The sequence below is a fragment of the Lachnoclostridium sp. An181 genome, from assembly GCF_002160325.1.
In the GTDB taxonomy this organism is placed as follows: Bacteria; Bacillota; Clostridia; order Lachnospirales; family Lachnospiraceae; genus An181.
This window is the reverse complement of sequence record NZ_NFKJ01000019.1, coordinates 1-41669: the sequence shown is the minus strand read 5'-3', so window position 1 is coordinate 41669 and position 41669 is coordinate 1. Positions and strand designations below refer to the sequence as shown.

The window sequence follows — 41669 nt, the reverse complement described above, 5'->3', positions numbered from 1 at the left end:
AAATCTAACCATCGTCCTATTGTCATGTCCATTCCCCTGTTGATTTAACATGTGTTCGATCGGCAGGGATTCTTTTTCCCCTTATCCAAAATCGAAATTTCCTATAAAAGAACAAAGTGGGCAAGCCCACTTCACCTCCCCCTCCCCACACTCATGAGGGGCTTGACACTTTGCGCGCCGCCGCAATACCGCAGAGCGGTAAACTTCCTTATTGCGGCGTGCGCATCCTCCCGGAGGGTTTTGTTCTATAGGAAATCGAAATTTCCTATAGAACAAAGAAAGAGATTGCAGTCTTACAATTCTGCAATCTCTTATCTATCATCCAAGCGCCACGTCCAGAGTCATCATGATGATAAACCCTACCGCAAAGCCAATGGTTCCAATATTACTGTGCTCTCCTTCCGCTGTCTCTGGAATCAGTTCCTCCACAACCACATACATCATCGCACCTGCAGCAAATGAAAGCAGATATGGGAGTACCGGCTCTATCTTAGATGCCAGCAGGATTGTAAGACCAGCTCCCACAGGCTCCACTACACCAGAAAGCGTACCGTATACAAATGCTCTCATCCTGCTGATCCCAGCGTCTTTGAGCGGCATGGAGATGATGGCTCCCTCAGGAAAATTTTGAATGGCGATTCCTACGGCCAAGGCAAACGCCCCTGCCAGGGTAATATTCTGGTTATCCGAAATCATACCCGCGAACACAACGCCAACAGCCATTCCTTCCGGAAGATTGTGGAGTGTGACGGCAAACAAAAGCATTGTCGTCTTTCTCCAGTGCGCTTTTATCCCCTCAGGCCCATTGTGATCCAAGTGAAGGTGAGGCACCAGTTTATCCATGAGAAGAAGAAATAAAATTCCAAGAGCAAATCCTGCAGCTGCCGGGATAAATGCCAATTTTCCCATCCCTGCTGCCATGTCCATGGATGGAATCAGCAAGGACCACACGGATGCTGCGATCATCACTCCGGACGCAAAACCAAGCAAGGCCTTTCTCACCTGTGCTTTCATATCTTTTCTCATAAAAAACACACAGGCTGAACCCAGTGTCGTTCCAACAAGGGGAATCATGATTCCCAAGAATACATTCATATGCCTCCTCCTCTATTGCCGCGCCTGTTAGCTGCGTTCTCGCTTTATCACTTCCAATATGATTTCTTTTGCCTTTTTTGCCTCCTGTTTATCCATACTCTCCACACCCTTGAGCGGATATTCCATTCCAAGCCTTTCGTATTTAGAAATACCCATAGTATGGTACGGCAATACTTCCAAACCGCACAAATTTTTAAATTTTGCGATCAAATGGCCCAAAGTTTCCAGTTCTTCCCTGTTGTCCGTGATACCAGGCACGACCACATGACGGATGACCATAGGAATCCCTGCTTTTTCCAGTGCTCCTGCAAATGCAAGCACAGGCTCCTGCGGCTGCCCGGTAAGCTCTTTGTGGCCTTTTGGAAGGCTGTGTTTGATATCCAGGAGTACCAGATCCAAATAGCGGAACAATTCCTCAAACTGTTCCTTTTTCTCCTCACGGTACGTAATCCCGGACGTATCCAGACATGTGTGGATTCCCTTTTCCTTTGCAGCCTTAAACAATTCTGTTAAAAATTCCATCTGCAAAAGAGGCTCCCCTCCCGTGGCTGTGATTCCGCCTTTTTTATAAAAATTTTTATTTTTGTCGTACTCTTTTAGGATCTCCTCCACGCTCATTTCCTGGCCTTCGTGCACTTTCCACGTATCCGGGTTGTGGCAGTATTTACACCTCATCGGACATCCCTGAAAAAAGACGACAAAACGAATTCCGGGACCGTCAACGGTCCCGAAACTCTCTAATGAATGTATATATCCAGTTTTAGATTTCATCATGGAATGTTCTTGAGATAACTTCATCCTGCTGCTCTTTTGTGAGCTTGTTGAAGTTAACCGCATATCCGGATACACGAACAGTCAGCTGTGGATATTTTTCAGGATGAGCCTGAGCATCCAGCAAAGTCTCTTTTGTGAATACGTTTACATTCAGATGATGGCCGCCCTTTTCCGCGTATCCATCCAACAATCCTACTAAGTTATCAATCTGGCTTTCGCTAATATTCATAATAAAATACCTCCTTGCACTTATTCTTTTATATACTCCGGCCGGATAATTCCCGACCGGGTAACATCAAATCTTATTTATCCTCGTCTACTGTGAGGTTTGGCTCGCAGCAAGCGCAGTCCGGTTCCAGCTCAAATGTGATTCCATCGAACATTACTGCATCGTCTTTTCCAAGCGCTCCAGGGATGATGGAGAATGTATTGGAAATACCATCCTGTGCATCCTTGAATGGAAGTTTGGAAACAGAGCTCAAAGATGCAACTGCTCCGTGGGAATCTCTTCTGTGCATTGGGTTAGCGCCCGGTGCAAAAGGTTCTCCGCCCTTTCTTCCATCAGGTGTGGAACCTGTGTTCTTACCATATACAACATTAGATGTAATAGTAAGAATAGAAGTTGTCGGGATACCTCCGCGGTATGTGTGGTTTCCTTTTACATATGACATGAAGTCATGCACGATATCGTAAGCAATGTTGTCTACACGGTCATCATCATTTCCATATTTCGGGAAGTCACCCTCAACCTGGTAATCTACAACGATTCCATTTTCATCACGTACTGTTTTTACTTTCGCGTATTTGATAGCGGACAGAGAGTCAGCTACTACGGAAAGTCCTGCAATACCTGTAGCAAACCAACGTGTCACATCTTTGTCATGAAGAGCCATCTGAAGTCTCTCATAGCAGTATTTATCATGCATATAGTGGATGATGTTCAAAGCGTTTACGTAAACTTGCGCAAGCCATTTCATCATGTCTTTGAATTTATCCATTACTTCATCATAGTCAAGATATTCGGATGTGATCGGACGGTATTTTGGTCCTACCTGTTTCTTGCTGATCTCATCCACACCACCGTTGATAGCGTAAAGCAGACATTTTGCAAGGTTTGCCCTTGCTCCGAAGAATTGCATCTCTTTACCGACTCTCATGGAAGATACACAGCATGCGATCGCATAGTCATCACCGTGTGTCACTCTCATCAGATCATCGTTCTCATACTGAATGGAAGAGGACTCAATGGATGTCTTTGCACAGAAACGTTTGAAGTTTTCCGGAAGTCTTGTAGACCACAATACTGTAAGGTTCGGCTCCGGAGCTGTTCCTAAGTTTTTCAGTGTATGAAGGTAACGGTAGGACATCTTTGTAACCAGTGTACGTCCGTCGATTCCCATACCACCGATGGATTCTGTCACCCATGTAGGGTCTCCGGAGAACAGTGCATTGTATTCCGGTGTTCTTGCAAATTTTACAAGGCGCAGTTTCATGATGAAGTGGTCAATGAATTCCTGAATCTGTTCCTCTGTAAATGTTCCGTTCTTTAAGTCACGCTCTGCGTAGATATCAAGGAATGTAGAAGTACGTCCAAGAGACATCGCAGCACCATTCTGTTCTTTTACTGCTGCAAGATATCCGAAGTATGTCCACTGGATCGCTTCCTGTACGTTTGTAGCTGGTTTTGAAATATCATATCCGTAGATCTTTCCAAGTTCTTTTAATTCTTTGAGCGCTTTGATCTGCTCGGAGAGCTCTTCTCTTTGTCTTGTCACATCAGAGTACATGATTGTTCTTGTTGTATCTTTCTGATGTTGTTTGTCCTCGATCAGTCTGTCAACACCATAAAGAGCAACTCTTCTGTAATCCCCGATGATACGTCCACGTCCGTATGCATCCGGAAGACCTGTGATGATATGGCTGGAACGGCACGCTCTCATCTCCGGTGTATATGCATCAAACACACCATCATTGTGTGTTTTTCTGTGTTTTGTAAAGAATTCAACGACCTGAGGGTCTACCTGATATCCATTCTCTTCACATGCCTTCATAGCCATTCTGATACCGCCGTATGGCTGAAGAGAACGTTTGAATGGTTTATCTGTCTGGAAACCAACGATTTTCTCTTTGTCTTTGTTCAGATATCCTGGTCCATGGGAAGTGATCGTGGAGATGATCTTTGTATCCATGTCAAGCACTCCGCCTTTTTCACGTTCCTCTTTATTCAATTCCATAACCTGTGCCCACAAATCTTTTGTATCTTCTGTAGGGTCTGCAAGGAAGGAGTCGTCTCCTTCGTATGGTGTGTAGTTCTTCTGGATGAAATCTCTTACATTAATCTCTTTTTCCCAGATTCCACCTTTAAAAGATGTCCATTCTTCTCTCATTTTGTCCTCCTTAAAAATACCTTACTTTTGTTATATATTTCTTTGCTGACTCAATTATATGTATTTGTTAAATAATAGTCAATAACAGTCCACGATGTATTTTGAAAAATACATTCCAGACTATTAGCAGTTCCTAACTATGTGTTCAGCATATCATTTTTCCCTTGTAAAATCAACGCATCCTCCAAAATTCTTTGTACTTAATCAAATACAATCTTAATAATAGTTATTATTATTTAGCATAGTGACATGCAACTTTATGCCCACTTTCCACCTCTCTAAGCTCCGGTACTTCCTTTCTGCATTTTTCATCCGCATTTGGACATCTTTTACAAAATGCACATCCCAAAAACATCTCGTTTCGCTTTTGCTGCTCCCCAACAAGCTTTTCAAAATCTTTCTTTTTCATATAAGGATCCGGCACGGACGCAAACAATGCTTTTGTATACGGATGCAGCGGATTTTCAAATAGGTTTTCTGTCTTGGCCTCCTCCACGAGTGTTCCAAGATACATCACTCCTATTCTATCGGAAATAAACCGGACAACACCAATGTCATGAGAAATAAAAAGCAAACTAAGATGCATCTCTTTTTTCAGCTTTACCAGCATATTTAATATCTGCGCCTGGATGGATACGTCCAGCGCAGACACCGGCTCATCACAGACAATCAGCTTTGGCTTTACAATAAGAGCTCCTGCAATCCCCAGTCTTTGCACCTGTCCTCCTGATAGTTCATGTGGAAACCGAAAATAATGTTCTTCCAAAAGCCCCACTCTTGTCAGCATGTCCATAACCGTTTCCCTTCGCTTTGCACTGTTCTTTATTCCATGCACGAGAAGAATCTCTTCCAGGATATCTCCGATACGCTTTCTTGGATTTAATGCAGATAATGAATTTTGAAACACCATCTGCAATTCTTTCCTGAAAGGACGGAATTCTTTTTCTTTCAATAAGCATAAATTTTTTCCCCTGTAGGAAACAGAACCGCCGTCTGCCTTCTCAAGCCCCAACATCACCCGGCCGGTCGTAGTTTTGCCGCATCCTGATTCCCCGACAAGTCCGTAGGTCTCCCCCTCTTCGATATAAAAAGAAAGATTATTAACAGCATACAAATATTCTTTTTTGCGCACAGAATAAATTTTTCTTAAATTATTTACTTCGATCAAATGCGTACTCATCATTCATCTTTCCTTTCTGGTTTTGGCAGTCTGCATATTTCCAGCATTTCACCCTATGTCCTGATTCTGCTTCCACCTCAGGCGGTGACATGGTTTTGCATCTTTCATCCGCCTGTTTACATCTCGTACAGAAATGGCACCCGGCAGGAATATCAGAAAGAGACGGAACCGTTCCCTCGATCGTGGGCAGAAGTTTCTCCCTTGAAACACGCAGATGCGGAATGCAATTTAAAAGTCCCCTTGTGTAAGGATGTAAAGGGTTGGCAAAGATTTCTTCTGTCTTTGCCTCCTCCACAATCTGTCCAAGATACATCACTTTCACGCTGTGGCAAAGATTGGAGACCACTCCCATATCATGAGTGATAAACAACACAGACATATTTAATCTTTTGTTCCATTCACGTATCAGGTATAAAATCTGCTCCTGAATCGTCACATCCAGCGCAGTTGTCGGTTCATCGGCAATTAGTATTTTGGGCTCACATAAAAGAGCCATTGCGATCATCACTCTCTGCTGCATTCCCCCAGAAAGCTCAAATGGATACGAAACCATACATCCTTTTGGATCAGGAATTCCTGTAAGGCCAAGTATACGGATACTCTCCTCTCTTGCCTGCTGTTTCGACATATTCCGGTGAAGCTTTAATACTTCGCACATCTGTGTTTCAACTGTATGCACAGGACTTAAAGAGTTCAAAGGATCCTGAAAAATAGTCGAAATTTTATTTCCACGAATCTTTCTCATGTCCTTTAAAGGCATTGACAATAAATTTTCCTTTTCAAATAAAATTTGTCCTTCATAGCGCACCTGGCTGTCGTGCTCTCTCAATCTTAAAATACTCTGAGACATTACACTTTTCCCAGATCCTGATTCTCCTACAATGCCTACAATTTCCCCCGGGTATATCTTAAGATTTACATGATCCACAGCTGGAATCCATTTTTTTCGTGTTTTAAACAACACGCTCAAATCCTTGATTTCCAGTATTGATTCTTCCATCATTTCCTTCGTCCTCCTTTCACCTTTGGGTCCATAAAATCTCTAAGTCCATCCCCAAAAAGGTTGAGACTGAGCACACAGAGAATAACCGCAGCTCCCGGAAAAATCATTGTCCATGGCGCTCTGGAAAAGACCAGTTTACTCGCCTCCAGCATATTTCCCCAGCTAGCCGCCGGAGCCGGAATTCCAGCTCCCAGAAAACTTAAAGAAGCCTCAGAAATAATGGCCTGTGCAAAAATAAAAGATGCCTGCACTGTGAGTGGAGAAATCACGCCCGGCAATATCAGTTTCCATAAAATACGAAAGTTACTAAATCCCTGCACTTTCGCTGCCTCTACATAAGGCTGTTTTCGAATCACCATGGCACTTGCCCTGATCGTCCTTGCTACACTTGGCGTATACACAAGTGTCAATGCAACAACCACATTCCAGCTGGAAGTTCCAAGGGCTGCTATCAGCGCAATCGCAAGAAGGATTCCTGGTATGGCTATCAGCCCGTCACAAATGCGCATCAAAATCTGATCCAGCACTTTAAAATAACTTGCATAAATTCCAATCACAATTCCCAAAATACTAGAAAAAGCGGCCACACATCCACCAACCCATAAAGAGACTCTGGCACCGTACATAACCCGTATAAACAGATCTCTCCCAAACTCATCTGTTCCAAACAAATGATCTCCACTTGGAGCAAGAAGTCTTTTTGACACCTCCATGGCATTTGGATCTATACTGCTGCATGCAGGCACAACAATGGCCAGTATTAAAATTATCAAAAATCCGGCAGCGCCAATAATGATCGCAGGGCTTGCAAACAGCCTCTCTTTTCTAAACTCCCGCTGCTCTTTTAAAATGACTGCACTGACCGCAGAAGTATGTTTTCTTGTTAACTGCATTATTCTTCCTCCTACTTCCGTCCCGGCTGAAGTCTTGGGTCTACAAAGCCGTACAAAATGTCCACCACAAGATTGACACAAACATACACCAGTGTGACAAAGAGCACTACGCCCTGAATCACAAATACATCTCTTCGGTTGATAGCAGTCAGTGTCAGCATACCAAGCCCTGGAATATTAAATAAAGTCTCCGTCACAATCGTCCCTGCTATCAGACTTCCAAAAGATTGTCCGACTGCTGTCAGGATAACAGGCGCCCCATTTTTTAATCCATACTTCAAAACCACCTTGCTCTCTTTTAATCCTTTTGCCCTTGCGGTTTGTATAAAATTTTTATAGAGTGTTTCCAGAAGAGAGGAACGGATCATTCTTGTAAGATAAGCTGCCTGCACGATCCCAAGAGATAATGCCGGCACAAAAAGATACCTTAAATGCTCCAAAAGACCTTCTTCCAAGCCCACATATCCTGCCACTGGAAACCAATGGTGATATACACTGAAAAACAACATCAAAAACATACTGAGCAGGAATCCCGGCAGCGCTGCCCCTGCCAAAGATGCGGATACCGCTGTCACATCCAGCACACTGCCTCTTCTGTAAGCCGCCAAAATACCAAGAGGTACGGAAAATACAAGTGCGAAAATCTGTGCCAAAACAGCCAGGCTTATTGTCGGAGGAAAATATTCCGCTATTGCCTGCAACACAGACTGGCGCAGAAAATAGGATTGTCCCCACTCTCCATGCAGAACATTTATAAACCAGTCCGCATACTGTGTGAAAAAAGGTCTTTCAAATCCAAGCTCTGTATTCAATTTATGAATCTGCTCCGGCGTGGCCTCAAGTCCAAGCAGTGCACTCGCCGGGCCCCCTGGAATCAGGTAGACGACAAGAAACACAACAAAGGATACAACAAGAAGAACCGGAATCAAAGATAAAATACGTTTCGCAATATAGGTTAACATTCATGTACTCCTTTCTGAAAAAACGGCGGAATGCACTTGCATCCGCCGTTTCCCCGGTAATTCATTATTATTCTGCGGCACTTGCACCCCAGTAAATCTGAAAACGCAGATAATCTGTTCCTTCTACGTTTTTATTCATGGCGCTCACACCAGTATAGTGTCCGAGCACAGTAGCTGCACCGTTTTCATACAAAAATGTCTGCAGCTTTGCCCATTCATTTGCTGCCTCTTCTTCTGTCGCTGCTGCACGTATCGCAGCAATGCCTTCTGCTACTTCTGGACTATTTAAGCCTGCCCATCCGCTATCCAGCACTGACAACTGAATCGGAAGCATGTTGTAGGTGTTGCTTGTGATAAACATATCAAACTGCTTTGGGTCTGCACGGTGTTCCATAAAGGTACTGAAGTCATAACTTTCCACCTCCGCATTAAAACCAGCCTTCTTTAACTGTTCCTGCACAACAAGTGTCGCATTGTACATTTCCGCATAGTCCGGCGTTGTTACAAGCACGATTTTTTCGTTGTTGTATCCCGCCTCTTTGAGAAGACTCTTTGCCTTTTCTGTGTCTTTTTGATTGTAGTACTCTTTTCCTGCGTCTGTTCCCCACTGCGCATCCGTCGGATCCATCCAGCTGGCATTCAATTCATAAAGCTCTGGATTTCCATAACTCGCCAGCAAAATATCATCGCAGTTCAGGGCTGCCAGAGCCGCCTGTCGGATTTTCTCGTTCGCCATAATCCCTTCTGTTGTATCCAGGAAAAGATTGAGCGTTCCTCCGCGGTCCACATTTAACGTTAACGCAGGATCTTTTGCCAGCTCCTCATAGTTATCCAGCGGAATCTCTTCTGCAATATCATATTGACCGCTTTGTACACCTGCGATACGGGTAGCCGCATCAGTTACAACATCAAAATAAAGCTCTTTTGTGACCGCTTTCTTTTCCCCGGCAAGGCCGCTTGCCTCCCCCTCGGAAGGTTGGTATTCATCATAGCTTTCCAGTTTTACATACTGATCTTGTTTCCACTCAGAAACTTTATAAGGACCTGTGCCAATATACTCTTTGATTCCTTCTGCTGTCGCTGTATCCACGACTTCTTTTGGATAGATGGCAGCAAACTGAATCGGTCCTGCCAATATCATAATGATATCAGATGCCGGCTGATTTACCGTCAACTTTACGGTATGATCATCCACTTTTTCAAAACTGGAACCACCGATCAACGTGTTTGCTTTTGCAGAAACTTCTATCCAGCGATTCATGGAAGCTACTACATCATCTGCCGTCATCTCTTTCCCATTGTGGAATTTTACACCTTGACGGAGTTTAATCGTATACTCCTTCCCATCCTCACTCATGTTATAGGACTCTGCAAGAACCGGTGTTGGCTCATAGTTTTTATTCATTGCAAACAATGGTTCATATACATGGACTCCAATCTCACCCACAATGTTGGAATTCACAGACTGAGGATCCAGGGATGGCGGATTTGCAGAGATTGCTATATGCATACTTTCTTTTTTCTTTGTTTCCTCACCTTTTGTCTCCTTCCCAGAGCCACCGCTGCAGCCTGCCAACAGCAGTACCATACACATCAGCAACGCCACAATACGTGAACATGACTTTCTTTTCATTTTATTCCTCCTTCATATTTTCATATCTTTTAGTATTCTTATTTTCAGCCTAGTCCATAATATCGTTCTGTTCTTAAATTGTCCAATTTATAATCCTAATATATTTATTATGTTTTTCTATCACATCGACGCCATTTATTATGACATGGAAAAAGAGGACACCTCATTCCGAGAATGTCCCCTTTTCTATCAGCTACAACTTTTACTCTGCCTTAGCGATCTCGCCCATGCTGATGGTCATTTTCAATTCATAGTCACTGTCCAGAACAACGAAGTCCGCATCCTTGCCGGCCATGATCTTTCCTTTCTGAGTAAGCCCAAACTCTTCTGCCTGATTGACGGAACTCATTTTCACTGCCTCTTCCACATTTGCTCCTGTAAACTTCATGATATTCTGGAATGCATGAATGTAACTCAACACACTTCCTGCGATTGTACCGTCCTCCAATCTTGCAGTGCCGTCCTTGACATATACGACCTGCCCTCCAAGTTCGCTTTTTCCTTCCGGCATCCCTTTCGCACGCATAGAATCTGTGATCAGCTCAATCCCATCGCTGCCTTTTACTTTGTAGGCAAGAGAAACCATCTGCGGTTTGATGTGGATGCCGTCGCAGATCATCTCTGCCTTCACACCGTCTGTCAGAAGTCCGTATCCTGTCACTCCAGGCTCCCTGTGATTCAACCCTCTCTGCGCATTATACAAATGTGTGACATGGCTTGCTTTGCTTGCCAGCAGCTGATTGTAAACTGCACAGGAATGTCCTGCACTTGGCACGATCCCGTTTGCAAGACACCAGTCCTCAAATTCCGGGGATGCCTCTTCCGGAGCATAAGTCACAACTTTGATCAGTCCCCCACTCAATTCATTCCAATGTGCCAAAGCTTTTTCATCTGGTTTTTTGATAAAGGATGCATTCTGCGCTCCTTTATACTGCACGGAAACAAAAGGTCCTTCTACATGAATTCCCTGGATGACCGGATTCTTCATGGCAGCTGCTTTGATATTTTTCATCGCCTGCTCAATATTTTCGTAAGTCTGTGTCATGGTTGTACAAAAATAGGAAGTGATACCTTCTTTTGCCGTCATCTGTCTTACCATCCAGTCGATCTCTTCCGGTGACGCATCCATACTGTCAAATCCATATCCTCCGTGACTGTGTACATCGATAAATCCTGGTACAACACAGCATCCTTCTGTCTCTACCTCTTCATCATCTTCTCTTGGCACAAAGTTTCTCATCTCATCTACTTCCGCGATCCTTTTGTCATAACGGATGTATCCATGTTCAATTTTTCCTTTTCCTGTGTAAATGGTTTTGTCTTTTAATAATTTCATAATTTTTATATGGGGATGCTGTAAGGTTTCACAAATCTTTTTTCAAATTCACGTCTCCCCTTTGACACTCCTTTCCTGCGCATTTCTATATTTCTCATGATAGTACGTTTAATTTGCAGTGTCAAATCATTTGTCCTGTTTCTTTGTGCGCTCATCCGCATTTTATGCCCCTATCATGGCAGCTGCCAATTTCATGACTCCTGCCAGCAGCATGACAACGATGGGATTTAATTTCCCTTTTTGAAGCAGTATAAAACAAACAATAAAGATCGCAACCATGATCCAGTTTGTGCCGATAAATGTAATTACTGCATCATTCCCCCAAAAAGCAGTGACAAGGATGGAAATTCCTGCAGATGCGATCATTGCCACAACTGCGGGCCTAAGGGTAGCCAGCACTCCCTGCAGCACATCCATATTCCGATACTTTAAATAAAACTTTGCAATCAAAGTAACAATAAGACAGGACGGCAAAATGCATCCGGCTGTGGCGATAATCGCTCCTGGAATGCCTGCTATTTTGATTCCGACAAAAGTAGCAGAATTGACTGCAATAGGTCCGGGAGTCATTTGAGAAATCGTGATCAAATCAGTAAACTCTGCCATACTCAGCCACTTATGTGCAGTTACAATCTGACCTTGTATCAACGGCATAGCCGCATATCCTCCTCCAAAGCTAAATAATCCGATTTGCAGGAAACTAAAAAACAATTGTAAATAAATCATTTAGCTCTCCTCCTTAGCCAAATTGTTTTGATGATTCCAATCACAATACAGATCAAAACTACATAGATCACATTGATTTCAAAAAAGCAGGTTGCCACAAAAGAGACAAGCATGATCACAATCGAGGAAAACTGTTTTCCCTGAATGATACCTGCGGCCATTTCATAGACAACCGCTGCGATAACAGCTCCTACCCCAGCCTGCATTCCTTCCAGCAGCTGACTGATGATGAAATTATTGCGGAATGCGTTGTAGCAAACCGAAATAATGGAAATGATCAAAAACGGGGGGATGATGGTCGCTATGATGGCAGTCAGGGCCCCTGTCATACCGGCAAGTTTATACCCGACAACAATAGCTCCATTGACAGCGATCGCACCTGGTGAAGACTGGGCGATCGCGATCAGATCCAGCATTTCATCTTCCTCGATCCAATGGTATTCATCCACAAATTTTTTCTTCATCAGTGTTACAATGACATATCCTCCGCCAAATGTGAAAGCACTTAGATATAAGGTTGAAATAAATATTTTTAATAATGTTTCTTTTTTACTCCTCACAATATCTCCTCCTTTATGGTTGAGTATAATCTATCTTGACTAATAAGAAAAATAGTATTATTTTATTATTATCATAGCTAAATTCTTATATAATATTTTGAGGTATACACATGACACTTCGACATATGAAAATATTTGTGGCCGTGTTCCGGCATAGTAATATTACAAAAGCTGCCGCGGAACTCCATATTGCACAGCCTTCCGTCAGTTTTGCCATAAAAGAACTGGAAGATTATTACGGTGTAAGACTGTTTGAAAGAATAGGCAGGCGTATCTGTCCTTCCGAATGCGGAAAAGAATTTTTTGGCTACGCACTGCACATTGTTTCCCTTTTTGAAGACATGGAAAAAAAGATTAAAAACTGGGATACTCTTGGCACTCTGCGCATTGGCACAAGCATCACGATCGGAACTCATATCCTTCCTGTATTGATCAGACAATATCAGACTCAATATCCTGACCTTAAGATAGAGGCAGTGGTCAGCAATTCCAGTGATATAGAACAAAAAATTTTGGACAACTCTATCGACATTGGCCTGATAGAAACTGCACCTGAACATTTGGATGTGCACTCAGTTTCTTTTATGCACGATACCATGTGCGCCATTGTGCCCTGCAGCCATCCTTTGGCAAAACAGGCCTCTGTGACACTTTCTCAATTGGCAGACTATCCGTTTTTAATGAGAGAAAAAGGCAGTGCCGGACGGGAGCTTTTAGATGCATGCTTTGCTCTCCAGCAATTATCTGTCCAGCCTCTGCTGGAAAGCTCCAGTACACAGGCAATTGTAAAAGGAGTGGCAGAGGGACTTGGAGTTGCCGTGCTGCCCTATCTACTTGTACAAAGAGATGTCCGGGAAAACATTGTCACAATGCTGTCTTTAAAAAATTCATTACAAAGGGAGTTGCATATCATTTATCACAAAAGCAAATTTCTCACACCCAATATGAATGCCTTTATCACACTTTGTAAAAATTATGGTATAGAAATGCAAAAATCTGATTGATAGATATTGTTTATGATTCAGAACAGTAAAAAGCCGAAAGTGTCTGCAGTTGTTTGCAGGCACTTTCGGCTTTTATCAACGTTCCCTGCGAGAATCGAACTCACAACTAGCGCTTAGGAGGCGCTTGTTATATCCATTTAACTAAGGGAACAAAGCTAACGGTGCTATTATACTATATTTCACATATGTTGACAAGATGCATTTCAAAAAATAGCGGAGCTGCCAAAGGCAGCCCCGCCCATTTTGAACCTATTAGTTTCTCTTTCTTCTGAAGACCACAACCGCTGCTGCTCCTGCTGCAAGCATCGCTGCCGCTGCTCCTGCTGCGTTTGCTGTATCTCCTGTCTTTGCAGATTTCTGTGAAGATGTTTTTGCTGCATCGCTTGTGGATGTATCTTTTACATCTTTCTGATTGTCTGTTCCTGCTGCATTTGCAACTTTGTCGGAAGTGCCAGCTTTGTCTGCATCATTTGCTGTGTTCTTATCTTCTGTATTCACTGCTGCCACTTTATCGATAGCTGCCTGCAGCGTATCTACTGCTGTTGTTACTTCTTCCTCTGTTGCCTGCTCATTTTCATATACGCTCTTTGCATCTGCAAGTGCTGTGCGGAACATCTCTGCATCTGCTTTTGCTACATTTGCAAGACTTACCGTCTCTGCTGATGCGATCAATGCCTCAAGTGCATCTTTGCTTGGTTTCAGTCTTAACTCGCTCATTACCTGTAAAAGATTTCTCCATGCAGTGTTCACTTCATCCTGCATTGCATCGCCATCTGCATTGACTTCATTTGCAGCTGCCAGAGCATCTGTAAACGCTTTTTGTCCTTCTTCCAGGTATTTTGTCAGGTCAAGTGTTGACGCCATATCAATAACTTTCTGCAAGTCTTCTTTGTTGCCCTGTTTAAAGGACAGATACTGCATGATATTGATCAGGTCTTTCCATGTCTGGTCAACCATTTCCTGTGTCAAAGTCTCATCGCCTGCTGCTGCCCTGTCAAGGATATTCTGCGCCTCTTGTTTCAAAGCCTCGAATCTTTCCACTACAGATGTGATAACACCTGTTGTATCTGCATCTTTTGCAAGTCCAAGTGCATATTCCAAAACTGCTGTGGAGATATCTCCTGATGGCTCAGGATCTTCTGCTGCTTTGATTTCAAAGTCTACGCGGATTGTTCCTGAATATTTCTGAATACCTTTCACAACTGCTGTTGCAGTTCCGTAAGCAATGTTGTTTTCATAAGAAACAACATAGTCGATACCGTTTCTCAATGCTGCGCCGTCCTTTGTAAGGATAACGTCCGGTGTTGCCGGATGATCTGCATCCACGATATCTGTGATAACCGGATTCGGATCTACCTCTGCCTGGATATTGTTTGCCTCGTCAGAGATGTCTATCGTCTCTTTAGCCATGCGGACACGCATTTCTGCTGCACTCATGAATTTATTGTTTCCGGAATCGCCAAATGTAGAAAGACCTGTCAGTCTTACATATTTTGCAGTTACAGGTTCATTAAATACTGCAAGTTTCCATCCTGCTGTATTTTCCCATGTACCTTTGGATACCTCTGTCCATGTCGCATTGTCTGTGCTGACTTCCACTTTGTAATCGCCTACATGTCCATTGATGCTGCCATCTCTTCCGTAGTAGCGAAGTGCATCCAGTTTTGTCTCTTCATCTAATTCCAGAGTGATCCAGAATTTATCTTTTCCCGGGAGCGTGCTCCAGTTTGTATGCCACAATGTTGTATAGTTCTTGTCCAATACATTGGATGCCGGACCTTCTACAGTTCCCGGATGCTCGCTTCCTGCTGTTGCAGTCAGTTTTTCTACCGGATAATCCCTGCTGTCGTCAGCCGGATTTTCTGTCTCCTCTGCGCCCAGATTGATCGTAAATACATTTTGTGTATTGTGATCTTCTGATTCAAGGATCAGTTTTACTGCTCCTTCATAAGCTGGAAGAACAGTTACGGATGCATTGTCTTTTGTCTGCGCCTCTACATTTTCCACACGTGTTGCAGGTGTATTGTAAACCCCTGCATCCAATGCGTTCTGGGAAACTTCCGTTCCATCCACAACAAGTTTTGACAACTCTGCCGTTGTATTTGTTGTGAAAGAACCTGTTGCCTCATAAATCTGCACTTCTGTGATTCCTGTACAAGGTTTCTTTCCGCCTGAAAGAACCTCGTCTTTATTTGTCACACAAATCTTTATGAAAGTTGCAGTTACAGGTGTAAATTCATATGTATATTCCTTTACTCTTCCATTTTCAGCGCCGATTGTTTCCTTTGCATCAACCTTTACCCAGCTATCCTCAGCTCCTGTATCAGATACATAGATTTCTGTTGTTCCTGCATCCGGATATCTAGCTGATGCAGAATCTTTCCAGAAGAAAATATCCATCTGGCCAATTCTCTGCTGTGTTGCATATTCAAATGTAATCTCTGCCTTGTTGTGTCCTTCCTGTGAGTACTGCCAGTTACTCCAAGCGCTTTCATTTGGCCCTCCGTCCATATTGTCATCGATTTCTGTGCTGCCGTCCACGATAGCATTCAGAGTATCAGACTGTGACTCCGCCGGGATGTTCTGTGTCAAATTCATGACACTTGGTGCAACATTGTTTCCGATGGTGATCGTCTCTTCCTGAACACGGACTGTTGCTGTCACTTTTACAGCCTGTCCGAGAACATTTGCTGTTCCATTGATCGTTACGATTCCCTCTTCATTGTAAACGCTATCGTCCGGCAGCTGCCAATCCACTGTAAAGGATGCGCTTAAGACCTGTCCGTCCGGCATAACTGCTGGTCTGGAATCAGGAAGTACCGGAGCGTTTCCAACGCGAGTTGTCGTAGAATAATTTAATAAAGCTCCAACATCATCGATCATATTGATTGTAACAGATACACTGTATCCGTCCTCTGTCGTACCATTTACTTTAAATGTGCCGACTTTTAAGATCAGATCCTCTGCTATTGTATCCCATGTCACTTTTGTTTTTCCTGTAGAACCGTCCGTGTAATTGACATCGATTTCCGCTGGAAGTTGTGGCATGTTGTTTGTTTTTACATAGTAATTCTTTGCCATTTTAAAACTGTCAACAGCTTTTTCCGGAACTGTGCCTTCCTCAGACTGTTTAGTCGTGATCTCTACAACATCTGTTGTAAGACCGTCAGCTGTAGCAGTTACTTTGATATCTCCAGCCTTATCCGTAGCCTGTACGATAGCCAGTACTTTACCGCTGAATGCACATCTGTTGTCAAGCAGATAAGATTCGTGATCTGACTGTTTACCGTTGTCAACGCCTACCAGTTTTCCTTCACCTTCCACTGTAAACTTCACACGGTTAGCAGCATCAGGAACAATATTTCCTTCTTCATCTGTTACATCAACAGTAATGTATGCCAAATCTTTTCCATCAGCCGTAATTTCCGTGCGGTCTGCATAAGCATCCAGTCTTGCCTCATCGCCTGTTGTTGTCACAAAATTACGTCCTTCTGTATTTTCGATCACATCACCGTTTTCATCGTAAGCAACTGCTTCAAGTGTTCCATCCTCATAAGGAACATTCCATGTCAGATACATGTTTTTATGCTGTGTTGCGGATGCACCTTGACCTTCATAAATCTGATAGGTATAGCCCGCACCTGTTTCCTTTGTTGTGAATTCTTTCTTTCCAAGAGAAGTTCTTGTTCCATCTTCGTCAACAAAGAATAACTCCACTGCTTTTGCATCGGAATATACAACTACAGGAACCTTTCCGCTTCCATCTTTGTATACCACATCTTCATTCCAAGCAGGAAGGATATGCAGTGTATTTACATCATCATTCCACTGGCTCTGATAGAAATAATAGGTATCTTTCGGGAATCCTGCTGTATCTACGATACCAAAGTAGGAGTTCTTTGGCCAGTTAGAGGTCTGTCCTCCCGGGCCTGTACCATTCCAAGGTGTAGGTTCGCCAATATAGTCAAAGCCTGTCCACACATATTCGCCGGCAACATAATCTCTTTGAATCACGGTATACCATGCATCGCTTGCCAAAGCGCCCCATCCTACACAGGAATTATCATAAGAAGTAAGATTTCCGTCCGATGTCTGGGAACCACCATTGATTCTGTTATAAATACCACGGCTGTTAATAGATGACGCTGTCTCAGATCCGTACATCTTCCAGTCAGGATACTGTGAATGCCAGCTGTCAAGCTGACCTCCATTACAGTAGTTAAATCCTACTGTTCCGCCTGCTGCGTCCAGAGATGCTCCAATCTTATGCGCCTCTGTCCAATTTGCTTTCTGCTTGTTATCACCAGTTGTGATAGCTCTTGTATCATCGATATCTTTTGCCCAATTGATCAGCTGCTGGGCAACTGCCGGATAATCAGTAAATGGACCGCTGACCCCTTCCATGACCTCATTGCCGAGAGACCACATAATAATGGATGGATCGTTTTGACCTCTTTCGATCATGGCCGCCAGATCGAACTGAGCCCATGTCATATTTTTTTCAGCCCCAATGATCTGATTGTCATCGGCAATCACTTCATTAAACCATTTTGCATAGTCCTGTGTATTTCCGTTCTTTGCCTGGAACCAGCCATCAAAAGCTTCGTCAATAACAAGGATTCCGTGCTCATTGCAGGCTTCGATCAGTTCATCTGCCGCCGGGTTATGTGTCACACGGATGGAATTACATCCCATCTCTTTTAAGATTTCTACCTGACGCTCAATTGCACGTGCATTTGCCTCGGCACCAAGCGCACCCTGATCATGATGCATGCACACACCTTTCAGTTTTACGTTCTGTCCGTTGAGGGAAAATCCTGTACTGCTGTCAAAGTTAAAGTAACGGAATCCATACTCTGTATCATAAGTATCTACAACTGCCCCGTCTACCTTTACTTCTGTGCGCACAGTATAAAGAGCCGGGTTGTCTGTACTCCAAAGCTCTGGATTCTGAGCCTGAAGGACTGCAGTGATATCCGCACTCTGACCAGCAGCCACTTCCTTTGAGTCAGTTGTAACCGTACCAATATTCTCCTCTACATCAGCGCCTTTCTTAAACACTGTATGTGTCAGAGTAACCTTCTGTACATTATCAGAGTCATTTGCCACCGTTGTCCGGATATCCATATCCACTGCGCCGCCTGCCTGTGATTCCAGATTGTTTGTCTCAATCTTTGTTCCATTTAAATCCACATGGACAGGATCTGTGATCGTTAGATCCACACTTCTGTAAATTCCGCTTCCCGAATACCATCTGCTCGATGGAGTCTTATGATCTACCTTTACTGCAATAGTATTCTCTTCCCCGAAATTCACATAATCTGTAATATCAAACGAAAAACCTGTATATCCGTAAGGATGCGTTCCTAACTCCTGTCCGTTCACCCAGACAGTGGAATTCATATAAACACCGCCAAAATCAATGCGTACTCGTTTTCCTTCCATGTTTTTCGGAACAGTAAAATTCTTCCTGTACCATCCCGTACCACCCGGAAGATATCCGCTTTCTGCCTCCATGGATTTGGAATATTCCTGTTCAATACTGTAATCGTGAGGCAGATCTACATTTCTCCATTTGGAATCATCAAATCCCGGTTCCTGAGCACTGCCTGCATCACCAAGATAAAACTTCCAGTTGCTGTCAAAGTTCTGGCTTCTCTGCTCACCATTATAACTATTGACATACACAACCTCAGGTTCTGAACTCATCTGATTTTCAGAATCTGACATTACTTTTACGAGCGTGTCACTTGCCAGTACATTTACCGGTACGGCACATCCTGCTGCCAGAACAACCGCCATGAGACTCGCCGCTGTCTTTTTCATTTTCTTCATAAATTTCCTCCATATGATTATTTAGTGTTACCAAGCTGCAAATATGAATTTTCCCTCCTTTCATGCTTAGTTTCTAATCTTTTTTCCCAATACGTTTAGGGGTATTGCAAATTCTGCATTATATTCTGCGACTTGACACAGTATCTTACAACAAATTCTGTTGCGATAGAACAAAATTTACAATGCCCCTTTATTAGAATAAACATTTTGTATAAGATTAGATAACGTTTTCTATTGTTGATTCTATATATTCTTGGCAATAAAATCAAGTTTTATTTTATTTTGTTTGTATAATTTGATATTTTTAACAATTTATAGCTTTATACTTTCTTTTAATCTATTATTTTTTGTATATATTGCCAATTTTAATTTTTGTGCATTTTCACCTGCAAATTTGGGCTCCTTCAGATACGCCGAATCGTACAAGCGATATGTTTCCCTTTGCTCCGCAGTGCACTCCTTTCCGGAAGGCTTGGGGATTATATTGTGATCACAACGGGATTTCCAATATAACCAAAAAGCGCTGTCTGCATGGAACTTTCCATACAGACAACGCTTATTCTTTAAAAATTAATATGTCCCTGCAGCCAGACCGCCGCTTTGAATCTCCGTCCTGGTTTTGGTTCTCCCATCACTTGTTCTGCCGGGACACAGACATCGAATATCAGTTCGTTTACATTTAAAGTCAGCAAGTAAAGTTTCTTTCCTGTCTTCTCATTCCGCACTTCTTCCATCTCTTTGATCTCACCAAGTATAGAGTACAGATCACACTCCAGGCCAAATGGCATAAAATAGGATTCGACAATCGTAAAAATATCCTCTTTCATCACCCTTCTAGACACTTTGGAATAGATATCCATATCTTCCAGAGTAAGGCTTTCAATTGCGCTTTGATCTCCTTTTCTTGCAGCGCTCAAAAGCATCATTCTGTTTCTCGACTCTTCCTGCCTGGTTCTCTCCATCTGCTCATCTTTGTGTAGTGGCAGCAGGACCGTTCCTTCCAGTGCAAGAGCCGACAAAGTGACAGAAATGCTCTTCCCTTTTAAATTACCAAGCTGCTTTTCCCGGATATATTCAATCGGATTTTGGATATAAAAGATGATGCTCACTCCAACCCTGACATCCTCACAGATACCAAGAAATTCCTGACGGTCTTTTTTTCTCTCCACTGTGATGTCCGCATAGGAGGTGATGCCTTTTCCTCGAAGGCTTGGAAAATAATAATCCCATTTTCCGTCCCCTCTCATATCCTCTTTTTTCAGTACAGTTATCCCAATTCTTTTACCGTATTCCTTAAAATATCCACAAAGATCATAATATTTGTTGATAACTGCCAACTGTTCTTCTGTTTTTGTGGAAATCGTTTCTGCCAGAAGTTCTTCCAACTCCTGATTAGTCACAATATCGGAAAATCCAATAGCTTCTAAATACCTATGCACGTTCCTGTCCTTTCTATTTTTTAGGAATCAGTTTTTCTGCTCCACCCATATATGGACGTAATACTTCCGGAATAGTCACTGTCCCGTCCTCCTGAAGATGATTTTCAAGAAATGCGATCAACATTCTCGGAGGTGCAACCACTGTATTGTTCAGTGTATGCGCAAAGTATTTTCCATCTTTTCCATTTACTCTGATTTTGAGTCTTCTCGCCTGGGCATCTCCAAGATTGGAACAGCTTCCAACTTCAAAATACTTCTTCTGTCTTGGTGACCATGCTTCCACGTCACAGGATTTTACTTTTAAATCTGCCAGATCTCCGGAGCAACATTCCAGCGTACGCACCGGAATATCCATGGAGCGGAATAAATCTACTGTATTTTTCCACAGCTGCTCATACCAGTATTTACTGTCTTCAGGCTTGCAGACTACGATCATCTCTTGCTTTTCAAACTGATGGATACGGTATACACCTCTCTCCTCAATGCCATGCGCACCTTTTTCTTTTCTAAAGCAAGGGGAATAACTTGTCAATGTCTGCGGCAATTCCTGCTCATCCAGCACCTGGTCAATAAATTTGCCTATCATAGAATGTTCGCTCGTGCCAATCAAATACAAATCTTCTCCTTCAATTTTGTACATCATTGCATCCATCTCTGCAAAGCTCATAACTCCTGTCACAACGCTGCTGCGAATCATAAATGGCGGAATATAGTATGTGAAACCTCTGTTGATCATAAAATCTCTCGCATATGCCAAAACTGCAGAATGAAGTCTTGCAATATCACCTTTTAAATAATAGAAACCGTTTCCTGCAACTCTTCCTGCAGCATCCAGATCAAGACCATCGAAAGATTTCATAATATCCGCATGGTACGGAATCTCAAAATCCGGTACTTTTGGCTCTCCAAATTTTTCAATTTCTACATTTTGTGAATCATCTTTTCCTATAGGAACAGACGGATCAATAATATTTGGAATCGTCATCATGATCTTTAAGATTTTTTCTTCTACTTCCTTTTCTCTTGCTGAAAGCTCTTCCACTCTGTCAGCATTGGCAGCTACCTGTTTTTTATATTCCTCAGCCTCTTCCCTTTTTCCCTGAGCCATGCATGCGCCAATCTGTTTGGAAATTTTATTTCTCTCTGCTCTCAGTCCCTCTACTTCCTGCTTGATATTTCTGTTTTCTTTATCAAGCTCCAATACCTCATCCACCAATGGCAGCTTTTCATCCTGAAATTTCTTTTTAATATTTTCCTTAACCACATCTGGATTATTTCTTACAAATTTAATATCTAACATTTGATTTCCTCCCTGTCTTCAACTTCTATGCTGATTCTATTTCTTCTGACTTTTGAAAAACAGCCTTTTCCAATGATTCTGTCTCCTCCTGTGTCAGTTCCAGTTCGCTCTCGCCATTCACAATTTCTTTTATATACAGATAGCATCCTTCCTGGCTGTGCATGGAATTTAAAAGCCATCCATTGTCATTTTCATCCAATAATGTCAGGGCAAAACTGAGTTGTCCTCCCATCTCCTGAAAAGCATTATATTTAACAATTCCAACCTTCTGGTAGCTGCCTTCCATCTTTTTCTGTATATCCTTCAAATACCTTTCATGTTCTTGAGCTTGCTTTTTCAACTCATGAATTTCCCGAATTTTCAAGAGGAGACTCTCCTCCAAACTTTTTCCATCCTCACCGCTCATGAATACCTCATAGTTTTTTCTCATTTGATTATACTTTCTATTTAGGTTTATAAAACAGATAAATAGTATAACAATAAGTATAATAAGCAGAATCAATAGATATGCCGGGTCAAACCCAAGCATCCCATACAGTTTACTTTTCATGTTTGACTCCCCTTCTTGTTTTATCCTTTTACATTGGCCACTATGATTCCAGTTTCATCATCATTTCATAGATCCGCTCAAGCTCTTCATCCGAATAATATTCAATCTCTATCTTTCCTTTGCCCTTGCTCTTTTGGCTGACTTTTACTTTCGTACCGATAACTGATTTCAATTTTTCTTCAATATCTTGATATACAAACGCATTTTCAACAACCTTTTTTTTACCTTCTTTCTTTGGATTTTTCATTTCCTTTATCATTTTTTCGACTTCTCTTACACTCAGTTTCTCGTCGAAAATTTTGTTGGCAATAAGATATTGCTGCTCCTCATCATCCAGGGCAAGGAGAGCTCTCGCATGTCCTGTAGAAATCATATCATCGATAATCATCTGCTGGACTCTTGAACTTAATTTTAACAATCTCATTGAGTTTGTCACAGCTGTTCTGCTCTTCGAAACTCTCTCGGCCACTTCATCTTGTTTTAAATGATACTCATTCAGCAGTCTTTTAAATGCCATTGCCTCCTCAATCGGATTCAAATTCTCTCTTTGAATATTCTCGATAAGAGCGATTTCCACAACCTCCTGCGGCGTATAATCTTTTATGATAACCGGAATTTCTTTGACACCCGCAATCTTTGCGGCCCTCCATCGCCTCTCTCCTGCGATAATTTCATAGTAGTCATTCTTATTTTGTACAATCAGCGGCTGTAATACACCAAATTGTTTAATAGAATCCGCTAATTCCAAAAGTGAATCCTCCTCAAAATTTCTTCTCGGCTGTTCTTTGTTTGGCTCCACTTTATTAATAGGAACTTTTATTTCCCCCGATTTTTGAGTTTCTGTCTCTTTTTCCAGCTTTTTTTCTTCTTTTATACTCTGTTTTGCTGATTTGTGTTCCGGTATCAGGCTGTCCAGCCCTTTACCCAATCCACCGCGTTTCCCTGCCATTATATCTCTCCTTTATGAATTACTTCCTCCGCCAGGAGCATATAGCTCTCAGCTCCCGTAGATTTCGGGTCATATATATTGATTGGCAAGCCGTGACTTGGCGCCTCTGCCAGGCGGATATTTCTTGGAATAATTGTTTTATAAATATTTTGGTTCAGGTTATCCTTTACATTTTCAACCACCTGCAAAGAAAGGTTTGTCCTTGCGTCATACATCGTGAATACAACCCCTTCGATGGAGAGATGTGGATTTAAACGCTCTTTTACGAGTTCTATTGTATGAATCAACTGACTTAATCCTTCCAACGCATAATATTCACATTGAATTGGGACAAGTACAGAGTCAGCAGTCGTCATTGCGTTGATGGTGAGCATATTCAATGACGGTGGACAATCGATAATGATAAAATCGTATTCATCCCTTATATTTTTCACAGCATTGTGAATGATATATTCTTTATCTTCCACTCCTATCAGTTCAATCTCTGCTGCCGCCAAATCAATATTCGTAGGCAGTACATCTAGATTTTCAAATGCATTTTTTACCATTACTTTCTGGATATCCGCCTCACCAATAATCAGATCGTATACCGAATATTCAACATCCTCTTTTTCAATTCCAAGGCCGCTTGTCATATTCCCCTGTGGATCCATGTCTATGGCAAGCACTTTTTTTCCAAGCGCACTCAGGCAGGCGGATAAATTGATTGATGTAGTGGTCTTTCCAACGCCTCCCTTTTGATTTGCAACAGCTATTATTCTTCCCATTTTTTTACAATCACCTTTCTTTCGCTTTTTCATTATAGCATCTTTTTTTCTGTGAATCTACATAATGTTTCACGTGAAACATTATTTTATTTTTATTCTTATGCCTTTTTTTCTGCAAAGTCGACATATTTAAATGTTTCACGTGAAACATTTTCCACTTTAGTTGCAAATCAGCCTTTCTTCTCCTTCTATAATATAGTATAATAAAGTTATCTTAATAAAAAGGTGGATTGCTTTATGAAATGGAAAAAAAGATTGACTACATTGGCAGCATTGGGCGGTTTATCTGCACTTGCAATACACGTGACAAACAAATTGATTTATTTTTCTTCAACAATAGATAATCTGCTTTCGAATACAGATGGACATGTATATGAATGGCGGTTTGGCAATATTTTTTATACAAAACAAGGTTCCGGGGAACCAATACTCCTTCTTCATGATTTAACTCCTGCAAGTTCAGGCTACGAGTGGAATAAAATCGTGAGTGAACTTTCTAAGACAAACACTGTATACACCTTGGATCTGCTTGGCTGCGGACGTTCGGACAAACCGTCGCTGACATACACTAATTACTTTTATGTACAGATGATCTGTGATTTTATCAAACACATTGTGAGCAAAAAATGCAGTATTGTAGCAACAGGGGATTCCTCGTCAATAGCGCTGATGTCAGCTTTGAATGACAAAGAGGTTATCTCTCAGATTCTTCTGATCAATCCGCCGGATTTGAATCAGCTTTCCACCGTTCCTACAAAAAGGACAAAGAGTGTAAAATTTTTACTGGAAATGCCTCTTCTTGGAACTCTCCTATACAATATTATTATGAGAAAAGACAGTATTGATACTACTTTCCTTCTCAACTATTTTTATGAGCCGGAAAAAATCACTCCGGAAATCATCAGAACCTACCACGAATCTGCCCATAAAGATAATTCGCACTCTAAATATCTGTTTGCCAGCATAAAAGGCAGATTTACCAATGTAAATATTTCTCAGTGCCTAAAATCTTTAAATAACAGTATTTTTATTCTTGCCTCAAAAGGAAACCCAGAGAACGAACGTATTGCAAGGGAGTACAAGGAATTGATGCCTTCTATAGAGATTGCGACACTTTCAAAAGTTAAACATCTCCCTCAGCTGGAAGATCCTAAACAAGTGTTGGAGCAAATATCCATATTATTTTCGACCGAAAATTTGTAAAACATTTCTGTAAAACCAAAACGGGCACCCAATGATGGCTGCCCGTTTTTTATAAATTCATGTTTTATAAACATAATTATATGTTCTATTTTAACGGCTCTTTTGAAGGAAGTCCCGCCTTTCTTGGATATCTCTTTGCTGTCTTCGACACTTTACTGATTTTCACAAAAGATCTTCCAATATCACTTCCAGGGAGCGTAAATTTCTTTACCTGGACAATCTTTCCACCCAAAATCTTTACGGCATTCTTTGCCGCGTTGACTTCCTCATCTATTTCACCGGATTTATAAGGCACAAACGCTCCCCCAACCTTTACGTAGGGAAGGCAGTACTCAGACAAAGTGGAAAGATTCGCGACTGCTCTGGATACACACAAATCATACTGTTCCCTGTACTCTTCCTTTTTGGCAAAATCCTCTGCTCTTCCGTGGATCGTGTTGATTTTTTTCAAGCCAAGTTCTTCTATCACAGCATTCAGAAACTGAATTCTTTTGTTCAGCGAATCAAGGAGTGTAATCTCCATATCAGGAAATAAAATTTTCAGCGGTATCCCCGGAAATCCCGCTCCTGTCCCCACATCTATGACTTTTTTACACTTATCCACATCAAACACCTGCACAACAGACAGACTGTCCACAAAATGCTTTTCATCCACCTCATCCCGTTTTGTGATACCGGTCAGATTCATCACTTTATTCCATTCCACAAGCATTTCATAGAAAACATCAAACTGTTGTTTTTGTGTTTCGTTCAGAACAATTCCTATTTCCTGCAAATTTTCATCAAATTTCAATCCCATTGTTTCCTCTTTCTATATAGTTGAAACTATTTATTTCTATACTGTTCTAAATATACAAGCAAAACCGATATGTCTGCCGGAGACACGCCTGATATCCTGGATGCCTGGCCAATAGATCCTGGTCTTAGCTCATTCAGTTTCTGCACTGCTTCTATTCTCAGACTCTTGACATCATCATAATTGATATTATCCGGAATTTTCTTTTTCTCCAGCTTTTTGAACTGTTCCACCTGTTTTTTTTGACGCTTAATATATCCGTCATACTTAATGTTGATATTTACCTGCTCCACAATATCCTCTGAGAGGGCTTTGTTTCTCATCTTATCAATCGGCTCTAAAGCCTCGTAGGACAACTCAGGCCTTCTTATTAATTCAGCGAGTGTTGTACCGGAATTCAAAGGAGTACTCCCATACTGCACAAGCACCTCCTGTACTTTCTGTGAAGTCCCCACATTTGTTGTCTCCAGTCTTTGAATTTCCTCCTCCATCAAATGCTCTTTTTCCAAAAGTTTTTGATATCTGTCCTCACTGATCAGACCTACTTCATATCCTTTTTTTGTCAGTCTCTGATCCGCATTGTCCTGCCTTAAAAGCAGCCTGTATTCTGCCCTGGACGTCATCATGCGGTATGGCTCATGACTCTCCTTTGTGACCAGATCATCGATCAGAACGCCAATATAGCCTTCAGAACGGTCAATTGTGATCTGTTCTCTGCCTTTTAGCTTTAATGCAGCATTGATACCTGCAATTAACCCCTGAGCCGCAGCCTCCTCATATCCCGAACTTCCATTAAACTGCCCTGCACTGAAAAGTCCTCCGATTTCCTTAAATTCCAGTGTTGGATACAACTGCCTTGCATCAATACAATCATACTCGATCGCATACGCATTTCTCACAATTTTAGCGTGCTCCAATCCCGGTACACTTCGGTACATCTCATACTGGACATCCTCCGGAAGGGAGCTGGACATACCTCCGATATACATTTCATTCGTGTGAAGGCCTTCCGGCTCAATAAATACCTGATGCCTGTTCTTATCTGCAAATTTCACCACCTTATCCTCAATGGAAGGACAATATCTAGGCCCTGTTCCCTCAATCATTCCGGAAAACAAAGGAGATCTGTGAAGATTCTTCCTGATAATCTCATGAGTTTTTTCATTTGTATAAGTCAGCCAGCAGGATACCTGTTCCTTCTGGATATCTGCCGGATTTGTGGTAAACGAAAACGGGACAATTTTTTCATCCCCAAACTGCTCTTCCATCTTCTCAAAGTCAATGGAATTTCTGTCTATTCTGGCAGGCGTTCCTGTCTTAAACCTGTACATACGAATGCCAAGCTCCTTCAAACAATCTGTCAGATAGTTTGCGGCCTGCAGTCCGTTTGGACCAGTCTCATTGCTTATCTCCCCGTAAATACAGCGCGCCTTTAAATATGTGCCGGTACAAAGGATCACAGCCCTGCAACGGTAAATACATCCCGAATATGTCTGTACACCCACAATCTTTCTCTTTTCAAGTTCTCTTCCCTCTAAAGGCATACAGTCTTCTGTCAAAATCTCTGTCACCTCTGCCTGCCTGATATCCAGGTTTTTTTGTTCCTCCAAAACTTTTCTCATTTCCCTCGTATAATCGGCTTTATCCGCCTGCGCACGAAGAGAATGCACTGCAGGTCCCTTAGATTTATTCAACATTTTTGACTGGATAAAGGTACGGTCAATGACTTTTCCCATCTCTCCCCCAAGGGCATCCACCTCTTTTACAAGGTGTCCTTTGGAGCTTCCTCCGATATTCGGATTACACGGCATAAGCGCAATACTGTCCACACTGACCGTAAACATGATCGTCCTCATCCCAAGCCTCGCTGATGCAAGCGCTGCTTCACAGCCTGCATGTCCTGCACCGATGACTGCCACATCGTATTCATCTTTATTTTCCCATACAGAATTTGCTGAATATTTCATTTACTAAATCTTCTCCTATCGTTTCACCCGTAATACTTCCCAAAGATTCATATGCATCCATCAAATCAATGGAATAAAAATCTTCCGGCATCTGATTCTCAATACTCTCCTTTACCTTTCTCAGAGACTCCCTTGCATCCATAAGCGCTGCCTTGTGCCGGATGTTTGTGATATACACCTCATCATTAAAAGAAATCTCTCCGTTAAAGAACATCTTTTTAAGTGTCTCCTCCAGTTCCCTGATTCCGGTCTCTTCTTTTGCAGAAATTTCAATCATCGGTTTTCTCAACCTTTTGTCAATTTCTTCTTTTTCCACAACAGACTCCAGATCGGATTTATTTACCAACACAATAGCCCGTTTGTCCCCAATAAGGTCCATGATCTCGTAATCATTTTCATCAAGCTTTCTGGACGCATCAACGACATAGATGACCAAATCCGCATCATTTGCATGGCTGATGGCCTTACCTACACCGATTTTTTCCACCACATCCTCCGTCTTCCTTATTCCAGCTGTATCTACAATGTTTAAGCTCACACCTTCAAACTGAACATTTTCTTCCAGAATATCCCTTGTAGTGCCTGCAATATCCGTTACAATAGCTCTTTCTTCCCCCACAAGGAGATTCATCAAAGAGGATTTCCCGGCATTTGGCTTTCCTACAATTACAGTCCGGATTCCTTCTTTCAGCATCCTTCCGTTATCCGCAGAGTCTATCAATTTTTTCAAACTTATCAACAAATCATCCACTTTATCCAAAAGAACCTGACCATATCCATCCACGCTGATGTGCTCAGGATCATCCAATGCCGTCTCTATAAATGCTGTGTGATATAAAATTTCTCCCCGCATTTCGTCTATTTTCCTGTGCATGGAGCCTTTCAGCTGACTCACTGAACTTTTCAGCGCATACTCATTTTTCGACTCGATCACGTCAATGACAGCCTCCGCCTGTGACAAATCCATCTTTCCATTCAAAAACGCTCTCTTCGTGAACTCGCCAGGTTCTGCAGGCCTTGCTCCATTTTTGATCACAGTCTCCAAAACCTTTTTAACCACATACACTCCGCCATGGCAGTTGATCTCAATCGTATCCTCTCCTGTGTAACTTCTCGGTCCTTTCATGACCATCACAAGCACTTCATCAATGGTGTCCTCCCCATCCATAATAAATCCATAGTGGATAACATGGCTTTCTTTTATTTTTATCTTCTCTTTTTTTCTTGTAAAAAAAATCTTCTCTATAATCTCAAATGCCTCATCGCCACTGATCCTAACAATCCCGATTCCTGAATTTGACATTGCCGTGGCAATGGCTGCGATCGTCCCTTTTTTCATTTTAAATCCCCTTTTTTAAAAAAGGACAGAAGATGCAACATCCCCTGTCCCCTTATTTTTGCCGTCTTATTTTCTTATCGGTGTTACTACCACACGTCTGTAAGGTTCTTCCCCTTCACTATGTGTATTGACATATCTGTCCGCCTGAAGAGCAGAATGAATAATCCTTCTTTCATACGGATTCATTGGCTCCAGGTAAACCGGTTTTTTCGTTCTTTTTACTTTGTACGCAATATTCTTTGCCAGATTTTCAAGAGTCTCTTTTCTTCTCTGACGGTAATTTTCTGTATCCAGCTTTACACGCACATAGCCTTCCTGATATTTATTGGCTACGCGGTTTGCAAGATACTGTAAGGAATCCAACGTCTGTCCTCTTTTTCCGATCAGGATTCCCATATGCTCTCCTTCCATTTCTATGTTGAGAGCCCCATCTTCGTCCACGGTTGAGGTCAGCTTTACATCCATACCCATTGCTCTTAATACATCCTTTAAGAACTTTTCGCACTCTTCCTTTGACTTCTCTTCAACCTTTGAAACCACTGTTTCCTCTGCTTTTTTCTCAACCGCTGGTTTTTCAGCTTGTTTTACCGGTTTTTTCTTTTCTTCACGTATTATTTCTCTTTCAACCGGTTTTACCAGCTCTTTCTGGATGATTTCTTCCACTGTTTCTTCTTTTACTTCTTTTTTCCAAGCACGAATAACAGCCTGTCTGCTTCCAATCCCCAAAAATCCTGCGCTGCCTTTTTCAATCACATCGTACTCTAACTGGTCGCTTGTAATCCCTAACTGAATCAATGCCTCTGTAATGGCATCACTTAATGTTTTTGCTGATACTGTAATTTCACTCATCTACACTTTCCTCCTCGAATAAATGAGAAACCGGGATTTATTTACTATCATTAAATCTTTTCACCATATTTGCCTTTGATGCAAGGCTCCCTGCTTTAGCATTCTCTGCCTTCTTCGCAGCTTGTTTTAATTTTTCTTCTTTCTCTTCAGATGTTACTTTTGACACAGGCTCTTTGATCTTCTTTGTGTTTGCCTGAGCCATTGCATTAATTTTTTCCGCCTTTTCTCCACGTTTTTCACGTTTCTTTGCTGCCTTCTCTTTGTTTTTCTCAATCAAATCTTCCACTGAAATCTTTTTCAGATGACTGTTGATAAATACTTGCTGTACGGAACGGACAACCGCACTTACGATCCAGTACAGACCAATACCGGAAGGCAATGAAAATACCATGACTGCTGAAAAGATCGGCATTGTCATATTCATAGTCTTCATAGAACCCGCCAACGGATTATCGCTGCTGTTCTGCTGTCCGGAAACAGCCTGAGAAAGTTTGATATTTAAAAACTGAGATAACCATGCAAGCACCGGAATCGCTATCGCAGTAATTACGATCAAAATTGCAGGAAGACCAAATTCTGATTTTCTTGAAATCATCTCAAGCGGAGAAACCGCCAGATTTGGAATCGTAATAAAACGGTTTACTGCTTCCGGAGCACTTTTTACAGCCGGCACATACTGTTCCACGTTGCTGACAACCGGATACAATGCAAACAGGAACGGCATCTGAATCAAAAGGGGAAGACATCCTCCCATCATGGATGTTCCATATTTATCATAAACCTGACGCATCTCTTCCTGCTGACGCATCATGGAAACCTGATCAGTTTTACCTTTGTATTTCTTCTGAACTGCCTGAATCTCAGGGTTCATGACAGCAGACATCTTTGCACTTCTCTGCTGCTTGATCGTCAATGGCAGTAGACATGTATAGACAACAATTGTGAAAATAATGACCGAAATCCCGACAAGTCCGGTGTCAAAACTTCCAAGCAAATTGTCCAATGATGTGTAGATAAGATTGATAAACTTACCCAAGAGCCATGCGATCTGTCCTACGATCGGCCAGTTTGCAGCACTCAATAAAACACCTGTCATAAAATTATTTCCTCCATTTTTTCAATGTGAACTTCTTTGTTTATCGACAAATAACACAAAGCATGCTATTTATTTTTCACCACTTATCAATCAAGGTACCGGGTCGTACCCTCCCTTCGAAAATGGATTACAACGCAATATCCTCCATGCTGCAAGCAGTCCGCCTTTTACTGCTCCATATTTTTCTATCGCTTCCACAGCATACTGAGAGCAGGTAGGAAAATATTTACAAGTTGATGTCCTCTTTAATCCTGATAAATATTTCTGATAAAAACGAATCAATGTTATCATCAACTTTTTCATTATGATACGTCACTCCATCAAATATTCTTCACTACATGATTATATTATGAAGTTTTCCCAAGTGCAGCAATGCCTTTTCAATTTCATGGTACGATTTTCCTTTTGCAGTAGTCCTTACGATCACTACGATATCATATCCGCACTTAAATTTTTCTTCTGAAAGACGATAACTTTCTCTTACAAGTCTTGTCATCCGATGTCTTACTACACTATTTCCTACTTTTTTACTTGCAGAAATCCCAATTCTGTTCATTTGAAGTGCATTGCTTCTTATATACATAACGAGATATTTATTAGCATAGGATTTTCCTTTTTGATATACAATCTGAAAATCCTTGTTTTTCTTTAATGAATCGGAAAATTTCATATATTTTCTCCTGATTGAAAAAGAAAGAAGAAAAGGCCACAAACCTGCGGCCTACGCTGATAACTGTTTTCTTCCTTTAGCTCTTCTTGCAGCCAATACTTTTCTTCCACCGGCTGTGCTCATTCTCGCTCTGAATCCATGAACTTTTGATCTGGATCTTTTTTTTGGTTGGAATGTCATCTTCATTGATATCCACCTCCTAGTTTATTTTCATTCATATTTACCATTTACTCGTAAAACATCAGTTTTGATTATAGTAAAAAATACTTTTAAAGTCAAGCCAAACATCATATTTTTCAAAGTTATTTTATTCCTCATTTTTTCCACAGGAAATCCACAAGTTATCAACAAATTGTGGATAACTTGTGGATTTCCTGTGGATTATCTCAGGATAATGTGTTTATAAATGTATTTTATGTGGAAAATAGGCCTTAAAATCGCTGTGGATAGTGGGAAAATAGTTATTCACATTTATTTGGATTGCCTTCAAACCTGTTTTGATGTACAATATAGTCGTGAATTTATTGAATTTTGTACATTAGGAGTTATTACAATGAATATTGTTGAAGAAAAATGGCCTGAAATCATTGAAAAATTAAAAGTAGAATACTGCTTGACCAATATTTCTTATAAGACCTGGATTCTTCCGATGAAAGTATACCGTGTGCAGGACGATACGGTATACATTTCTGTGAACTTAAAAGGGAGCATAGAACATATTAAGTTTAAGTATGCCATCCCTCTTGAAGTCTGTATTGCAGAAATCACTGGCACCGAATATCATGTCAGATTCATTACAGAAGATGAATACCCGGAACTTAATAATGAAGAAAACGATGTGGAAAACACACCAGCTGAGCAGGAAGAGACAAAAACAGTCAAACGTAAAAGGAAAAGTCTGATTGAAAAGGCAAATTTAAATCCAAAATATACGTTTGATACTTTTGTCGTGGGCAATAATAATAATTTTGCTCACGCAGCATCACTTGCGGTGGCAGAATCACCGGGGGAAGTTTACAACCCTTTGTTCCTGTACGGAGGTGTTGGATTGGGGAAAACACACCTTATGCACTCCATCGCTCACTTCATATTAGAAAAAGACCCATCAAAGAAAGTACTCTACGTTACAAGTGAGACATTTACGAATGAACTGATCGACGCATTGAAAAGCGGAAGGACCGGAAATGAGTCCGCCATCAATGCATTTCGTGAAAAATATCGCAGCAATGACGTCCTTCTTATCGACGACGTTCAGTTTATTATAGGTAAAGAAAGTACACAGGAAGAATTTTTCCACACTTTCAACCATCTTCATGTTTCCGGAAAGCAGATCATCCTCTCCAGTGATAAACCGCCAAAAGACATCGAAACACTGGAAGCACGCCTGCGGACCCGTTTTGAATGGGGTCTGATCGCGGACATTCAGTCACCGGATTATGAAACAAGAATGGCGATTCTTCTTAAGAAGATCGAATTGGACGGACTGGAACGATATAATATTCCGAACGATGTTATGCAGTACATTGCTTCTAATGTAAAATCAAATATCCGTGAACTTGAAGGCTCTCTTAATAAACTGATTGCCTTATACAAATTAAACAAAACAAAAGTAATTGACATCAATCTCGCGGCTGAGGCTCTAAAAGATATCATATCCCCGGATGAAAACCGACAGATTACTCCGGAACTTATCCTGGATACGGTATCTGAACATTTTGATGTTACGATTGCAGATTTGAAGAGCAGTAAGCGAAATTCTGATATTGCTGTGCCGCGGCAGATTGCCATGTACCTCATCCGAACAATGACAGATACTCCTTTAAAATCCATCGGTATCATTCTTGGAGGCAAGGATCATTCTACTATTAGTTATGGTGTGGATAAAATTACAGCAGACTTAAAGACGAACGAAACTTTAAACAATACGATCAACATTATTAAGAAGAAAATTAACCCTGTTTAAAAAATGTGGATAATTTTTGGACAGACTGTGGAAATATACCCAAACTATGAAGATAACCATGTGTATAAATTTTGAGTTATCAAAATGCCTTAAAAATGGCTTTTTGTTATCCAAAGTTTATCCCATGGTTTTCAATCGCATTTCCACAAGGTTATCATTTTCTGAAAGCCTTGATTTTTAAGGCCTTCAGGCACTTATTAACATATCCACAGCCCCTACTACGGCGAATGCGGATTATTTTATATATTTATTCATTAATAAAGACCCGAAGGGAGTTATACACAATGAAAATCATTTGCACGAAATCAAATTTATCAAAAGGCGTAAGTATTGTATCCAAAGCAGTTCCTACAAAAACAACAATGCCGATTTTGGAATGTATCTTAATAGATGCTACAACTGATATCATTAAGCTCACAGCCAATGATATGGAACTTGGAATCGAAACAGTGATAGAAGGAAACATTTCACAAAAAGGCATGATAGCCATTGATGCAAGACTGTTTTCCGATATTGTAAGAAAACTGCCGGATAGTGAAATAACAATTGAAACTTCCGAAAATTATCAGACAACAATTACTTGTGAAAAGTCAGTCTTTCAGCTGTCAGGAAAACCAGGGGAGGACTTTTCTTATTTACCATACATTGAAAAGAATACACCTGTAATAATCTCTCAATTTACTTTAAAAGAAATTATAAGACAGACAATATTTTCTATTGCAGACAATGACAGCAACAAATTAATGACCGGAGAATTATTTGAAATTTGTGATAATATTCTGAAAGTAGTTTCTCTGGATGGGCACAGGATTTCCATAAGAAAAATTGAATTAAAGGAAGAGTGTGAAGACAAAAAGGTTGTCGTTCCTGGAAAGACACTTATGGAAATCAGCAAAATCCTTTCAGGCGACACAGACAAAGATGTATATATTTATTTTACAGACAATCATATTGTATTTGAGTTTGAACAGACCCTTGTTGTATCCCGTCTGATCGAAGGAGAGTATTTCAGAATTGAGCAGATGCTCTCCAATGATTATGGAACAAAGGTGAGGATCAATAAAAAAGAGTTTTTGAACTGTATTGACCGTGCGACTCTTCTTGTAAAGGAAGGAGATAAAAAGCCGATCATTATCAACATTCTGGACGGCGTGATGGAGTTAAAGATGAAATCTCAGATTGGCTCCATGGATGAGGAGATATTGATCGAGAAAGAAGGAAAGGATTTACTGATCGGTTTTAATCCAAAGTTCTTAATCGACGCTCTGCGTGTCATTGACGATGAAGAAGTTGATTTATATCTGATGAATCCAAAGGCTCCTTGTTTCATTAAGGATGAAAAGGAAAGTTATATCTATCTGATTCTTCCTGTAAATTTTAATGCCGCGGTATAGGAGGAAAATATGGAGACAATAAAGTTAAGAGAAGAATTCATAAAACTTGGGCAGGCATTAAAAGCTGCCGGATTTGTAGAAAGCGGCGTGGATGCCAAGATTGTCATCACAGACGGTCTTGTGAGCGTTAATGGGAAAATTGAAACAAGAAGAGGGAGAAAGCTCTATAAAGGGGACATTGTCTCATTTGAAGGGCAGGAGATCAAGATTGAAAAATAAGTTGGTGTATGTATGATTATCAAGTCTTTAAAACTTAAGAATTTCAGAAACTATGATTTGTTAAATCTTAATTTTAATCATGCAACCAATATCTTTTACGGCGATAACGCACAGGGGAAAACAAATATTCTGGAATCTATCTATGTGTCAGGCACAACCAAGTCGCACCGCGGGACAAAAGACAAAGATATGATATTATTCGGAGAGGAGGAGGCCCATATTGAGACGATTGTCGAAAAAAAAGGCGTTCCGTTCCGGATTGATATGCACTTGAAGAAAAACAGTCCAAAGGGAATCGCAATAAATAAAGTGCCGATTAAAAGAGCGAGTGAACTTTTCGGCATTATTCATCTTGTATTTTTTTCACCCGAAGATTTGAATATTATAAAAAACGGACCGTCAGAGCGCAGGAGATTTATGGATTTGGAATTGTCTCAACTCGATAAAATCTATCTTTGCGATCTGGCAAATTATAATCGTGTTTTAAATCAGAGAAACCGACTTTTAAAAGAAATCTCATTTAGGCCGGATTTAGCGGATACGCTTGAGATATGGGATATGCAGGCTGCGGAATACGGAGAAAAGGTGGAAAAGAGAAGAAAACGTTTTGTGGAGGAACTTAACGAAATTATCCAGGGAATCCATAAAAAGCTTACAGGCGGTCGGGAAGAGATTCTTCTCTCATATGAATCGGGAAAAAGCGGGGAAAATCTTTTGGAAGCGCTTACAAAAAACCGTGAGAGGGATATCCGGCAAAAAAGCACGTCTGTAGGGCCTCACAGGGATGATATTTGTTTTTGGACAAATGGCCTGGACATCCGGAAGTTTGGTTCTCAGGGACAGCAGAGGACGGCTGCATTATCGTTGAAACTTTCGCAGATCAGACTGATCGAGTCTGTCATTGGGGATACCCCTATTCTGCTTTTGGACGATGTATTGTCTGAGCTTGATAAAAACAGGCAAAACTATCTTTTAGACAGTATTCACGATATCCAGACTCTCATCACCTGTACCGGGCTGGATGAGTTTGTGGACCATCGATTTTCAATAAACAAAATTTTCCAGATCAAGGACGGAAGAGTCATCAAAGAGAATTAGGAGGAGAAGTATGGGTACAACAGGTACAGAATATGGTGCAGACCAAATTCAAATATTGGAAGGATTGGAAGCAGTCAGAAAAAGGCCTGGGATGTATATAGGGAGTACATCTTCCAGAGGGCTTCACCATCTGGTATATGAAATTGTGGACAATGCCGTGGACGAGGCGCTTGCCGGATTCTGCGACACCATCTGCGTGACAATAAATGAAGACAACTCTGTTACGGTAACGGACAACGGGAGAGGGATTCCTGTTGGGATCAACCATAAAACAGGGCGGCCTGCGGTGGAAGCCGTATTTACTGTTCTTCACGCCGGCGGAAAATTCGGCGGAGGAGGATACAAAGTATCCGGAGGTCTCCATGGTGTTGGCGCGTCCGTAGTAAACGCGCTTTCTGTCTGGCTGGAAGTGGAGATCAAAAGAGAAGGAAAGATTTATAAACAGCGTTACGAGCGCGGAAAGATTATAAATAATCTGGAAGTGACAGGGACATGCCAAGAGGAAGAGTCAGGAACAAAAGTTACCTTTTTTCCGGATGACTTGATTTTTGAAGATACGATTTTTGACTATGATACACTGAAATACCGCCTGAGAGAAACTGCATTTCTTACAAAAGGTCTGAAGATTATTTTGGAGGACAACAGAGAAGAAAAAAGACATCATGAATTCCATTATGAGGGCGGCATCAAAGAATTTGTGCAGTATCTTAACAGGAGTGCAACACCGATCTATAACCAGATTATTTACTGTGAGGGCAGCAAGGATGGCGTGTGGGTGGAAGTTGCCATGCAGCACAATGATTCTTACAAAGACAATACATACAGCTTTGTAAACAACATCACAACACCGGAAGGCGGAACCCATGTTGTAGGATTTCGCAACGCTCTGACAAAGACATTCAACGACTATGCGAGAAAGAATAAACTGCTCAAGGACAATGAGCCAAATCTTTCCGGGGAAGATATCAGAGAAGGACTGACAGCGATCATCAGCGTCAAGATAGAGGAACCTCAATTTGAAGGACAGACAAAGCAGAAACTGGGAAACAGCGAGGCAAGAGGAGCTGTTGATAATATTGTGAGCAACCAGCTTGAAATTTTTCTGGAGCAGAATCCTCAGGTGGCAAAACTTACTGTGGAAAAATCTGTTCTGGCGCAAAGAGCAAGGGAAGCAGCGAGAAAGGCAAGGGATTTGACAAGGAGAAAATCTGCCCTGGACAGTACTTCGCTTCCTGGTAAACTGGCAGACTGCTCTGACAAAAATCCGGAAAACTGTGAAATCTATATTGTTGAGGGAGATTCTGCAGGAGGGTCTGCAAAGACGGCAAGGGATCGGGCTACCCAGGCAATCTTGCCGCTTCGCGGTAAAATTTTGAATGTGGAGAAAGCAAGACTGGATAAGATTTATGCAAATGCGGAGATCAAGGCTATGATCACTGCATTTGGAACAGGGATCCATGAAGATTTCGATATCTCCAAATTAAGATATCACAAGATCATCATCATGACGGACGCAGATGTGGACGGGGCGCATATCAGCACGCTTCTGCTCACATTTTTGTATCGCTTTATGCCGGAGCTGATCAAAGAAGGATATGTTTATCTTGCTCAGCCGCCGCTTTATAAACTTGAGAAAAATAAAAAAGTATGGTATGCGTACAGTGATGAAGAGCTCAATAAAATACTTTTGGAAGTTGGAAGAGACGGAAATAATAAGATTCAAAGATATAAAGGACTTGGAGAAATGGATGCAGAGCAGCTTTGGGATACGACTATGGATCCAAAACACAGAGTGCTTTTGCGTGTGACAATGGACGAGGATACATCCTCAGAGCTTGATCTGACATTTACGACTCTGATGGGAGATAAAGTTGAGCCAAGACGTGAGTTTATCGAAGAAAATGCAAAATATGTACAAAACCTTGATATTTAGTCAGGAGCAGGAGGAAAAGAATGGAAGATAATATTTTTGATAAAGTCCATGAAGTGGACTTGCAGAAAACAATGGAAAAATCTTACATCGACTATGCGATGAGCGTCATTGCATCCCGAGCGCTTCCTGATGTAAGAGATGGTTTGAAACCAGTGCAGAGAAGAATTCTATACTCCATGATCGAGCTGAACAACGGTCCGGATAAGCCGCACAGAAAATGTGCCCGTATCGTCGGTGATACGATGGGTAAATATCATCCGCATGGGGACAGCTCTATTTATGGTGCATTGGTGAACATGGCACAGGAATGGTCCACAAGGTACCCGCTTGTGGACGGACACGGGAACTTTGGTTCTGTGGACGGTGACGGTGCTGCGGCCATGCGTTATACAGAGGCTAGACTGAGCAAAATTTCCATGGAGCTTACAGCGGACATCAACAAAAATACGGTGGATTTTGCACCAAACTTTGATGAGACAGAAAAAGAGCCTGTCGTACTTCCGGCAAGATTTCCAAATCTTTTGGTGAATGGTACATCTGGCATTGCGGTAGGTATGGCGACAAACATTCCGCCTCACAATTTAAGGGAGGTCATCTATGCTGTTGTAAAGATCATTGATGACCAGATCGCTGACAAAGAAACAACAACCATGGAAGAAATCCTGGAAATCGTAAAAGGACCTGATTTTCCGACAGGAGCAGAGATTCTTGGGACAAGGGGAATCGAGGAGGCATACAGAACAGGACGCGGAAAGATCAGAGTACGTGCAGTCACAAACATCGAACCAATGGCAAATGGCAAGAACCGGATCGTGGTGACAGAGCTGCCTTACATGGTAAATAAAGCAAGGCTCATTGAAAAGATAGCGGAGCTTGTCAGAGACAAAAAGGTGGACGGAATCACGGATCTGAGCGACCAGTCGAACAGGGAAGGGATGAGAATCTGTATTGAGCTTCGAAGAGATGTCAATCCAAATGTTATCTTAAATCAGCTCTACAAACATACGCAGTTACAGGATACGTTTGGAGTCATCATGCTGGCGCTTGTGAATAATGAGCCAAAAGTATTAAATCTTCTGGATATGTTGAAATACTATTTACAACATCAGGAAGAGGTTGTAACAAGAAGGACAGAGTATGATCTCAACAAAGCAGAGGAGAGGGCTCATATTTTGAAAGGTCTTTTGATTGCGCTTGACCATATCGATGAGGTCATCCGCATTATCAGAGGATCTAAAAATGTGCAGACTGCAAAAGAAGAGTTGATGAGACAGTTTGAACTCACAGAAGTGCAGGCTCAGGCTATTGTGGATATGAGACTGCGGGCTCTGACCGGTTTGGAGAGAGAAAAACTGGAAAATGAATATGCAGAGTTGATCAAGAAGATTGAGGAATTGAAAGCAATTCTCGCAGACAGAAAAGTACTTTTGGGAGTAATCAAGGAAGAGATCCTTATCATCGCAGAAAAATACGGGGATGAAAGAAGGACATCGATCGGATATGATTCCTACGATATTTCCATGGAAGACTTGATTCCGAGAGAAAACGTGGTCATCACGATGACAAAATTAGGATATATCAAACGCATGACAACGGATACCTTTAAAAGCCAGAACCGTGGTGGAAAAGGCATCAAGGGAATGCAGACAATAGATGAAGATTATGTGGAAGAGCTGTTTATGACGTCCACACACCATTACATTATGTTCTTTACAAACATGGGGCGTGTGTACAGACTGAAGGCCTATGAGATTCCAGAAGCAGGGCGCACAGCCCGCGGAACAGCGATCATCAATCTTCTTTCCCTTCAGCCTGATGAAAAGATTACTGCGGTCATACCGATTCGTGATTTTGAATCCGGAAACTATCTTTTTATGGCCACAAAGAGAGGGCTTGTAAAGAAGACGCCGATTGAGGATTATGCAAATGTCAGAAAGACAGGGCTTGCTGCCATCACGCTGAGGGAAGAGGATGAACTCATTGAGGTGAAAGCAACAGATGATCACAAAGATATCTTTCTTGTGACAAAATACGGGCAGTGTATCCGTTTCAACGAAAAAGATGTGCGTGCAACAGGAAGAACATCCATGGGAGTGCGCGGAATGAATTTAAGCGACAGAGATGAGATTGTGGGCATGCAGCTTGACAGTCAGGGAAAATATCTATTGATCGTATCAGAAAAAGGTATGGGAAAATTGACCGAGACTTCAGAGTTTACTTGCCAAAACCGTGGCGGAAAAGGTGTGAAGTGTTATAAGATCACAGAAAAGACAGGGAATGTGGTAGGTGTGAAGGCAGTAAATGAGGATAATGAAGTCATGATCATTAACACAGCAGGAATCGTGATCCGTATGGAATGCAGCGGAATCTCCACTCTTGGAAGGATCACATCAGGAGTAAAACTGATCAATCTCGATGAAGGTGAAGTGGTTGCAAGTATTGCAAAAGTAAGGGATGCGTCTCCTGATTTGGAAGAAGGACCACAGGAAGATACAGACAGCGGCAAGTAAGAGAAAGTACAGGGGATGTCAAAAGAAAACATGATTTTGACGTTCCCTGATTTTTGGTTATCAGAGAAAAATGTGGATAGATATCCGTAAGTGTTGATAAATTTCCAAAACAGATCAAAGACTGTGGAAAAGAAAGCAATTTGGTAAATAGTCAAGAGTTATTTTAAAAAGATTTTCATACAAAAGGGTAACCTTAATAGACCTACGACGTATTTTTCAAAAAAGGCGTAAGTTAGGAA

Annotated in this window: 34 protein-coding genes and 1 tRNA gene; 8 read left to right on the top strand and 27 right to left on the bottom strand. The window is 41.5% G+C overall.

The genetic code is table 11. From position 1 onward, the window contains the following. Nucleotides 1-318 precede the first annotated feature (318 nt). From B5F18_RS10770 to B5F18_RS10715, 12 genes are all read right to left on the bottom strand, one after another. On the bottom strand, nt 319-1095 hold the full coding sequence (locus B5F18_RS10770) for a ZIP family metal transporter (RefSeq protein ID WP_087157667.1): 777 nt from the start codon (nt 1093-1095) through the stop codon (nt 319-321). A gap of 27 nt (nt 1096-1122) precedes the next feature. Then, nucleotides 1123-1866 (bottom strand): pyruvate formate-lyase-activating protein, encoded by a 744-nt coding sequence (gene pflA / locus B5F18_RS10765; RefSeq protein WP_330394165.1) that lies wholly within the window; start codon nt 1864-1866, stop codon nt 1123-1125. Continuing rightward, the gene (grcA3, locus tag B5F18_RS10760) at nt 1856-2101 is read right to left on the bottom strand and encodes an autonomous glycyl radical cofactor GrcA3 (protein WP_204217114.1); all 246 of its coding nucleotides are present in this window, start codon (nt 2099-2101) and stop codon (nt 1856-1858) included. The genes pflA and grcA3 overlap by 11 nt, the downstream gene beginning before the upstream one ends. A 70-nt stretch (nt 2102-2171) precedes the next feature. Beyond that, nucleotides 2172-4256, bottom strand: coding sequence for a formate C-acetyltransferase (gene pflB, locus B5F18_RS10755; RefSeq protein ID WP_087157664.1), 2085 nt, complete (start codon nt 4254-4256; stop codon nt 2172-2174). Nucleotides 4257-4488: 232 nt separating this feature from the next. Continuing rightward, on the bottom strand, nt 4489-5436 hold the full coding sequence (locus tag B5F18_RS10750; RefSeq protein ID WP_087157663.1) for an ABC transporter ATP-binding protein: 948 nt from the start codon (nt 5434-5436) through the stop codon (nt 4489-4491). Continuing rightward, nucleotides 5408-6436: an ABC transporter ATP-binding protein gene (locus tag B5F18_RS10745; protein ID WP_204217113.1), complete on the bottom strand. Its 1029-nt coding sequence runs from the start codon at nt 6434-6436 to the stop codon at nt 5408-5410. The genes B5F18_RS10750 and B5F18_RS10745 overlap by 29 nt, the downstream gene beginning before the upstream one ends. Continuing rightward, the gene (locus B5F18_RS10740; RefSeq protein ID WP_087157661.1) at nt 6436-7332 is read right to left on the bottom strand and encodes an ABC transporter permease; all 897 of its coding nucleotides are present in this window, start codon (nt 7330-7332) and stop codon (nt 6436-6438) included. Before B5F18_RS10740 ends, B5F18_RS10745 begins: the two co-directional genes overlap by 1 nt. A gap of 11 nt (nt 7333-7343) precedes the next feature. Continuing rightward, nucleotides 7344-8294, bottom strand: coding sequence for an ABC transporter permease (locus B5F18_RS10735; protein WP_087157660.1), 951 nt, complete (start codon nt 8292-8294; stop codon nt 7344-7346). A gap of 67 nt (nt 8295-8361) precedes the next feature. Next, the gene (locus B5F18_RS10730; protein WP_087157659.1) at nt 8362-9927 is read right to left on the bottom strand and encodes an ABC transporter substrate-binding protein; all 1566 of its coding nucleotides are present in this window, start codon (nt 9925-9927) and stop codon (nt 8362-8364) included. 202 nt (nt 9928-10129) lie between these two features. Continuing rightward, nucleotides 10130-11263, bottom strand: coding sequence for an N-acetylglucosamine-6-phosphate deacetylase (gene nagA, locus B5F18_RS10725; RefSeq protein ID WP_087157658.1), 1134 nt, complete (start codon nt 11261-11263; stop codon nt 10130-10132). A 162-nt stretch (nt 11264-11425) separates the two neighbouring features. Next, entirely contained in the window at nt 11426-11989 is a 564-nt protein-coding gene (locus tag B5F18_RS10720) for a chromate transporter (RefSeq protein ID WP_087157657.1), read from the bottom strand. Then, complete coding sequence (locus tag B5F18_RS10715; RefSeq protein WP_087157656.1) at nt 11986-12549, bottom strand: chromate transporter; 564 nt, start codon at nt 12547-12549, stop codon at nt 11986-11988. The genes B5F18_RS10720 and B5F18_RS10715 overlap by 4 nt, the downstream gene beginning before the upstream one ends. 110 nt (nt 12550-12659) lie before the next feature. Between B5F18_RS10715 and B5F18_RS10710 the strand changes: the two genes are divergently transcribed. Then, the gene (locus tag B5F18_RS10710; protein ID WP_087157655.1) at nt 12660-13553 is read left to right on the top strand and encodes a LysR family transcriptional regulator; all 894 of its coding nucleotides are present in this window, start codon (nt 12660-12662) and stop codon (nt 13551-13553) included. A 79-nt stretch (nt 13554-13632) separates the two neighbouring features. Here the strand turns inward: B5F18_RS10710 and B5F18_RS10705 are convergent. The 7 genes from B5F18_RS10705 to B5F18_RS10675 all read right to left on the bottom strand — a co-directional run bounded on the left by B5F18_RS10705 (nt 13633) and on the right by B5F18_RS10675 (nt 24393). Beyond that, nucleotides 13633-13704, bottom strand: a tRNA-Arg gene (locus tag B5F18_RS10705). Nucleotides 13705-13805: 101 nt separating this feature from the next. After that, a complete protein-coding gene (locus tag B5F18_RS10700; protein ID WP_204217111.1) occupies nt 13806-19388 on the bottom strand; it encodes a sugar-binding domain-containing protein in 5583 nt (1860 codons plus the stop codon). A gap of 563 nt (nt 19389-19951) precedes the next feature. Then, the gene (locus B5F18_RS10695; RefSeq protein WP_087157654.1) at nt 19952-20827 is read right to left on the bottom strand and encodes a DUF3881 family protein; all 876 of its coding nucleotides are present in this window, start codon (nt 20825-20827) and stop codon (nt 19952-19954) included. A gap of 13 nt (nt 20828-20840) precedes the next feature. Next, nucleotides 20841-22127 (bottom strand): serine--tRNA ligase, encoded by a 1287-nt coding sequence (gene serS / locus B5F18_RS10690; protein ID WP_087157653.1) that lies wholly within the window; start codon nt 22125-22127, stop codon nt 20841-20843. 25 nt (nt 22128-22152) lie between these two features. Further along, a complete protein-coding gene (locus B5F18_RS10685; protein WP_330394164.1) occupies nt 22153-22656 on the bottom strand; it encodes a DUF4446 family protein in 504 nt (167 codons plus the stop codon). A gap of 61 nt (nt 22657-22717) precedes the next feature. Then, complete coding sequence (locus B5F18_RS10680) at nt 22718-23626, bottom strand: ParB/RepB/Spo0J family partition protein (RefSeq protein WP_087157651.1); 909 nt, start codon at nt 23624-23626, stop codon at nt 22718-22720. Then, entirely contained in the window at nt 23626-24393 is a 768-nt protein-coding gene (locus tag B5F18_RS10675; RefSeq protein WP_087157650.1) for a ParA family protein, read from the bottom strand. The genes B5F18_RS10680 and B5F18_RS10675 overlap by 1 nt, the downstream gene beginning before the upstream one ends. 237 nt (nt 24394-24630) lie before the next feature. Here B5F18_RS10675 and B5F18_RS10670 point away from each other — a divergent pair, with 237 nt between their 5' ends. Beyond that, the gene (locus B5F18_RS10670; protein ID WP_087157649.1) at nt 24631-25596 is read left to right on the top strand and encodes an alpha/beta fold hydrolase; all 966 of its coding nucleotides are present in this window, start codon (nt 24631-24633) and stop codon (nt 25594-25596) included. Between the two features lie 85 nt (nt 25597-25681). On the opposite strand, the gene rsmG is transcribed toward B5F18_RS10670, so the two are convergent. The 8 genes from rsmG to rpmH all read right to left on the bottom strand — a co-directional run bounded on the left by rsmG (nt 25682) and on the right by rpmH (nt 32499). Next, nucleotides 25682-26395 (bottom strand): 16S rRNA (guanine(527)-N(7))-methyltransferase RsmG, encoded by a 714-nt coding sequence (gene rsmG / locus B5F18_RS10665; protein ID WP_087157648.1) that lies wholly within the window; start codon nt 26393-26395, stop codon nt 25682-25684. Nucleotides 26396-26421: 26 nt separating this feature from the next. Then, nucleotides 26422-28359, bottom strand: a complete 1938-nt coding sequence (gene mnmG / locus B5F18_RS10660) for a tRNA uridine-5-carboxymethylaminomethyl(34) synthesis enzyme MnmG (RefSeq protein ID WP_087157647.1) — start codon at nt 28357-28359, stop codon at nt 26422-26424. Next, entirely contained in the window at nt 28325-29698 is a 1374-nt protein-coding gene (mnmE, locus tag B5F18_RS10655; RefSeq protein ID WP_087157646.1) for a tRNA uridine-5-carboxymethylaminomethyl(34) synthesis GTPase MnmE, read from the bottom strand. Before mnmE ends, mnmG begins: the two co-directional genes overlap by 35 nt. A 66-nt stretch (nt 29699-29764) precedes the next feature. Further along, nucleotides 29765-30547, bottom strand: coding sequence for an RNA-binding cell elongation regulator Jag/EloR (jag, locus tag B5F18_RS10650; protein WP_087157645.1), 783 nt, complete (start codon nt 30545-30547; stop codon nt 29765-29767). A 37-nt stretch (nt 30548-30584) separates the two neighbouring features. Further along, on the bottom strand, nt 30585-31643 hold the full coding sequence (locus tag B5F18_RS10645) for a YidC/Oxa1 family membrane protein insertase (RefSeq protein WP_087157644.1): 1059 nt from the start codon (nt 31641-31643) through the stop codon (nt 30585-30587). 90 nt (nt 31644-31733) lie between these two features. Next, the gene (gene yidD, locus B5F18_RS10640) at nt 31734-31946 is read right to left on the bottom strand and encodes a membrane protein insertion efficiency factor YidD (protein WP_087157643.1); all 213 of its coding nucleotides are present in this window, start codon (nt 31944-31946) and stop codon (nt 31734-31736) included. Between the two features lie 31 nt (nt 31947-31977). After that, nucleotides 31978-32313, bottom strand: coding sequence for a ribonuclease P protein component (gene rnpA, locus B5F18_RS10635; RefSeq protein WP_087157642.1), 336 nt, complete (start codon nt 32311-32313; stop codon nt 31978-31980). 51 nt (nt 32314-32364) lie between these two features. Continuing rightward, nucleotides 32365-32499 (bottom strand): 50S ribosomal protein L34, encoded by a 135-nt coding sequence (rpmH, locus tag B5F18_RS10630; protein WP_004613283.1) that lies wholly within the window; start codon nt 32497-32499, stop codon nt 32365-32367. 367 nt (nt 32500-32866) lie between these two features. On the opposite strand from rpmH, the gene dnaA reads away from it, so the two are divergent. From dnaA to gyrA, 6 genes are all read left to right on the top strand, one after another. Then, nucleotides 32867-34276: a chromosomal replication initiator protein DnaA gene (dnaA, locus tag B5F18_RS10625; RefSeq protein WP_087157641.1), complete on the top strand. Its 1410-nt coding sequence runs from the start codon at nt 32867-32869 to the stop codon at nt 34274-34276. Nucleotides 34277-34560: 284 nt separating this feature from the next. After that, on the top strand, nt 34561-35670 hold the full coding sequence (gene dnaN / locus B5F18_RS10620) for a DNA polymerase III subunit beta (protein ID WP_087157640.1): 1110 nt from the start codon (nt 34561-34563) through the stop codon (nt 35668-35670). 9 nt (nt 35671-35679) lie between these two features. Beyond that, the gene (locus tag B5F18_RS10615; protein ID WP_087157639.1) at nt 35680-35889 is read left to right on the top strand and encodes an RNA-binding S4 domain-containing protein; all 210 of its coding nucleotides are present in this window, start codon (nt 35680-35682) and stop codon (nt 35887-35889) included. A gap of 12 nt (nt 35890-35901) precedes the next feature. Beyond that, nucleotides 35902-36987: a DNA replication/repair protein RecF gene (gene recF, locus B5F18_RS10610; protein WP_087157638.1), complete on the top strand. Its 1086-nt coding sequence runs from the start codon at nt 35902-35904 to the stop codon at nt 36985-36987. 10 nt (nt 36988-36997) lie between these two features. Beyond that, nucleotides 36998-38920, top strand: coding sequence for a DNA topoisomerase (ATP-hydrolyzing) subunit B (gene gyrB, locus B5F18_RS10605; protein ID WP_087157637.1), 1923 nt, complete (start codon nt 36998-37000; stop codon nt 38918-38920). Nucleotides 38921-38940: 20 nt separating this feature from the next. Further along, a complete protein-coding gene (gene gyrA, locus B5F18_RS10600; RefSeq protein ID WP_087157636.1) occupies nt 38941-41430 on the top strand; it encodes a DNA gyrase subunit A in 2490 nt (829 codons plus the stop codon). The last annotated feature ends 239 nt before the right edge of the window (nt 41431-41669 follow it).

Bases quoted from the DNA above. Each gene is read 5' to 3' on its own strand.
- B5F18_RS10770 (WP_087157667.1), bottom strand. From the start codon at position 1,095: ATGAATGTATTCTTGGGAATCATGATTCCCCTTGTTGGAACGACACTG.
- pflA (WP_330394165.1), bottom strand. From the start codon at position 1,866: ATGAAATCTAAAACTGGATATATACATTCATTAGAGAGTTTCGGGACC.
- pflB (WP_087157664.1), bottom strand. From the start codon at position 4,256: ATGAGAGAAGAATGGACATCTTTTAAAGGTGGAATCTGGGAAAAAGAG.
- B5F18_RS10750 (WP_087157663.1), bottom strand. From the start codon at position 5,436: ATGAGTACGCATTTGATCGAAGTAAATAATTTAAGAAAAATTTATTCT.
- B5F18_RS10745 (WP_204217113.1), bottom strand. From the start codon at position 6,436: ATGGAAGAATCAATACTGGAAATCAAGGATTTGAGCGTGTTGTTTAAA.
- B5F18_RS10740 (WP_087157661.1), bottom strand. From the start codon at position 7,332: ATGCAGTTAACAAGAAAACATACTTCTGCGGTCAGTGCAGTCATTTTA.
- B5F18_RS10735 (WP_087157660.1), bottom strand. From the start codon at position 8,294: ATGTTAACCTATATTGCGAAACGTATTTTATCTTTGATTCCGGTTCTT.
- B5F18_RS10730 (WP_087157659.1), bottom strand. From the start codon at position 9,927: ATGAAAAGAAAGTCATGTTCACGTATTGTGGCGTTGCTGATGTGTATG.
- nagA (WP_087157658.1), bottom strand. From the start codon at position 11,263: ATGAAATTATTAAAAGACAAAACCATTTACACAGGAAAAGGAAAAATT.
- B5F18_RS10720 (WP_087157657.1), bottom strand. From the start codon at position 11,989: ATGATTTATTTACAATTGTTTTTTAGTTTCCTGCAAATCGGATTATTT.
- B5F18_RS10710 (WP_087157655.1), top strand. From the start codon at position 12,660: ATGACACTTCGACATATGAAAATATTTGTGGCCGTGTTCCGGCATAGT.
- B5F18_RS10700 (WP_204217111.1), bottom strand. From the start codon at position 19,388: ATGAAGAAAATGAAAAAGACAGCGGCGAGTCTCATGGCGGTTGTTCTG.
- serS (WP_087157653.1), bottom strand. From the start codon at position 22,127: ATGTTAGATATTAAATTTGTAAGAAATAATCCAGATGTGGTTAAGGAA.
- B5F18_RS10685 (WP_330394164.1), bottom strand. From the start codon at position 22,656: ATGCTTGGGTTTGACCCGGCATATCTATTGATTCTGCTTATTATACTT.
- B5F18_RS10680 (WP_087157651.1), bottom strand. From the start codon at position 23,626: ATGGCAGGGAAACGCGGTGGATTGGGTAAAGGGCTGGACAGCCTGATA.
- B5F18_RS10675 (WP_087157650.1), bottom strand. From the start codon at position 24,393: ATGGGAAGAATAATAGCTGTTGCAAATCAAAAGGGAGGCGTTGGAAAG.
- B5F18_RS10670 (WP_087157649.1), top strand. From the start codon at position 24,631: ATGAAATGGAAAAAAAGATTGACTACATTGGCAGCATTGGGCGGTTTA.
- rsmG (WP_087157648.1), bottom strand. From the start codon at position 26,395: ATGGGATTGAAATTTGATGAAAATTTGCAGGAAATAGGAATTGTTCTG.
- mnmG (WP_087157647.1), bottom strand. From the start codon at position 28,359: ATGAAATATTCAGCAAATTCTGTATGGGAAAATAAAGATGAATACGAT.
- mnmE (WP_087157646.1), bottom strand. From the start codon at position 29,698: ATGAAAAAAGGGACGATCGCAGCCATTGCCACGGCAATGTCAAATTCA.
- jag (WP_087157645.1), bottom strand. From the start codon at position 30,547: ATGAGTGAAATTACAGTATCAGCAAAAACATTAAGTGATGCCATTACA.
- B5F18_RS10645 (WP_087157644.1), bottom strand. From the start codon at position 31,643: ATGACAGGTGTTTTATTGAGTGCTGCAAACTGGCCGATCGTAGGACAG.
- yidD (WP_087157643.1), bottom strand. From the start codon at position 31,946: ATGAAAAAGTTGATGATAACATTGATTCGTTTTTATCAGAAATATTTA.
- rnpA (WP_087157642.1), bottom strand. From the start codon at position 32,313: ATGAAATTTTCCGATTCATTAAAGAAAAACAAGGATTTTCAGATTGTA.
- rpmH (WP_004613283.1), bottom strand. From the start codon at position 32,499: ATGAAGATGACATTCCAACCAAAAAAAAGATCCAGATCAAAAGTTCAT.
- dnaA (WP_087157641.1), top strand. From the start codon at position 32,867: ATGAATATTGTTGAAGAAAAATGGCCTGAAATCATTGAAAAATTAAAA.
- dnaN (WP_087157640.1), top strand. From the start codon at position 34,561: ATGAAAATCATTTGCACGAAATCAAATTTATCAAAAGGCGTAAGTATT.
- B5F18_RS10615 (WP_087157639.1), top strand. From the start codon at position 35,680: ATGGAGACAATAAAGTTAAGAGAAGAATTCATAAAACTTGGGCAGGCA.
- recF (WP_087157638.1), top strand. From the start codon at position 35,902: ATGATTATCAAGTCTTTAAAACTTAAGAATTTCAGAAACTATGATTTG.
- gyrB (WP_087157637.1), top strand. From the start codon at position 36,998: ATGGGTACAACAGGTACAGAATATGGTGCAGACCAAATTCAAATATTG.
- gyrA (WP_087157636.1), top strand. From the start codon at position 38,941: ATGGAAGATAATATTTTTGATAAAGTCCATGAAGTGGACTTGCAGAAA.